This window comes from Variovorax sp. H27-G14 (genome assembly GCF_046156345.1).
Taxonomy (GTDB): domain Bacteria; phylum Pseudomonadota; class Gammaproteobacteria; order Burkholderiales; family Burkholderiaceae_C; genus Variovorax.
In genome coordinates, this window is sequence record NZ_JAYLVN010000018.1 from 1 (window position 1) to 57,671 (window position 57,671).

General features: G+C 68.1%; 45 protein-coding genes (1 of these 45 running past the window's edge). 18 read left to right on the forward strand and 27 right to left on the reverse strand.

The genetic code is table 11. From position 1 onward, the window contains the following. The first annotated feature begins 541 nt into the window (after positions 1-541). Entirely contained in the window at positions 542-2,443 is a 1,902-nt protein-coding gene (locus VLK31_RS28675; RefSeq protein ID WP_409171880.1) for an ATP-binding cassette domain-containing protein, read from the forward strand. Between the two features lie 146 nt (positions 2,444-2,589). Beyond that, positions 2,590-4,365: a phospholipase D family protein gene (locus tag VLK31_RS28680; protein ID WP_409171881.1), complete on the forward strand. Its 1,776-nt coding sequence runs from the start codon at positions 2,590-2,592 to the stop codon at positions 4,363-4,365. Between the two features lie 6 nt (positions 4,366-4,371). Here VLK31_RS28680 and VLK31_RS28685 read toward each other — a convergent pair whose 3' ends face one another. The 4 genes from VLK31_RS28685 to VLK31_RS28700 all read right to left on the reverse strand — a co-directional run bounded on the left by VLK31_RS28685 (position 4,372) and on the right by VLK31_RS28700 (position 9,319). Then, positions 4,372-5,274 (reverse strand): copper chaperone PCu(A)C, encoded by a 903-nt coding sequence (locus VLK31_RS28685; protein ID WP_409171882.1) that lies wholly within the window; start codon positions 5,272-5,274, stop codon positions 4,372-4,374. 32 nt (positions 5,275-5,306) lie between these two features. Then, positions 5,307-7,592: a TonB-dependent receptor gene (locus tag VLK31_RS28690; protein ID WP_409171883.1), complete on the reverse strand. Its 2,286-nt coding sequence runs from the start codon at positions 7,590-7,592 to the stop codon at positions 5,307-5,309. Positions 7,593-7,709: 117 nt separating this feature from the next. Further along, positions 7,710-8,081 (reverse strand): DUF2946 family protein, encoded by a 372-nt coding sequence (locus tag VLK31_RS28695; RefSeq protein WP_409171884.1) that lies wholly within the window; start codon positions 8,079-8,081, stop codon positions 7,710-7,712. Between the two features lie 11 nt (positions 8,082-8,092). Continuing rightward, a complete protein-coding gene (locus VLK31_RS28700; protein WP_409171885.1) occupies positions 8,093-9,319 on the reverse strand; it encodes a TraB/GumN family protein in 1,227 nt (408 codons plus the stop codon). Between the two features lie 94 nt (positions 9,320-9,413). Here VLK31_RS28700 and VLK31_RS28705 point away from each other — a divergent pair, with 94 nt between their 5' ends. Both VLK31_RS28705 and VLK31_RS28710 read left to right on the forward strand, forming a co-directional pair. After that, complete coding sequence (locus VLK31_RS28705) at positions 9,414-9,827, forward strand: VOC family protein (protein ID WP_409171886.1); 414 nt, start codon at positions 9,414-9,416, stop codon at positions 9,825-9,827. 62 nt (positions 9,828-9,889) lie between these two features. Further along, positions 9,890-11,050 carry a hypothetical protein gene (locus VLK31_RS28710; RefSeq protein ID WP_409171887.1) on the forward strand — a complete coding sequence of 387 codons (1,161 nt, stop codon included), beginning with the start codon at positions 9,890-9,892 and terminating at the stop codon, positions 11,048-11,050. Positions 11,051-11,073: 23 nt separating this feature from the next. Here the strand turns inward: VLK31_RS28710 and VLK31_RS28715 are convergent, their stop codons facing one another. From VLK31_RS28715 to VLK31_RS28725, 3 genes are read right to left on the reverse strand one after another with little or no spacing between them, the layout of a single operon-like run. Further along, positions 11,074-12,048, reverse strand: coding sequence for a Bug family tripartite tricarboxylate transporter substrate binding protein (locus VLK31_RS28715; protein WP_409171888.1), 975 nt, complete (start codon positions 12,046-12,048; stop codon positions 11,074-11,076). Positions 12,049-12,087: 39 nt separating this feature from the next. Further along, on the reverse strand, positions 12,088-12,303 hold the full coding sequence (locus VLK31_RS28720) for a hypothetical protein (protein ID WP_409171889.1): 216 nt from the start codon (positions 12,301-12,303) through the stop codon (positions 12,088-12,090). Then, positions 12,300-14,069: an FAD-dependent monooxygenase gene (locus tag VLK31_RS28725; RefSeq protein WP_409171890.1), complete on the reverse strand. Its 1,770-nt coding sequence runs from the start codon at positions 14,067-14,069 to the stop codon at positions 12,300-12,302. Before VLK31_RS28725 ends, VLK31_RS28720 begins: the two co-directional genes overlap by 4 nt. 98 nt (positions 14,070-14,167) lie before the next feature. On the opposite strand from VLK31_RS28725, the gene VLK31_RS28730 reads away from it, so the two are divergent. Further along, the gene (locus VLK31_RS28730; RefSeq protein WP_409171891.1) at positions 14,168-14,950 is read left to right on the forward strand and encodes a response regulator transcription factor; all 783 of its coding nucleotides are present in this window, start codon (positions 14,168-14,170) and stop codon (positions 14,948-14,950) included. 47 nt (positions 14,951-14,997) lie between these two features. On the opposite strand, the gene VLK31_RS28735 is transcribed toward VLK31_RS28730, so the two are convergent. Next, the gene (locus VLK31_RS28735) at positions 14,998-15,759 is read right to left on the reverse strand and encodes a M48 family metalloprotease (protein WP_409171892.1); all 762 of its coding nucleotides are present in this window, start codon (positions 15,757-15,759) and stop codon (positions 14,998-15,000) included. A 137-nt stretch (positions 15,760-15,896) separates the two neighbouring features. Then, positions 15,897-16,967: a fumarylacetoacetate hydrolase family protein gene (locus VLK31_RS28740; protein WP_409171893.1), complete on the reverse strand. Its 1,071-nt coding sequence runs from the start codon at positions 16,965-16,967 to the stop codon at positions 15,897-15,899. A 159-nt stretch (positions 16,968-17,126) separates the two neighbouring features. Between VLK31_RS28740 and VLK31_RS28745 the strand changes: the two genes are divergently transcribed. From VLK31_RS28745 to VLK31_RS28755, 3 genes are all read left to right on the forward strand, one after another. Next, positions 17,127-18,323 carry a DUF3108 domain-containing protein gene (locus VLK31_RS28745; RefSeq protein WP_409171894.1) on the forward strand — a complete coding sequence of 399 codons (1,197 nt, stop codon included), beginning with the start codon at positions 17,127-17,129 and terminating at the stop codon, positions 18,321-18,323. A gap of 136 nt (positions 18,324-18,459) precedes the next feature. Beyond that, positions 18,460-18,738: a DUF3567 domain-containing protein gene (locus VLK31_RS28750; RefSeq protein ID WP_409172000.1), complete on the forward strand. Its 279-nt coding sequence runs from the start codon at positions 18,460-18,462 to the stop codon at positions 18,736-18,738. 153 nt (positions 18,739-18,891) lie between these two features. Beyond that, entirely contained in the window at positions 18,892-19,758 is an 867-nt protein-coding gene (locus VLK31_RS28755; RefSeq protein ID WP_409171895.1) for a ChaN family lipoprotein, read from the forward strand. A gap of 60 nt (positions 19,759-19,818) precedes the next feature. Here VLK31_RS28755 and VLK31_RS28760 read toward each other — a convergent pair whose 3' ends face one another. The 4 genes from VLK31_RS28760 to VLK31_RS28775 all read right to left on the reverse strand — a co-directional run bounded on the left by VLK31_RS28760 (position 19,819) and on the right by VLK31_RS28775 (position 28,958). Further along, on the reverse strand, positions 19,819-25,155 hold the full coding sequence (locus VLK31_RS28760; RefSeq protein ID WP_409171896.1) for a beta strand repeat-containing protein: 5,337 nt from the start codon (positions 25,153-25,155) through the stop codon (positions 19,819-19,821). Between the two features lie 73 nt (positions 25,156-25,228). Further along, the gene (locus VLK31_RS28765) at positions 25,229-26,737 is read right to left on the reverse strand and encodes a CsgG/HfaB family protein (RefSeq protein ID WP_409171897.1); all 1,509 of its coding nucleotides are present in this window, start codon (positions 26,735-26,737) and stop codon (positions 25,229-25,231) included. A gap of 14 nt (positions 26,738-26,751) precedes the next feature. Then, positions 26,752-27,327, reverse strand: a complete 576-nt coding sequence (locus tag VLK31_RS28770) for a hypothetical protein (protein WP_409171898.1) — start codon at positions 27,325-27,327, stop codon at positions 26,752-26,754. 296 nt (positions 27,328-27,623) lie between these two features. Further along, positions 27,624-28,958 carry an aminotransferase class III-fold pyridoxal phosphate-dependent enzyme gene (locus VLK31_RS28775; RefSeq protein ID WP_409171899.1) on the reverse strand — a complete coding sequence of 445 codons (1,335 nt, stop codon included), beginning with the start codon at positions 28,956-28,958 and terminating at the stop codon, positions 27,624-27,626. Positions 28,959-29,028: 70 nt separating this feature from the next. Here VLK31_RS28775 and purU point away from each other — a divergent pair, with 70 nt between their 5' ends. Next, positions 29,029-29,901: a formyltetrahydrofolate deformylase gene (purU, locus tag VLK31_RS28780; RefSeq protein ID WP_409171900.1), complete on the forward strand. Its 873-nt coding sequence runs from the start codon at positions 29,029-29,031 to the stop codon at positions 29,899-29,901. 11 nt (positions 29,902-29,912) lie between these two features. Further along, a complete protein-coding gene (locus VLK31_RS28785) occupies positions 29,913-31,175 on the forward strand; it encodes a serine protease (RefSeq protein ID WP_409171901.1) in 1,263 nt (420 codons plus the stop codon). Between the two features lie 22 nt (positions 31,176-31,197). On the opposite strand, the gene VLK31_RS28790 is transcribed toward VLK31_RS28785, so the two are convergent. The 4 genes from VLK31_RS28790 to VLK31_RS28805 form a co-directional block, all read right to left on the reverse strand. Further along, positions 31,198-31,572 carry a YXWGXW repeat-containing protein gene (locus tag VLK31_RS28790; RefSeq protein ID WP_409171902.1) on the reverse strand — a complete coding sequence of 125 codons (375 nt, stop codon included), beginning with the start codon at positions 31,570-31,572 and terminating at the stop codon, positions 31,198-31,200. Between the two features lie 101 nt (positions 31,573-31,673). Further along, entirely contained in the window at positions 31,674-32,954 is a 1,281-nt protein-coding gene (locus VLK31_RS28795; RefSeq protein ID WP_409171903.1) for an SGNH/GDSL hydrolase family protein, read from the reverse strand. 115 nt (positions 32,955-33,069) lie between these two features. Further along, positions 33,070-36,366, reverse strand: a complete 3,297-nt coding sequence (locus tag VLK31_RS28800; protein WP_409171904.1) for a carboxyl transferase domain-containing protein — start codon at positions 36,364-36,366, stop codon at positions 33,070-33,072. 13 nt (positions 36,367-36,379) lie between these two features. After that, complete coding sequence (locus tag VLK31_RS28805) at positions 36,380-38,038, reverse strand: AMP-binding protein (protein WP_409171905.1); 1,659 nt, start codon at positions 38,036-38,038, stop codon at positions 36,380-36,382. A gap of 85 nt (positions 38,039-38,123) precedes the next feature. Here VLK31_RS28805 and VLK31_RS28810 point away from each other — a divergent pair, with 85 nt between their 5' ends. The 3 genes from VLK31_RS28810 (at position 38,124) to VLK31_RS28820 (ending at position 43,788) form a co-directional block, all read left to right on the forward strand. Then, on the forward strand, positions 38,124-38,822 hold the full coding sequence (locus VLK31_RS28810; protein WP_409171907.1) for a TetR/AcrR family transcriptional regulator: 699 nt from the start codon (positions 38,124-38,126) through the stop codon (positions 38,820-38,822). 22 nt (positions 38,823-38,844) lie between these two features. Continuing rightward, positions 38,845-40,134: a branched-chain amino acid ABC transporter substrate-binding protein gene (locus VLK31_RS28815; RefSeq protein WP_409171908.1), complete on the forward strand. Its 1,290-nt coding sequence runs from the start codon at positions 38,845-38,847 to the stop codon at positions 40,132-40,134. Positions 40,135-40,569: 435 nt separating this feature from the next. Then, complete coding sequence (locus VLK31_RS28820; protein ID WP_409171909.1) at positions 40,570-43,788, forward strand: bifunctional cytochrome P450/NADPH--P450 reductase; 3,219 nt, start codon at positions 40,570-40,572, stop codon at positions 43,786-43,788. A gap of 53 nt (positions 43,789-43,841) precedes the next feature. Here VLK31_RS28820 and VLK31_RS28825 read toward each other — a convergent pair whose 3' ends face one another. The 5 genes from VLK31_RS28825 to VLK31_RS28845 all read right to left on the reverse strand — a co-directional run bounded on the left by VLK31_RS28825 (position 43,842) and on the right by VLK31_RS28845 (position 48,439). Next, a complete protein-coding gene (locus VLK31_RS28825) occupies positions 43,842-44,621 on the reverse strand; it encodes an esterase/lipase family protein (protein ID WP_409171910.1) in 780 nt (259 codons plus the stop codon). Between the two features lie 86 nt (positions 44,622-44,707). Continuing rightward, positions 44,708-45,343 (reverse strand): TetR/AcrR family transcriptional regulator, encoded by a 636-nt coding sequence (locus VLK31_RS28830; protein ID WP_409171911.1) that lies wholly within the window; start codon positions 45,341-45,343, stop codon positions 44,708-44,710. Between the two features lie 18 nt (positions 45,344-45,361). Continuing rightward, entirely contained in the window at positions 45,362-45,877 is a 516-nt protein-coding gene (locus VLK31_RS28835; protein ID WP_409171912.1) for a phasin family protein, read from the reverse strand. 55 nt (positions 45,878-45,932) lie between these two features. Further along, on the reverse strand, positions 45,933-46,490 hold the full coding sequence (locus tag VLK31_RS28840; protein WP_409171913.1) for a hypothetical protein: 558 nt from the start codon (positions 46,488-46,490) through the stop codon (positions 45,933-45,935). 167 nt (positions 46,491-46,657) lie between these two features. After that, the gene (locus tag VLK31_RS28845; RefSeq protein ID WP_409171914.1) at positions 46,658-48,439 is read right to left on the reverse strand and encodes a WS/DGAT/MGAT family O-acyltransferase; all 1,782 of its coding nucleotides are present in this window, start codon (positions 48,437-48,439) and stop codon (positions 46,658-46,660) included. A 187-nt stretch (positions 48,440-48,626) separates the two neighbouring features. Between VLK31_RS28845 and VLK31_RS28850 the strand changes: the two genes are divergently transcribed. Beyond that, a complete protein-coding gene (locus tag VLK31_RS28850) occupies positions 48,627-50,684 on the forward strand; it encodes a prolyl oligopeptidase family serine peptidase (protein ID WP_409171915.1) in 2,058 nt (685 codons plus the stop codon). Between the two features lies 1 nt (position 50,685). After that, entirely contained in the window at positions 50,686-51,606 is a 921-nt protein-coding gene (gene rocF / locus VLK31_RS28855; RefSeq protein ID WP_409171916.1) for an arginase, read from the forward strand. 23 nt (positions 51,607-51,629) lie between these two features. On the opposite strand, the gene VLK31_RS28860 is transcribed toward rocF, so the two are convergent. The 4 genes from VLK31_RS28860 to VLK31_RS28875 all read right to left on the reverse strand — a co-directional run bounded on the left by VLK31_RS28860 (position 51,630) and on the right by VLK31_RS28875 (position 55,016). Beyond that, entirely contained in the window at positions 51,630-52,340 is a 711-nt protein-coding gene (locus tag VLK31_RS28860) for a DUF2242 domain-containing protein (RefSeq protein ID WP_409171917.1), read from the reverse strand. 95 nt (positions 52,341-52,435) lie between these two features. Next, positions 52,436-53,062 (reverse strand): nucleoside/nucleotide kinase family protein, encoded by a 627-nt coding sequence (locus VLK31_RS28865; RefSeq protein WP_409171918.1) that lies wholly within the window; start codon positions 53,060-53,062, stop codon positions 52,436-52,438. A gap of 126 nt (positions 53,063-53,188) precedes the next feature. Further along, positions 53,189-53,710: an alpha-ketoglutarate-dependent dioxygenase AlkB family protein gene (locus VLK31_RS28870; protein WP_409171919.1), complete on the reverse strand. Its 522-nt coding sequence runs from the start codon at positions 53,708-53,710 to the stop codon at positions 53,189-53,191. Positions 53,711-53,744: 34 nt separating this feature from the next. Then, positions 53,745-55,016: a Glu/Leu/Phe/Val family dehydrogenase gene (locus VLK31_RS28875; RefSeq protein ID WP_409171920.1), complete on the reverse strand. Its 1,272-nt coding sequence runs from the start codon at positions 55,014-55,016 to the stop codon at positions 53,745-53,747. 217 nt (positions 55,017-55,233) lie between these two features. Between VLK31_RS28875 and VLK31_RS28880 the strand changes: the two genes are divergently transcribed. Both VLK31_RS28880 and VLK31_RS28885 read left to right on the forward strand, forming a co-directional pair. Continuing rightward, a complete protein-coding gene (locus VLK31_RS28880) occupies positions 55,234-55,656 on the forward strand; it encodes a hypothetical protein (RefSeq protein WP_409171921.1) in 423 nt (140 codons plus the stop codon). A gap of 433 nt (positions 55,657-56,089) precedes the next feature. Then, positions 56,090-56,557, forward strand: coding sequence for an Lrp/AsnC ligand binding domain-containing protein (locus VLK31_RS28885; RefSeq protein WP_409171922.1), 468 nt, complete (start codon positions 56,090-56,092; stop codon positions 56,555-56,557). A gap of 12 nt (positions 56,558-56,569) precedes the next feature. Here the strand turns inward: VLK31_RS28885 and VLK31_RS28890 are convergent, their stop codons facing one another. After that, positions 56,570-57,280 (reverse strand): YggS family pyridoxal phosphate-dependent enzyme, encoded by a 711-nt coding sequence (locus VLK31_RS28890; RefSeq protein ID WP_409171923.1) that lies wholly within the window; start codon positions 57,278-57,280, stop codon positions 56,570-56,572. Positions 57,281-57,331: 51 nt separating this feature from the next. On the opposite strand from VLK31_RS28890, the gene VLK31_RS28895 reads away from it, so the two are divergent. Continuing rightward, positions 57,332-57,671 carry the 5' portion of a type IV pilus twitching motility protein PilT gene (locus VLK31_RS28895; protein WP_409171924.1) on the forward strand. It continues 704 nt past the right edge of the window, so only the first 340 of its 1,044 coding nucleotides appear in the window; its start codon is at positions 57,332-57,334; the stop codon falls past the right edge of the window.

The window sequence follows — 57,671 nt, forward strand, 5'->3', positions numbered from 1 at the left end:
ATTAAAGTGAACTTTCACTTCTATCTTCATGAGCGTTTTTAAGTCTTGCGACTTGTTCCGAAGAACTTACGCAATTACCTTCAAACGCCCACGCTTATCGGCTGTAAATTTTTAACGAACCCCGAAGCAAACTCATCGTCTGCTTCGGCTTGCTTGCTGTGATCAGCGAAGCCTTGTAGTCTATCACGGTTTTTTAAGTACCGTCAAACTTTTTTCGCTTTCTTCTTCTTCCGCAACCCGCTACTTTCGCAGCAAGCCGCTGAATCCGTTTCAGCGAAGCCTTCTATTATGCACTGCTTTTTCAAACCGCGTCAACTTCGAAGGAAGTTTTTTTATCCACTAACTCGCTGCCAAACCCCGGAGAGCCTGACCGCGATTCACACCTTGAAGTGTGTGTCAGTCGAGCCCGCAAGTATATGCCAGGATTTGCGCCTCGCAAGACAAGTTGAGCAATAACTTCTTCAAGTTGTCCCTCAACTCCAATGCGCACATTCCAGCGCATCAGGCCCCACACGGTGCCTCCTCCGATAATCCGCACCACATGGCACTCATCACACTCCTCGACGCCCAACTGGCGTTCGGTCACGTCCCCCTGCTAGATCACGCGGACTTTTCTCTCCTTGAATCGGAACGCATCGGCCTCATCGGCCGCAATGGCGCCGGCAAGTCTTCGATGCTCAAGATACTCGGGGGCCTGGAAAAAGCAGACGACGGCACCCTCCAGCTCCAGCAGAACCTGCGCGTGGCCTACGTGGCCCAGGAGCCGGTGCTCGACATGGATGCGGATGTCTTCACCGCCGCCAGTCAGGGCCTAGGTCCTGTCATCGCCGTTCGCGACCTCTATCTGTCGGGTGCGGACGGCCTGGACCTGGACGCCCTGCAGTCCCAGATAGAAGCGTACGACGCCTGGAACTGGGAACAGCGCGTCGAAGAGACGCTGCACCGCCTGCATCTGGACCGCAATGCCCGCGTCGGCGCCCTCTCCGGCGGCACCCGCAAGCGCGTGGCCCTGGCCCAGGCCCTGGTGGCCGCGCCTGACGTCCTTCTGCTGGACGAGCCCACCAACCACCTGGACCTGGACTCCATCGAGTGGCTCGAACAGCTGCTGATCGACTTCAAGGGCAGCATCGTCACCATCACCCACGACCGCAGCTTTTTGAACCGCGTGGCCACCCGCATCGTCGAGCTCGACCGCGGCAAGCTGCACTCCTACCCCGGCAACTTCGAGCAGTACCTTATTCAGAAGGAAGAGCAGCTCGCCCAGGAGGCCGTGATCAGCGCCAAGGCCGACAAGCTGCTGGCGCAAGAAGAAATCTGGATCCGCAAGGGCGTGGAAGCCCGCCGCACGCGCAGCCAGAGCCGCATCACCCGCCTGCAGGAGCTGCGCGCCAGCCGCACCTCGCGCCGCGAGGTGCAGGGCAGCGTCAACATGGACGTGGCGTCGGGCCAGTCCAGCGGCAAGATCGTGGCCGAGCTCACCGAGGCGACCAAGTCCTTCGGCGAGAAAACCGTGATCCGTGGTTTCAGCGGCACCCTGCTGCGCGGCGACAAGGTCGGCCTGCTCGGCCCCAACGGCGCGGGCAAGACCACGCTGCTGAAGCTGATTCTGGGCGAGCTCGAACCCGACAGCGGCAAGATCCGCCGCGGCACCAACCTGCAGGTGGCGTATTTCGACCAGATGCGCGACAAGCTCGACCTCGACGCCACGCTGGAAGACTTCATCAGCCCCGGCAGCGAGTGGATCGAAATCGGCAACCAGAAAAAGCACGTCAAGAGCTACCTGTCGGACTTTCTCTTCTCCCCCGCGCGCGCCAACTCCCCCGTGCGCTCGCTCAGCGGCGGCGAACGCAACCGGCTGCTGCTGGCCCGCCTGTTCGCCCGCCCGGCCAATGTGCTGGTGCTCGACGAGCCGACCAACGACCTGGACATCGACACCCTGGAGCTGCTCGAAAGCCTGCTGCAGGACTACGACGGCACCGTGTTCCTGGTCAGCCACGACCGGACATTCCTGGACAACGTGGTGACCAGCACCATCGCCTACGAGGGCGACGGCCGCTGGCGCGAGTACGAAGGCAGCGTGCAGGACTGGCTGATTCAGTCCAAGCGCGCCCGCGAGATCGCCGAGCAGCGCCAGGCCGCGGCCCCGGCGCCTTCGCCGGCTTCGGCACCGGCCCCTGCTGCGGCAAGCACCGCCCCCAAGGCGGCCGGCGCCCGCAAGAAGCTCTCTTATAAGGAGCAGCGCGAACTGGAGACTTTGCCCACCCAGATCGCCGCCCTGGAAGCGGAGCAGAAACGCATCACCGAGATGCTCGAGCTCAACGGCGGTGCCCTCTACGCCAGCGACGCCTCGCGCGCCACCGAGCTGGCCGAGCGCCACGCGAAGATCGACGACGAGTTGCTCGCCGCGCTGGAGCGCCAGGAAGAACTGGGCGTCACGCGCTGACCCCGAGCCTGGCGCCGGGGCCGAGGCCGACGACGCCAGAGCGCAACGCCAGCGCCGGTCGTCCGCCCGTCCGACGCGCGGCGCGCACCGACTAGGCTATACATGCGGCTTCGCCCTTCAAGCATCCCACGCCCCGGGAAAGCCGCATGTCTTCTTCCTTCCAGCCGTTTCTTCGCCGGTCCGCCGCGGTCTTTGCGCTCCTGATCCTCGGCGCCTGCGCGCAATTGCCGCAGAACGTCGAGCGCCCGGTGTCCACCGCCATCGCCGCGCCGGCCACCGGCACCGCGCTGGCCGATCTGGTGCAGCAGCGGCGCCAGGCCGACAAGGCGCGCTACGAATCCGGCTTCTTGCTGCTGGGCGGTCCGCAGGCCGCGTACGGCAGCCGGCTCGCGCTGATCGACGGCGCGCAGAAAACGCTGGACCTGCAGTACTACGCCATTCACGCCGACGCCAGCACCGGGCGCCTGATGCGCGGCCTGCGCACGGCCGCAGAGCGCGGCGTGCGGGTGCGCGTGCTGCTGGACGACTTTCACACCACCGGGCGCGACGCGCTGGTGCTCGGCCTGGCCTTCATTCCCAACATCGAGATGCGGCTGTTCAACCCGCTCGCCGGCTCGCGCGACTCCACCTTCAGCCGGCTGTTCAATTCGATCGACGACGCCTCGCGCATCCAGCAACGCATGCACAACAAGCTGTTTTTGGCGGACAACGTGCTCGCCGTGGCGGGCGGGCGCAACCTGGGCGACGCCTACTTCGGCAACGCAGCAACCGGCAACTTCGTCGATGTCGACGTGCTGGCGGCCGGGCCCATCGTGCAGGACCTGTCGCGCAGCTTCGACAGCTACTGGAACAACGAGCGCGCCTACCCGGTGCAGTCGCTGGTCACGCGCGAAGAGATGCAGGCGCTGCGCGACCGTTCGAAGAAGGCCGACCAGGAACTGGTCGCGCAGGCCAGCCGCGACACCGACGACAAACCAAGCGAAGACGCCCCTCCCACCGCCGAGCAGCGCGCCCGCGTCTGGGACGAGAAGGCGCTCGACCTGCGCACCGCCACCTTCGTGTGGGCGCCCGCCGTGATGCTGGCCGACAAGCCCGGCAAGATCGCCGCCGACTCCGGCCCCGACACCGACAAGGCGCCCGGCCTGGTGGTCAGCCAACCCGACGACAAGGCCAGCACCTCGCCGCGTGTGGCATCGCTCGAAGCCGCCTCCGACCTGGCCGCCAACGGCGACACCGTGGTCGAGGGCCTGCTGCAGATGATCGGCCAGGCGCGCAGCGACCTGCTCATCATTTCGCCCTACTTCGTGCCCGGCAAGGACATGCTGCAAGCCTTCTCGGCGGCCCGCGCGCGCGGCGTGCGCATTCGGGTGCTGACCAATTCGCTGGCCTCGAACGACGCCCCGGTGGCGCACGTGGGCTATGCGCGCCACCGCGAGGCGCTGCTGAAGATGGGCATCGAGCTGTACGAACTGCGCAGCGAGCAGACCAGCTTCGGCAGCGTGTTCGGCTCCACGGGCAGCAGCGGTGGCGGCAGCGGTGGCGGGTCGGCCGCCCGCGCCGGTGGCACGGGCAGCGGCAGCCTCACCGGCGCATCGCGCGCCATGCTGCACTCCAAGGTGCTGGTGATGGACGGCCGACTCCTGGTGGTCGGCTCCATGAACCTCGACCTGCGCTCACAGCTGCAGAACACAGAAATTGCGCTGCTGATCCGCAGCGCGGAGCTGTCGCGCGCGGCGTCGGCGCAGATAGAGCGCGGCATGGCCGAGCGCTCATGGCATGTGGAGCTGGTCGATGGCGCGCTGGTGTGGCGCGCCCCCAAAGACAGCCAGCTGCCCGACGCCACCACCGAGCCCGACACCAGCGCCACGCTGCGGCTGATGCTCAAGCTGTTCGGGCCGCTGGCGCCGGACGAGCTGCTCTGAAAAAGCTCAGTGCTTGTGCGCTGCGCCGGCCGCATCGGCGCCTTCGGGCGCGCCGACCGGCAGCATGACGTCCAGCGCGGTCTTCACGCCCTTGGCGTCCTCGAACTTCAGCGTCATCGGCACTGTGGCGCCCTTGGCCAGCGCGCCCTTCAGGTCCGTCATCATCACGTGATAGCCGCCGGGCTTGAGCTCGACGGTCTGGCCCGCGGGCAGCTCGAGCCCGCCGGGGAGTTCGCGCATCTTCATGACGTCGCCTTCCATCTTCATCTCGTGCACTTCGGCGTTGCCGGCCGCAGGGGTCGAGATGCTGACCAGCTTGGTGCCGGTGGGCGCGGTCAGCTTCATGAAGGCGCCAGTGCCGCTCTGGCCCGGCACCGACTGGCGCACCCAGGCGTCACGCACATCGACCGTGGCCACGCCCTGCGCCACCACGTTCAGTTTGGCGGCAGGGCTCTTCAGGCCGGCGGTCGAATTGCCTGAGGCGGGCACCTCGGCCCAGTCGGCGGCGCCGGTGTCGCAGGTTTGCAGCACCTTGAACCACAGCGTGCCCGGCGTCGCGGGCACCTTGCCGCGCAGCACGAACTCGGCGCGCTCGCTGCCGGGCAGCGCGTTGCCGGGCGTCTCGGCGGTCCAGCGCACCTCGCCGTCGCCGCTCTTGCTGACGTCGAGCTTCCAGCCCTTGCGCGCCTGCGCGTCGCTCAGCACGAAGCCTTTGGGCAGCCGCACCGCCAGCCCGGTGGTGGCCTTGGCGCCCTCGCAGGCGTGGCCGACGCGGAAGGCGGCGTTGTAGTCGCTGCCCACGGTGGCGCCGCCCGGCGGCAGCGTGACGTGCGCAAAGGTGGCGCTCACGCCAGTCAGCATTGCGCATGCGGCAATTGTCTTGAGCGCATTCATCGAGTTGTTCGTCATGTCGTTGTGTCCTTGCAGGTGGGGTGTGGGAGTCAAAGGTCGAACTTGAGTTCGGCCACGTAGGTGCGTTGCGGGTACGGGTGGAAGGCCCAGTACTTGTTGTTGTTCAGGTTGTCGATGCCGAAGGACGCGCTCCATTGCCGGTCGATCCGGTAGCGGATGCGCGCGTCGACCACGAAGAACTTCGAAAAGCCCATGTAGGTGGCGCCGTTGGGGTCGCTGTTGTCGAGCGTGCCGTACTGCTTGCCGCTGTAGCGCGCACCGACGGTGTAGCTCCACCTGGCGTCGGGCCTGTAGGTGGCCAGCAGCGTGGCGCGCACCTTGGGCACGCGCGGCTGGTCGTGGCCCACGCTGGCCGGGAAGCCGCTGTTGGCGGTGATCTTCGATCGGGTCAGCGTGAGGCTGCCGCTCAGGTCGAAGCCCTGCACGCCCACGTCGACCGCGTTCAGCGCCACCTCGAGCCCGCGCGTGCGGATGGCGTCGACGTTCTGCACCGTGTTCACCAGGTTGTTCAGGGCCTGGCTGTACAGCGCGTCCTTGGTGTTCTCGAAGAACAAGGTGGTGCGCAGCACGCCGTCGAGCCCCCAGCCCTTCAGGTCGCGCTCGGCGCTGAGCTCGGTGGTCCACGAGCGCTCGGGGCGCAGGTTGGGGTCGGTCGCAACGATCTGGTTGCCGTTGATCGAACCCTGGTACAGCTCGCTCACGGTCGGCATGCGCACCGCGCGCCCGGTCGAGGCCTTCAGCAGCCAGTCGGAGGTGGCCTGCCAGGCGATGGCGGCCTTGGGCGAGTCGTAGCTGTTCTTGCGCGGCGTGAAGCCGAGCAGCGTGCTGGCGTTGCCGAGCTGCCCGCCGTAGGCCTCCCAGCGCTCGTGGCGCAGGCCGAGCGTGGTCTTCCAGTCTTTCGCGAAACGCCAGGTGTCCTGCACATAGAGCGACTGCAGCCGGGTGTTGCCGTTGAAGGCCGAAAACGGCGAAACGGGCGATCCGCCAAGCCAGTCGAGCGTGTTGCCGACATTGGTGCGCAGGTGCGCGGTGTCCTGCTGAAAGCCGAAGTCGACCACGTGCGCGCCCACGCCCTCGGCCGAGCCGGTGGGCCGCCAGGTGCCGGCCGCCTTGAAGGTGTTCCAGCCGGAGCCGCCCATGTCGGTGGTGCGCCCCGGGCCGCCGTTGAAGGCACCGGGCAGCGGCGTGGTCGGCGTGCGCGAGGTGTCGCTCGCGTAGTCGAACAGGCTGGCCGCCACCTCCCAGTCGAACACGCCGCCGGTGTGGCTCTTCACCGAAAGGCCGTGCATGTAGTGGGTGAGCGCGGTCTCGGTGGGCGCGAGCGCGGCGCTGGGCGCATCGAGGTTGTAGGTGCGCCCGGCAATGTTCACCCGGCCGCCGTACACCGGCCGGCCGAAGGCATCGCGCAGGTAGGTGTCCACGCTGCCGTGCGTGGTGTTGTTCCAGGCGCCCAGCGTGTAGGTGGCGCGCACGGTGGGCGAAAAGTCGTAGGCCACCTTGAGCTTGGCCTGCTCCTGCGTGGTGTCGTAGATGGTGGAGCCGCCCACCAGCCACCACGGCTGGTTCGACGGGTTCAGCCCGAGCACCGCGCCGGTCACCGGCGTGCCGGCGTTGCCGAGCGTGCCCGCGCTCACCAGCCGGTTGCCGAACACCAGCGCCTGCCCCTTGCTGTGGGTGCGCGAGGCGCTGAGCCACCACGACCAGTCGCCGCTGCGGCTGCCCAGCGACAGGTCGAGCTGCTGGCCGGCCGGCGAGGAATGGCTGTTGTACAGGTCGAAGTTCGACACGAAACCACTGAGCTTGACGTGCGCCTCCAGCTGCGTGGGCATGCGCGTGACGTAGTCGACCACCGCGCCCACCGAGTTGCCGGGGTACACGGCCGAAAACGGCCCGTACAGCACATCGACCCGCTCGATTTCTTCGGGCGACACCATGCCCCAGCGCGGCGCGTAGGTGGCGCCGTTGCCCAGCGGGCTCGACAGCATGATGCCGTCGGCAAACACCATCGAGCGCGCGCTGTTGCCCGTTCCCGAGGCGCGCGTGGCCAGCACGGCGTGGTTGAAGTCGCCGATGTAGCGCTTGCGCACCACCAGGCTGGGCAGGTACTTGAGCGCGTCCTCGCTGTCGGTGGCGTTGACGGTTTCCACGATCTGCTCGTGCGTCACGCCTTCGATGGTGGTGGGAATCTGCGCGGGCAGCGAGGTCGGGCGACCGCCGCTCACGGTGACGGTGCCAAGCGCGCGGCTGGTGGCTTCAGGGGCGTCGGCGGTGCTTGCCGACTGCGCCAGCGCGGGCGCGCCGAAAGGAAAGGCCATGGCAATTGCCAAGGCACGGGAATGCTTTTTCACAGGGAACCTTCTCCACGAAACTTCGAGCCAGGAAAGCCGCACGCGCACGTCGGTCGTGCGTATGCAGCTATGGTTTTGAGAGCGTCAGGAGAAAGCGGGAGGCCCGCGCGCCGGCAGCGGCGCGGCGGTGGCCGCGGCCAGGCGCGCGGCGGGAATCGACTGGACCACGCGGCCCAGCGGCAAGGGAAGATCGAAAGCGGGCACCGCCATGGCCGGCGGCGGGGCGCCGGTCAGCACGCACAGCGGGCAGTCCATGTGGGAGGCGCCCAGCTCCTGCGCGCCGTCCTCGGTGTGGACCACCACCTTGATAGAGCCGACGCTGGAGCACACCAGCTCCATCGCCTGCGGATGCACCAGCGGCGAGGCCACCGCCACGCCCAGCGACAGCACGAACCACAGCAGCACCCAGCGGCCGATGAGGCCGACGAGGCGGTGGGTGTGGCGCAGCGCGTGCATGGCGGGCGCGATTATCTGCGCACTTTGGCCTTGGCGGCAGGGGCCGCGGCCTTGGATGTGGCCTTAGCTGGTGCCTTGGCGCTGGCTTTGCCGCCCTTTGCAGCGGGTGCCGCCTTGCCTTGCTTGCCCTTGGCCGCTGCCGCCGGCGCGCCCTTCTGCCCGCGCTGACCCTTCACTGCCTTGCCGCCGCGCGCGGCGGCCCGGGGCGACGGCGACGGCGCACCCAGCGCCGCCATGGGCGCCACTGTCTGCGCCTGCGCGTCGACCAGCACCGGCGTCACGCTGAAGCCGCGCGCGGCCATCAGCGTGGGCAGCCCTTGCGCGCCGATCATGTGCAGCGCCCCCACCGCCGCGAACACGCCCTTGCCGCCGGCGTGCAGGCGCTCGATGCCATCGGCCAGGTTCGGGTTGCGGTCGTCCAGCAGGCGCTTCATGAGCCGCTGCTCGGCCGGGGTGTTCAGGCAATCGCACCAGTCGGCGTAGCGGCCGAGCTTGGTGGCGTCGCTGCGCGCCCACACATCGGCCAGCTCCTTCAACTGGCCGCGCAGCTTGCCCGACTCCAGCTCGTCGAGCGCGGCGTCGATCTGCTCGCCCTCCTCGGCTTCGGACTCGCCGGTGAGCACCTTCAGCTGGGCCTCCGCGCTTTCGAGCGCAACGATCGGCTTGTTGCTGTTGCGGGCGGACACCGCCAGGGTTTCGTCCACCCCGAACTCGGGGTACAGCCCGTCGCCGCGCGCCACCAGGCCGGCCAGCGCCGTGACCTGCAGGATGGGCGGCAGCGTCGACAACGCGCCGGGCGGCACGCAGGCCTCGCTGTTCTGGCGCGCCAGCCGCCGGGCGCGCTCGCCGCTGAGCACGCGGGCCACCGCCTCGGGGTCGGCCGGGCGGGCCATGGCGCGCACGGTGGCCTCGTCGCGCGAGTCGATCTCCAGCGCCAGGGTGTCGCTCTGGGCCAGCGCCTTCTGGATGGTCGGGCCGGGCCGCACCCAGTCGCCCCGGCCCACGTGGATGGTGCCGTAGAGCCACGAGGTACGCCCGTCGCGCTCGATGCGCCAGAGCATGCCGCGGTCGACGCCGTTGCGCGGCGCGGTGCCGGGCTTTTCCAGGCTCGCGATGGCCGAAGGCGGGCAGGCGGCATGGGCCGCGGTGAATGTAAAGACGCAGCACGCGCCCGCCAGAAGCTGGCGCGGCATGCGTTGCACGAGGCGCAGGGGCGCCGAAAAATCGATGTCGCGCATCTTCGCGACGAGGACTCGGAGTATCCGCAAGGCTTGCTCCACGATGAAAGAAAGTCCGGCATTCTCACAGCACCGCTGCCCATAATCCGAAACCATGCAGAGCATCTTTCACCTTGCCTTTCACGTTCGTGACCTCGACGGTGCCCGCCGTTTCTACGGCGATGTCCTCGGTTGCGCCGAAGGCCGCAGCACCGACACCTGGGTCGATTTCGACTTTTTCGGCCACCAGATTTCTCTTCATTTGGGCGAACCCTTCGCCACCACCCGCACCGGCCGCGTGGGCGACGCAATGGTGCCCATGCCGCACTTCGGCCTGGCGCTCGCCCTGCCCGACTGGCAGGCGCTGGCCGCGCGCCTGGAGGCCGCCGGCACCGAGTTCGTGCTGAAGCCGCATGTGCGCTTCGAAGGCCAGCCCGGCGAGCAATGGACGATGTTCTTCTGCGACCCGTTCGGCAATCCGATCGAGGTGAAGGGTTTCCGTTCCCTCGACACGCTTTACGACAAGTGACGAACCCGCGCCACGCCACCCCCCGCAGACCCGCTGCTGCCTCGGGGACGGCGCGGCGCCTGTTGCGCACCGGCCTGGCGGTGCTGGTGCTGGTGCCGCTGCTGTGTGCCGCCGCGCACGCCCAGCAGGACTGCGAACTCAACGGCCGCGACGTGAACCCCGCCAACGGCGCCACCACGGCGGGCAAGACCGGCCTGCTGCGCTGCAAGGACCGCGCAAGCGGCGAGACGCTGCGCGAGGAGCAGGTGCAGAACGGCGTGTCGATGGGCCTGGTGCGCAGCTACGACAAAGGCCGGCTGTCCAAGGAGTACAGCGTCAACGCCAAGGGCAACATTCAGGGCCGTGCACGCGAGTTCTCGCCCACGGGCCGGGTGTTGCGCGAAGCGGTCTATGACGACGGCCAGGAACGCGGCCTGGTGCGCAGCTTCTACCCCGACGGCAAGCTGCGCCGCGCCATCTTCTACCCCGACACGGGCAGCGGCAGCGAGCGGGCGTCGGTCGAATTCACCGAGCGCGGGCAGCTGTCGGCATTGCGCTGCGCCGACGCACCCACGCTGGCGCCGGTGGCCGACGACGCCAAGCTGTGCGGCTTCACGGGCGTCGGCCCGTCGCAGGTCGACCTGTTCGACGCCGGCGGAAATTTGCGCTCGCGGCTGTCTTATGTGTCGGGCAAGCGCATGCGCTCGCAAAGCTTCTACGACAACGGCAAGACCGCCGTGCTCGACGAAACCGTGGGCAACCAGCGCACCGAGCAGAACTATTCGTCAGAAGGCGTGAAGCGCCGCGAAACCGTGTACCTGCTGGCCGAGCGCGCCAGCGTGCGCGTGCGCGAGCAGGCCTTCTCGGAAAAAGGCACGCTGGTGCGCGACCAGCGCTGGAACAGCACGGGCGAGCCCATTGGGGACGACAGCTATTTTCTGAACGGCCAGCCGAGCAGCAAGTCGGTCTACAGCGGCAACGGCGACGCCCGCACGGTGGAGGTCACCGAGTTCTACGACAGCGGCGAGCGCGCCGCACAGGGCCGCTACCAGGTGCTGAGCCGCGGCCGGCAAATTCCGCTGGGCACGCACCAGCGCTTCAGCGAGAAGGGCGCGCTGCTGGCCGAGTCGACCTTCGACGCCAAGGGCCGCGTCACGCGCGAGCGCGCGTGGGACGACAACGGCGAGTTGCAGCGCGACGACGAAGTCTTCGAAGACGGCTCGCGCAAGGCGTTTTCCCGGTAGAGAAAACGCCTCCTTGCCCGGGGTCAGTCCAGCTTGATGCCGGCCTGCTTGATGATCGGGCCCCAGCGCATAGATTCCGCGCGCGACAGCGCCGCGAACTGCGCCGGCGTGCCGGGCATCGCTTCCATGCCGAAGTCTTCGAAGCGCTTCTGCACGGTGGGCGTGCCAAAGGCCTTGTTGAGGTCGCCGTTGAGCTTGCTCACCACCGCGGGCGACAGGCCGGCCGGGCCCAGGATGCCCTGGAACGCGAACACCTCGGTGTTGGGCACGCCCACTTCGGCCAGCGTGGGCACGTTGGGCAGCAGCTTGCTGCGCGCGCCCGAGCCGATGGCCAGCACGCGCACCTTGTTGGCCTGCATGATCGACAGGCCCGAGGCCAGGTCCAGGAACATGCAGGGCACTTGCCCGCCCATCACGTCGGCCATGGCCGGCGCCGCGCCGCGGTACGGAATGTGGGTGATGAAAGTGCCGGTGCGCACCTTGAACATTTCCATGGCCAGGTGGTGCGGCGAGCCGTTGCCGGGCGACGCGTAGTTCACCTTGCCGGGGTTGGCCTTCACGTAGGCCAAAAACTCCTTGAAGGTCTTGGCCGGAAAGTCGGGGTGCACCACCAGCGCCAAGGGGAACTTGCCGATCGCGCCGATGTAGGTGAAGTCTTTCTCGGGGCTGAACGGCAGCTTGCTGAACAGGTGCTCGTTGAAGGCCAGCACGGCGTTGTCGGCCGACAGAATGGTGTAGCCGTCGGGCTTGGCCTTGGCGACGATGTCGGCGCCAATGTTGGTGGAGGCGCCCGGGCGGTTGTCCACCACGATCTGCTGGCCCAGCGTCTGGCGCATCGATTCGGCCAGCACGCGCGCAATCACGTCGGTGCCGCCACCTGCGGGGTATGGCACCACCCACTTGATGAGCTGCGCGGGATAGTCCTGCGCATGGGCGAAGGGCGAGGCGGCCACGGCGGCGCCGGAGGCGAGCGTGGCGAGAAGGGTGCGGCGATCCATGGATCAGTCTCCAGTTGCTTGTTGATTGAGAAGCTTGTTTTACACAGCGGACAGTGATGGTACGGGCAGCGCGTGCAGTGCGTCGGCCAGCGCGGCGCGGCAGCGCGCCTCGTCGCCGACCTGCTCGAACAGCAGCAGCGCCAGCCGCGCGAGGAACAGCGATTCGCGCTCGGTGCCCGCCTCGGTGATGGCGCGCGCGCACTCGGCGTAGAGGCGGTCGCGGGCGTCGGGGTGCAGGGGCGTGGGGGTCGTCATGCGGGTGTCTCCAGGGCGGCGGCCGCGCGGGCCAGTGCCGGTTGCAAGGCGCCCGCCGGCAAACGGTGCCAGCGCGCGGCCACGTGGCCGTCGGGGCGCAGCAGATACACCGCGCCGTTTTGGGCACCGAGCGCTTCGAACACGGCGGGCGATGCATGCGCGTTGGCGCCTTCGGTATCAGGGCTCGCGATGCTGCGCACCACGAACGGCAGCGCGCCCTGCTGCGCCAGCGCGATGTCGGCGGCCGGCAGCGTGGCCGGGTCGGTCTGCAGCACCAGCAGCGTGAAGGCGGGCGCGATCCAGTCGGTGAGGTGGCCTTGCGCCAGCGCCTGCTCGGGCATCACCTCGCCGGGCAGCGGGCCCGCCGGCAGCATGTCGCCCTCGCTCGACAGCGGCGAATCGGCATAGCGCACGGCCTGCGTCTGGCGCGGGTTGATGAGCTGCGCAATGCCGCGGTGCTTTTCCGACAGCGACAGCGCCGCCTCGCGCAGCAGATCGAAGCCGCGCGACGGCGGCGACATGAACTCGGTGCTGCGCATCGCGTTCTCGGCGTTCACATGGAAGGCCGCAATGCGCTCCTGCGAGTACGCATCGAGCAGTGCCGCGCCGGACACGCCGCGCGCCACCAGCGCCAGCTTCCAGCCCAGGTTGTCCGCGTCGTCGAAGCCCGAGTTGAGCCCGCGCACGCCGAAGATCGGCATCGCATGCGCCGCGTTGCCCGCGAAAACGATGCGCCCGTGCCGGTAGTCTTGCAGCGTCATCGCGCCCGCGCGGTACACCGAGGTCCACACCGTCTTCCACGGCAGGTGGCCTTCGCCGATGGCGTCCAGGTGGCGCTGCACGAACTCGGCCACGGCCGGCGGCTGCAGCGCCTCTTCGGTGCTCTGGCCGGGGCGCAGCTGGTAGTCGATGCGCCAGATGTCGTCGGGCTGGCGGTGCATGAGCACGGTCGAACCGGGGTTCCACGGTGGGTCGAACCAGGCGCGGCGCTCGGTCGGGTGGCCGCTGTGCAGCTCGATGTCGATGATCACGTAGCGGCCTTCGTAGCCCGTGCCTTCCAGCGCGAGCCCCAGCGCCTTGCGCACGAAGCTCTGGCCGCCGTCGCAGGCCGCGAGCCACTGGCCATGCAGCCGGTAGGCGCCGTGGGCGTTGCGCACGTCGAGCGTCACGCCGTCGTCGTCCTGCGTGAGCGCCGTGAGCTCGGTGCCCCAGCGGATGTCGATCAGGCCCGGCGTGGCCTCGTTGCGGCGGAAGATTTCTTCCAGCAGGTAGTGCTCGGCGTAGTACTGCTCGAGGTTGATCATGGGCGGCAGCTTTTGCTGCGCGTCGGTCGGCATCTCGAAGCGGAACACCTCGGCCGTCTTGTAGTAGCTGCGGCCCACGCTCCAGGGCAGGCCCTTGGCCATGAAGTTCTTCAGCACGCCCAGGCGTTCCATGATCTCCAGGCTGCGCCGCGAGATGCAGGCCGCACGGCTGCCGGCGCACACCGTGTCGTCAGCCTCCAGGATGACGCAGCGCACGCCGTGGTTGGCAAGCCCCAGCGCCAGCGCCATGCCGACCGGCCCGCCGCCCGCGATCACCACCGGGTGGCGGCCGGGCTCCGTGCCCACGTCCATACCTCCGCCCTGCTCCAGCGGCGGCGTCCAGGGCTTGTAGCGCGCGTAGTGAAAGGCGCCCACGGAGGGCGGCAACTCGGTGGCACTGGCTGGCGGCGGCACGGGGCCGCTGGCGGCATCGCCGGGGGCGGCGGCGGAAGGGTTCGTCATCGACGGGATTGTCCCGATGCGCGGGCCGCCGCAATGTCATAACTTCGTACGAGGTACTTACCCTTGGCTTCTTTCCTTTTCCTCTTTTGTTGACTCGCATGAGACGCTGGCGCATCCATCCCACCGACACCGCGCTGGCCGCCGCCGTGGTCGGCGACGTGCTGTCGGGCGTGGGCACCGCGCACCTGGCGACCAGCTACCTGAAGGCGATGCAGCGCCTGATGCCGGTCACGTTCTGCACCGTGTTCGCGGTGAGCGCGGCGGGGCGCATCGAGGCGGTGTCGGCCGCGAGCAGCTACGGCAGCACAGCCGAGCGCACGTCGGAGCGCTACGTGGCGCAGCGCTTCGACCTGCTCGACCCCAACATGGCCTGGCTCGCGGCGCGCAAGCTGCCGAGCCGCTCACAGCTGTGGCTGGGCCACCAGCGCGCCGAAGAAGTGGCCGACCTCGCCTACCGCGCGGCCTGCTATGGGGACGTGGGCATCCGCGAACGCGCGTCGGTCTTGTTGCTGCTGCCGACAGGGCAGCGCGTGGCGGTGAGCTTTTACCGGAGCCTGGCGCAACCCGAGTTCGGCACGGAGGATTTCGCGTGCATCGAGGCGCATGCCACGCTGCTGGCCGATGCCACCGCCGCGCACGGGCGCAGCGCGGTGGCGGTGCGTGAAGCCGTCGAGCCGGCGCTGGCTTCGCGGCTGATGACGCTGAGCCTGCGCGAGCGCGAGGTCATCGGTCACCTGATGGCGGGCAAGACCGCCAAACAGGCGGCGCGCGAGCTTGGTGTCGAGCTGACCACCGTGCGCACGCACCAGTACCGAGCCTTTCGCAGGCTCGGCATCCGTTCACAGAAAGAGCTGCTGCTGCGCGCGCCGGCCGACGCTTAGTTCGCGCGCTGGCGCTCAGTGCAATCGCTGACGCTCAGTGCGCCTGCTTACTTGGCGGCGTCCAGGCGCTTTTGCATGCGCGCCGAGCGCTCCGCCGACGGCGGGTGCGAACTCATGATCGAGCTGCCGGTCGCGCCGCCGCTGAGCTTGGCCAGCTTGTCGAAGGCGCTGACCAGCCCCTTGCGTTCGAGCTTGCGCTCGGTGAGCAGGTCGAACGAATAGTTGTCGGCCGCGCTTTCGTTCGCTTGCGAGAACTGCGCCTTGACGAACTTCTCGCCCAGGTCGCCGGCCTGCGACTGCGACAGCTGGGCCGCGACCCCGCCTGCGGCGCCGGCCAGTCCGCGCACGGCCGAGGCGGCGTAGGCGGTCTGCATGCGCGACTTGGAATGGCCCAGCGCCACATGGCCGATCTCGTGGCCGATCACGCCGCGCAGCTCGTCGTCGTTCATCAGGTCCATCAGGCCGCTGTAGACGCGAATGCAACCGTTGGCCATGGCCCAGGCATTCACGTCCTTGGTCATGTAGACCTTGTAGTTGGCCGTCTTGCCGTTCACGGAGGTGGGCATCTGCTTGACGACCTGGGTCAGGCGCGTGGCGTAGCTGCTGCCGGCCGGCGCAATCTGGTTCTTCTGGTCCATGGCGGCGCACGACTGGTCGGACATGGTGCTGACCTCGGCGTCGCTGAGCGACATGGCCTTGAAGGCCGAGCCGCCCGCTTGCGTGAGAGCGCCGGTGTCGGCGTTCTTCATGGTTTCGCAGCCCACAAGGGCGAAGGCCGCCACGGCGGCGGCAATAGGCAAATAGCGCATAGGAAACTCCCGTTTTTTCTTGGTATGAATGGCGGCCGCGGAGCGCAGCCGCCGGACGCGCCGCCCGACGCGCCATAGACGCGTCAGGGCAGCGGCCGGATCATAGCGATGACAAAACGGGGCGCCCGCAACGCCCCTCAATCCCTGGAGGCTTCCTCGGACTGAGGCTTCCCCAACGCCCCCGCCGCCTCCTTCGCCCGCCCGCTCGTCGACACGATCTCCTGATCGATCGCCCCGAACAGCGAGCGCCCGTCGACCCCCTTCATCTCGATGCGAATCGTGTCCCCGAACTTCATGAACTCGGTGACGGGCTGGCCGGTCTGGATGGTCTCGATGCAGCGCTTCTCGGCAATGCACGAGTAGCCCTTGGGCCAGTCCATCTGGCCGTTTTTCTCCACGCCCTTGTTGCTCACGGTGCCGCTGCCCACGATGCTGCCGGCGCGCACGTTGCGCGTCTTGGCGATGTGGGCGATGAGCTGGCCGAAGTGAAAGGTCATTTCCGGGCCCGCGTCGCACATGCCGACCTTGCGGCCGTTCCAGCTGCTGTGCAGCGCCAGGTGCACACGGCCCTGCTGCCAGGCCTCACCCAGTTCGTCGAGCGTCACCGCCACGGGGCTGAAGGCGGTGGCGGGCTTGCTCTGGAAGAAGCCGAAGCCCTTGGCCAGCTCGGCCGGAATCAGGTTGCGCAGGCTCACGTCGTTGGCCAGCATCACCAGGCGGATGCCCTCCAGCGCCTGCTCGGGCGAGGCGCCCATGCGCACGTCGCCGGTGACCACCGCGATCTCGGCCTCGAAGTCGATGCCCATCGCTTCGCTGGGCACCACGACGTCGTCGGTCGGGCCGAGAAAGTCGTCGCTGCCGCCCTGGTACATCAGCGGGTCTTGGTAGAAGCTCTCGGGCACCTCGGCGTTGCGGGCCTTGCGCACCAGCTCCACGTGGTTCAGGTAGGCCGAGCCGTCGGCCCACTGGTAGGCGCGCGGCAGCGGGGCCATGCACATCGCGGGGTCGAAGGGGAAGGCGTGGCGCGTGCGGCCGTTGTTGAGGGCGTCATACAGGTCCTGCAGCTGCGGGCTCATGAAGCCCCAGTCGTCCAGCACCTGCTGCAGCCGGCTGGCGATGCCGGTGGCGTAGTGGGCGAGCGTGAGGTCGCGCGAGACAACGACGAGCTGGCCGTCGCGCGAGCCGTCCTTCAGGGTGGCGAGTTTCATGATGCGGTGCGTGCGGGGTGGCGTGGCGGGGTGTGGTGCGGGAAGACACGGCGTGGACAAGAGGCCGCGCGCCGCTCCCACTTAAACTGGTCGAACGGGCGGCAGTGTACCGAGGTGGTCTTGGTGAACCTCCGCACCGGCGCCCCACTCCACACACCGATGCCGACGCCCGTCGCCCCTCCTTTGCTGCACGCCGGCCTGCCGGGGCGCCCCTCGTGGCGGGCGCTGATCGGCTTGACCTTGCTGGTGGTGCTGGTCCACCTGCTGGTGCTGGGGCTGGCACCGACGGCCATGGGGCCGGAGCCCTCGCCGCTGGCGAGCAAGTTCATCACGCGCACCATCGTGATCGCGCCGCCGGCGTCCGAAAAGGCCCCGGCGCCTGCCGCGGCCGCACCGGCGGAGGCCAGACCGGCCGCGCCGCCCAAGCCCCGGCGCCCGCGCGCGCCGACACCGCCCCGGCCCAAGCCGACACCAGCGCCCACCCCGGCCGCCGTCGCGCCGGAGCCGGAGGCGTCCACCACGCCGCCCCCGGACGCGCCCGAAACAGTGGCGCAGGCCACACCCGACACAGCCGCGCCGCAGCCCGAAGCCGCGGCCAGCGCACCGGCGGGCGCATCCGCATCGTCTGCCACCGGCGGCACCGGCAGCGGGGCCGCGGCGGGTGGCGGCGAAGCCTCGGGCACCATCGTGGGCACCGAGGCCCTGCAGATTCCCGGCTCCGTGACGCTCGATTTCGAGGCCACCGGCCAGATTGGCGCCTCACCTCAGCGAGGCGTGTTCGGCGAACTGGTGTGGCTGCAGGACGGCACCCGCTACGACGGGCGGCTCACGCTCAAGGCGGTGTTCTTCACTCTGCTCAACTGGCACAGCACCGGGCGCATCGGCCCCTCCGGCCTGGAGCCCGAGCGCTACTCAGAGAGCCGCAAGTCCGAAGTGGCGTCGCATTTTGTGCGCGACCAGGCGCAGGTGGTGTTCAGCAACAACGCCCCGCCCGTGCCGCTGCTGCCCGGTGCGCAGGACCGCATGAGCGTGATGATGCAGCTCGGCGGCTTGCTGGCGGCCAGCCCGCAGCGCTACCCGGCCGGCACCCGGATCTCGGTGCAGACCGTGGGCACGCGCGATGCCGATGTGTGGGTCTTCGTGGTCGGCGACGAGGAAAAAGTGAGCCTGCCGGCCGGCGAGTACGTCGCGCGCAAGCTCACCCGCACGCCACGCAAGGAATTCGACAGAAAACTCGAACTCTGGCTCGCGCCGGCCTACGGCTACCTGCCGGTGCGCATCAAGCAGACCGAACCCAACGGGGACTTCGCTGACGCTCAATTGCGCAAAGCGCTGCCCAGCGGGCCCGCCAATTGAGCAGAAAGTCACACCAACCGCGCAAAAGGCAAAAAGTAATTCGTTTGTTTTACAAAAAGCCAACCAGACTTGAAACTGGCGCGTTGATTGCTATCTAAGCTCAATGAACGCCATCGACATCCTCACAGGGCCCGCCATGAACATGCTTTATGACTCGGAGTCTTTCGTCGTCGTGCACGTGCAGCCCCATGAAGGCGACGAGCAGGCGACGCCCAACGTGCCTGTGCTGGAACGCCACGGCTTCGAGATCGTGGACAAGCGATCGGGCAAGGAGGTCTACCTCGACGGTTCGTGGGCCGAACTGTTCCAGCAGCAAATCGCCGCCTGGCAGCTCAACACCCCCACCCAGGAAGAAGTGGAAGACACGCTCGAAGGCTATGCCGAGTTGGCCCACACGCCGGTGCTGGTGCACTGAGCTTTCAGCCTTCCGCCTGCAACGAGCGCCCCGAGGGGCGCTTTTTTCATGCAGCGGCTGTGGCAATCCGCCTCACAAAGCGGGACCACACGCACAGTGAAAAGCGCCAATGGACGGCACGCCGCAGGCACGCGGGGCGCATACGATGACGCGATGCTGCTCCCACCCTGGCCCCTGCGGGCCTCCCGCTTCCTGTTTCCCGTGCTCGCCGCCACCGCGTTCGCGGGCTGCGCCGCCTGGTCGCCCGGGGCCGATGCACCCGATGCCCCCATCGCCAAACGCATGGCGGCGCTGCAGCCGGTCGACGCCGTGCTGCTCGGCGAACAGCACGATGCGCCGGAGCACCATGCGATCGAGCGCGAAGCCGTCGAGGCGCTGGTCGCGCGCGGCCAGCTCGCGGCGCTGGCGCTCGAAATGGCCGAGGAAGGCCGCGGCACCGCCCACGTCGCGCCCACCGCCACCGAAGCGCAGGTGCGCACCGCCCTCGACTGGAACGACAAGGCCTGGCCCTGGAGCGACTACGGCCCCGCCGTGATGGCCGCCGTGCGCGCCGGCGTGCCGGTGGTCGGCGCCAATCTGCCGCGCGCCCGCATGAAGGACGCCATGGCCGATGTGTCGCTCGACGCGCAACTCAACGGCGCGGCCTACACCGCGCAGCAGGAGGCCGTGCGCGAAGGCCACTGCGGGATGCTGCCCGAGTCGCAGATCCTGCCGATGACCCGCATTCAGGTGGGCCGCGACCGCGCGATGGCGCAGGCCATCGTCAAGGCGCGCCGGCCCGGCCAGACGGTGCTGCTGATTGCCGGCGCAGGCCACGTGGTGCGCACGCTGGGCGTGCCGCAGCACCTGCCCGACGACATCAAGGTCGCCACCGTGCGCCTCATGGCCGCACCCGTCACGGCCGCAGCAGTGGCCGGCGACTACGACAAGACCTGGCACACGCCACCGCTGCCCGAGAAAGACTACTGCGCCGAGTTCAAGCGCCAGTCCCAGCCCAGGCCGCCGCCGCCCAAGGCCTGACGCCATGAAAAAAGCCGCGGGCCCGAAGACCCGCGGCTGCGGCGACAAAACCGCGACCGGTCAGCGCGCCGCGATCGACGACACCACCGAGTTGCCCGTGGCCGACGCCGTGATCTGGTTGCCCGTGGCGCGCAGCGCGCTGTTGGCCACCGAACCCGTCACGCCCACGCCGAAGTTCACGTTGGTCACCGTCGCCGTCACCGCGCCGGTGTTGACTTGGTAGCTGCCGATGGCCGCGCTCGGCGGCGCGCCGTTCAGCGCGGTCTGCGTGATGAGGTTGGTCGCGCTGTTGCCTGTTGCCTGTGCCGCCAGCGTGTTGCCCGTGACGCCGACCGAACTGCCCGAGATGCCCACCGCCGTCGTCGAGTTGAGCGCCACCTGGTAGCTGGTGCCGGTGCTCGACGCCGCCACGGCGCCCGAGTTGTTCTGGCTGTTCAAGATGGCCACGCTGGCGCCCACGTTGAGCGCCAGCGGCAGCGCCGCCACGCTCGTCGAGCCTGCCGCCGTGGCCGCGCCGTAGCCGCTGCCCGCGGCGGAATTCAGCGTGTTGGTCGCCGAATTGCCGCGCGCCAGGGCGACGGTGGTGTTGCCGTCCAGCGAGATGCTGCCGGCGTTCAGTGGCGTCGCGGCCGCCAGCGTCACGGTCGCCACGGTGCTGGCCGTCGCCGTCGCCGCAGCGCTGCTGGTCTGCGAGTTGGCAATGCCCACGTTCGCGCCCTGCACCGCGCTGCCCGCCACCGAGGCCGTGTTGACCGCTCGGTTGGCCGAGGCCTCTGCGATGGTCGTGTTGCCGCTGATGCCGAGCGAGCCGTTCAGCAGGGCGGTGGCGCCCGGGGTGTTGTCGTCGTTGCGCAGCGTGGTCGATGCCGTGCCGCTCACCGAGGTCGAAGCGCTCTGGCGGTTCGCCAGCACCAGGTCGCCCAAGACCGTCACCGTGCCCGGCATGCCGGTCTCGGCCAGCGCCACAGCACCGCTCGCGCCCGCCGCGCCGGTGCTGGTAGCGGTCACTGTCAGCGTGTTGGACACGTCGTTGATCACGCCAAGTGCCGTATTGCTGTTGCCCGAGAGCCGCACGCTCGATGCCGTGGAGCCGACCGGTGCGAACAGCGTCGAGGTCGACGATGCCGCCACCGCCGCGTCGCCGGTCTGCACCGACTGCAGCGCCGCCCGCGCCGACACGTTGGTGCCAGCCAGGCTCACGCTGTTGAGCGCCGTGTTGCCCACGGCCCGCGCGCCCTGCACGTTGTCCGACACGCTCAGCGTCGTCGCACCGATGACCGCGCCCGGCGTGGTGTCGACGCCGATGGTGCCCGTCACCGTCGAAGACACCGCGCCAGTGCCCACCTGCACGTTCAGGAGCGCATGGTCGGCCACCGCCGCGGCCACTGCGAGCGGCAAGCTCGCCGCCCCCGCTGCCGGAATGGTCGCGTTGCCGCTGACTGTGTTGCCCTTCACCTCCAGCTTGTTGATCGCCGAGTTGCCGGTGGCCGCGCCGCTCACGACGTTGTCGTCGAGCGTGGCCTGGCTTGCAATGAACGCAAGGGGCCCGCTCAGCGCCAGGCGCACCGTGCCGGTGGCAGTGGCCGTCACCGCCGCGCTGCTGTCCTGGTTGTTCAGTACGCCGGTCCGGCTCGTCTGCTGCGCGCCGCTTGTCAGCGTGCTGGTGTTCGATGCGCGGTTCGCGGTCGCTTCCGAATAGGTCTTGTTGCCCGACGCGTCGAAGCTGCTCAGCACCAGCCCCAGAGTGGGCTGCGTGCGGTCGTCGTTCAACACCGTGGTGATCGCGCTGCTGGAGGCCAGCCCCGCGGCGGACTGGCGGTTCACCAGCAACTGGTCGGCCGCCGCCGTCGTGATGCCGGGCAACACGCCCTGCAACAGGGCCGCCGGTCCGGCGAAGCCCGTGACGTTGTCACCCGCAACGCTCACCGTGTTCGATGCATCGTTGACGAGGGTCTGCGCCGTGTTGGTGTTGCCCGAAATCGCGGTCGATCCGCCGACGGCGGCAGCCGGTGCGAACGCCTGCAAGTTCGATTGCGAACGCACCGGTGCAAAGCTGGCCTGCGTCGACTGCAGCGCCGAGCGGGCCGACACGCTCGTACCCGCCAGCGCCAGGCTGTTGGTGGCCGTGTTGCCGACGGCCTTTGCGCTTTGCACGTTGCCAGACACGCTCAGCTGCGAGCCGAGGATCACGGCGACCGGCTGCGTGTCGATGCCGAAGTTGCTGTCCGCCCTGGCGGAAATGGCGTTCACGCCGTTCACCAGCTGCGCGTTCGACAGCGCATGGTCCGCCGTGACGCTGGCGGCCGTGGGGCCGGTGGTCGTCTGCGCCACCGGCAGCCCGCTGCCCGAGGCAATGGCCGTGCCCTTCACGGCGATGCTGTTGACCGCTTCGTTGCCCGTGGCCGCGCTCTGGATGCCGTTGCCGTCGACCGAGATGTTCGCTCCCGTTATGAGGAATGCGCTCAACCCCACCTGCGCGCCGCCCTGCCCGCCCAAGCCGACGCGCGAGGTCACTTCTGCCGCCGTGATCTGCGCGTTCTGCACCGCGCTGGTGGTCGCGATGTTCGAAGCGTCGATGCCCACGCCGTTGACCGCGCTGTTGCTCGTGGCCGAGGCGTTGCCGTCGTTGCCGTTGGCCTGCACCGTCGAGTTGCTCAGCGTCAGGCCGCCGATCTGCGTGCGCACTTCAGGCCCGCCGCGCTCGGCCAGCACCGTGCCCTGCCCGGCCTGTGCGTTCTGCACGCTGAACGAGGCGTTGGTAGACAACACGCCCGCCGACAGGTCGGCACCTGCCAGGGCGATGCCGGCGGTGTTGATGTTGGTGCCCTTCACGCTCACTGTGTTGCCCGTCGCGCGGCTGCCGTAGGCCAGGGTCTCGGCAGAGTTGTCGTTGGCCGTGACGCTCGAATTGCTCAGCGCGCCGCCGACGGTGGTGCGCACTCCCGTGCCCCCAGCCGCGATGGCCTCGATACGCGTGTTCCCGCCGCCCACGGCCTGCGTGTTGGTCACGTTGGCCACCGAGGCGAAGCCGCCGCTGTTCAGGTTGTTGACATCCAGCTTCACGCCGTTCGCGGCGTCGTTGCCGTAGGCCGCGCCTACATAGGCATTGTGGTCGTTGCCGAGCGTGCCGCCCGCAACGCTGCCGCTCACCGCCAGGCGGAAGCTGTCGGCACCGGTGGTGGTGGCGCTCACGCTTGCCAGTACCGACTGGTCGTTGAGCACGCCGTAGGCCGCATTGACCACCGGCTGCGTGACCAGCGCGTTGTCGAACGGCCGGGGGCTGGCGTTGTCGATCGTCACCTTGGAGGCGACGACCGCGCTCGGCGTCGCGGTAACGCCGTTGGCCGTCACGGCCAGCGCGTTCGATACCGAGTTGCCGTACGCAACCGACCGCTGAATGTTGTCGGCAACCTCCACGGTGCTGCCGCTGGCAAGTTTGCCTGTGACGATGACCTGTGCCTGCGCATTCGACAGGGCCGCGCCCACGGAGGAGTTGGCGTCGCCCATCTGCACGCTCGCGATGCCCGCGCCCGTGCCCACCGAGCTGCCGGACAGGGACAGCGAGTTGCTCGCGCCGCTACCCACCGCCACCGACTCCTGCCGGTTCGATGACAGCGACAGATTGCTCTTGGACCCGGCCCCCGCGCCGGTGTTGGCCGAGAGCAGGATCTGCGAGCCCGCGGCCACCCCCGGGGCGCCGTTGTATGCAAAAACTGTGCTGTCGTAGTTGCCCTGCAGGTTGGTGAGGGTGACGGCGCCGGTCGCCGACACCCGGCCGTCGGAGCTCGCGCCGCCGGTCAGGGCCACGGCACCGCTGCCGGTGGCCACCGAACTCGCCTGGATCGCCAGGTTCTGGCTCGCCTGGTTGCCCTGCGCGGTCGCCGCGCTGCGGTTGCCCGAGACGGCAACGGTGCCGGCCGCGCCGCCGGCGGCACCGTTGCCGACCTGCACGCTGATCACCGAGGGATCCACCTGCGCCTGCAACAGGATCTGGTTGTTGGCCTGCTGGTTCGATTCGGCGGCGGTGCCCGCGAACGAGGCTGCCGTCCCGCCGGTGGCGATGCCGCTGGACGCGGTGTTGCCGGTCACGGCCGCCGTGACGCTGTTGTTCTGCAGATTGACGGTGCCGCCGGTGAGCGACTGCGCGACCGCGGTCACTTGCGCGCCTTTGGTGGTCGCGGTCACCGCACTGGTGCCCCCACCGCCCAGGTTGGCCTGGCTGTTGACGATGGCCAGGTCGCTGTTCACGTTGGTGACGACCCCCACGCCCGCATGCGTGCTGTTGTTGGCTGGCACGGCGCCGGTACCGGCCACCGAGGTATCGCTCACGATGATGCTGTTGCCCGACAGGCCGGCCGCGGCGCCCGTGGCTTCATTGCCGGTGGCCGCGCTGGAGATGCTGTTGCCCTTGACGGTGAGCGTGCCTTGCAGCGCATTGGTCACGCCCAACCCGGTGCCCTGTACTGTGGCCGCGATGACCGAGTTCTGGTTGAGCGCCGCATGTGCCGCCGCGACGATGCCGTTGCCGTTCGCCTGCAGGTTCGACACCACCGCGGAGCCCGCGAAGCTGGGCGTGCCGCCCGACTGGATCTCCGCCGTGTTGTTGGCGCTGTTGCCCTTGAATACGGCCGAGGCCGAGTTGCGCTCGAGCGACCCCAATGCGGCATTGGTGACGGTGCTGTTGGCGTTCGATGTGAGTTGCAGCAAGAAGCTGTTGTCCTGCACGGTCGCCGACGAGCTGGCGCCCGCGGCCGCCTGCAAAGAGGTCACGACCACGTTGCCTGTGGCGTCGAACAGCTGCGGCCCGCCGACCGGGTAGATCAGCGCGGCGGTGCCGGTGAACACCGGGCCCACCGCGGCCGTTCCGGTGACCAGCGTGGTGCCGCTGTTGAGCGTGGTGTTCGCCGAGATGGTGTTGTCCGCATTCACCAGGCTGCCGGTCTGGAAGGTGTTCGACTGCTGCTGGGTGACGCTGTTCTGGACCTTGCTGGTGACGGTGCCTGTGTTCACCGAGACGCTCAGCGCCGCATCGCTGTTGAGCGGCAGCACCGGGCCGGTTGCGCCGACCTTGTTCGATGCGATGTTGCCCGTCGCGCTGGCGCCGATCAGGTTGCCGTTGGTGATCTGGGTCGCGGGGGCGGGGTTGCCCGCGGTGCCGCTGGAAGTGGTGCCCACCGTGGCGTTCGAGATTTGCGCATTCACCGCGCCCGAGTTGTTCTGCGGCACGGCTGCCGTCTGGCCGCCGATGGCCGTGCCGTTGAAGGCCGGCGTGACGATGGTCTCGGCGGCGTGCGCCCCGCTGCTGGCGATCAGAGCCATCGCAACGGCTGAACCGACACGGCTGCGGCTGAACATGGGCGCGCGTGCGGCCCGGCTTTGGATCTTGCGTGCTTTCATTGCGTGACTCCTGGAAGGAAGGAAACGGACGGGGAAGAACTCGGAAAAAACTCGGAGGAACGCCCGCGGGCGTTCAGTCGCCCTTGATGGCGGTGTCGGCGGCCGGCGAGGCGGACGAGGCGGACGGCGCAGACGGCTCAGGTGAAGCCGGTGTGGCACCGCCGACCACCGGGCTGCCCACGCGCAGCTTGGCAATCTCCTGCAGCCCGGGCCCGTCGCGATGGATCGAGGTGTCGGCCGCGTCGGGCCGCCAGGTGACGCTGATGGCGCCCGGCGGCACGCCGCGGTTGGCCAGCGCGGAGGTGACGGCCGCAATGCGCTGGTCGGTCAGTTCGTCGCGCTTGCGTGCGTCCCAGTTCTCGGTGTCGCGCGCCACCAGCACGATGTCGGTGGCGCCCTTCTTGGCGGAGCCGGCGATCTGGTCGATCAGCGCCAGCGTGCTGCCGCCGAGCGTGGTCGCGCCGAAGTCGAACGGCACCTGCGTGGCGGTGCCGGTGAGGCGCGCCCCCGCTGCACCGCCAGCACCACCGGCATTGACCGCCACACCGCCTTGCGCCACCGGCATCGCCGGCGCTGCGCCGCCCACGGTGGCGTCCACCGGGTTGTCGACCTTGCGCAGCTGCTCGGCGGGCACCAGCGCAATGGGCTCGCCGCTGCCCGGGCGCATGGCCATGCAGGGCCGCTGGTCGACCTGCGTGACGGCGGCCATGAGCCGCACCACGCCCTCTTCCAGCGCGGCGCGCACGCCCATCTGCACCGGCTCCTGGCCCTTGGCGCCGATGTCCACGTCGTACAGCTTGCTGCCGAAGAAGCGGAACACGTTCAGCCCCACTTCGTAGCCGTTGAACTGCTTGGTGAGGCTCACCGTGCGCACCACCATCAGCGTCTTGGTGTCGACGATGCGCAGGTCCACGCTCACCGACTGGCTGAAGGTGCGCGCCTTCACGCCCACCTGGTTCACCGCGAACTCCGCGCCGCCGGAGTTGATGTTGTAGTTGAGCTCGGTGATGCCGCCCACGATGAAGTAGTCGGACTTGTTGATGGTGCCGCCGAAGTACGGCAACCACGGCACGCTCTGCCCACCGTTCGGCCCGCCGAGCTGGTGCGCGCGGCCGTCGCCGAGCTGGCGGCGGTCGGCATACGCGAGCTCGCGCTCGGCGATCACCGGGTCGAAGCGCTCGGCGATGCTCACCGCGCCGCCCAGCTTGCCCAGGGCCGAATACACCATGAGCGCCCCGCCCTGCGTGATGGCGTTGCCCTCGTTGATGCTGTACTTGCCCGTGTAGTCCTTCACGTCGCCCACGCCGATGACGACGGGCGGGCGGCGCGTGGCCGCGATGTGGTCGGCGTAGCAGGCGAGCACCGCCTCCATGGGCGTCACGTTGTCGCGCACCGCCGGGCCGAGCACCACCGGTGCTTCACCGGGCGCGAAGCGTTGCTGCGGCGCGGCGACGCAACCGGCCAGCACCGCGGTGGCTGCCGCGGCCATGGCGAGCCGCGCAAGAGACCTGGAGCGATCGCGCGCAAGTTCGCAAGGAAGTTCGCGCGCAAGTTCGCGCTGGAAGGGACGTGGGTTGTGCATGGTGCGTGCCCTGTTCAATTGAGCACGCCGAACGCGCATGCCGCACTGCCGCCCACGCTGGCGGTCTGCGCGCCGGCGTTGCCTTGCGTGGAGTTCAGCGCCTGGTTGGCCGCGCCCTGCACCTGCGTGCTGGTGCCGCCGACCACGGCCGAACCCACCGCGCCCGAGTTGGCTTGCGAGGTGCCCACCGTGGCGCCGCCGAGCGTGCCCACGGCGGTGCGTGCGTCGTTGCCCGAGGCATCCGAACGCGCGCCGGCGTTGGAAGGCGAGTTGGCCACCGTGCTGTTGTTGCCGTCGTTGCCGGTCGAGGTGGCGGAGACGTTGCAGTTGTACTGGCGCCCGATGGTCGTGTTGTAGACCGGGGCCGCGTAGTAGCCGCTTTTCTGCTTGCGGATCATGTCCTGCACCGCGGCCTGGTTGACCTTGTCGGCGCTCGACTGAAACTGCCAAGCCGCGTTCTCGCCGGCGTTGTTGGCCTGCGCCAGCGGCGCGGCGCAAGCCAGCAAAAGCACCAGCGCGCCAGGTTGCGCACGAAGGCTTGGACGGTGCCGGTGCGCTGGGGCATCGGCCGGAAAAAAGACGCGAGGCATGGCTGCTCCTTTCGAAAAACCGCACTCTGTGAAATCCAAAGTGCTACGTTTCGCGAACGGATGCTAGGGATCGCCTCCGCCTGCAGGTATCCCAAAAAACGGTGGAATTGAGGGGGGTCTACCCCGGGGTTTCAGCCACGGGATCCGGTGGCCGGCGGCCCGGCGCGGGGGTTGCGCAAGGGAGCGGCCAGGCCAAAAAAACGGGGAGCAACGGGTGGTCACTCCCCGTCACTCCCCGTCGCTCCCCGTCACTGGCCATCAGCGGCCATCACCGGCAATCTGGCCCGCTCAGTCGATCAGGCGTGCGCCTTGATCGAATCCGCCAGCGTGTTCACCAGCGTGTCGATGTGCGACTTTTCCACGATGTACGGCGGTGCAATCACCAGCACGTCGCCCGCGGCCCGCACCAGCGCGCCCTTGTGGAAGCAGTCCAGAAAGATGTCGTAGGCACGCTTGCCCGGCAGGCCCGCGATGGGCGCAAGCTCCACCGCCGCAGCAAGGCCCAGGCTGCGAATGCCGATCACGTTGGGCAGGCCCTTGAACGCGCTGTGAAACGCATCGCCCAGCACCTTGCCCATTTCGCCGGCGCGCGCGAACAGGTTCTCCTGCTTGAACAGGTCGAGCGTGGCCACGGCCGCGGCGCAGGCCACCGGGTGGCCGGAGTAGGTGTAGCCGTGAAAGAACTCGACCACGTGCTCGGGCGCGTCGGTCTTCATCATCGCGTCGTACAGCTTGTCGCGGCAGATCACGCCGCCCAGCGGAATCACGCCGTTGGTCACGCACTTGGCAAAGTTGAGCATGTCGGGCACCACGCCGTAGTAGTCCGACGCAAAGTTGGCGCCCATGCGCCCGAAGCCGGTAATCACCTCGTCGAAGATCAGCAGAATGCCGTGCTTGTCGCAGATCTCGCGCAGGCGCTTCAGGTAGCCCTTGGGCGGCAGGTACCAGCCGGCCGAACCGGCCACCGGCTCCACGATGATCGCGGCGATGTTGCTCGCGTCGTGCAGCGGCAGGATGCGCGTCTCCAGCTCCACCAGCGGGTCTTCGGCCCACACCGGCTCCTGGTTGTGAATGTAGGCATGGTTCACCGGGTCGTGAATGAAGCGCATGTGGTCCACGCGCGGCAGAAAGGCCGAGCCAAACACCTTGCGGTTGCCCGGAATGCCGCCCACCGACATGCCGCCGAAGCCCACGCCGTGGTAGCCCTTCTCGCGGCCGATGAACACGTTGCGGTGGCCTTCTCCGCGCGCGCGGTGGTAGGCCAGCGCCACCTTCATCGAGGTGTCGGCGGCCTCGGAGCCGGAGTTGCAGAACAGCACCTTGTTCAGGTCACCCGGCGCCAGCGCGGCGATGCGCTCGGCCGCCTCGAAGGCGCGGTCGTTGCTCACCTGAAAGGCGGTGGCGTAGTCCAGCGTGTCGAGCTGCTTCTTGATGGCCTCGTTGATCGGCTTGCGGTTGTGGCCCGCGCCCACGCACCACAGCGAGGAGATGCCGTCGATCACCTTCTTGCCGTCGTGCGTGGTGAACTCCATGCCGTCGGCCGCCACGAAGACGCGCGGGTCTTTTTTGAAATGGCGGTTGGGGGTGAAGGGCAACCACTGGTTGTCCATGTTGAAGTCTTGCTGGGCCATGTCTCGCTCCTGAGGGTATGGGGTCGACGAAAATCGCAATTCTGGCACCCCTGCCACAATGACGCCCCTGATGACGACCACTACGCCCACGCCCACCGCGCCCGCCTACATCCTGACCCTCTCGTGCCCCGACCGCACGGGCATCGTGCACGCCGTGTCGGGCTTCCTGCTCGAACGCGGCGCCAACATCGAAGAGGCCGCCCAGTACAACGACCATGGCACCGGCCTGTTCTTCATGCGGGTGCGGTTTGCCTGCTCGGAGCACGGTGAGGCCGCGTTGCGCGAGGCGCTCAAGACCTTCGCTGCCGGCTTCGGCATGAACCTGCAGTTGCATGCCGCGGCGCAGCCGATGAAGACGGTCATTCTGGTGAGCAAGGAAGGCCACTGCCTGAACGACCTGCTGTTCCGCTGGAAGAGCGGCCTGCTGGCCATCGACGTGCGCGCCATCATCTCGAACCACCGCGACTTCTATCAGCTGGCGGCCAGCTACAACGTGCCGTTCCATCACATCCCCATGACGGCCGCCACCAAGGCGCAGGCCGAGGCAAAGGAGCTGGAAATCATCGAGGCCGAAGGCGCCGAGCTGGTGGTGCTGGCGCGCTACATGCAGATATTGAGCAACGACATGTGCCGCCACCTGGCCGGCCGTGCCATCAACATCCACCACTCGTTCCTGCCCAGCTTCAAGGGCGCCAAGCCCTACTACCAGGCGCACGACCGGGGTGTGAAGCTCATCGGCGCCACTGCCCACTATGTGACGGCCGACCTGGACGAAGGCCCGATCATCGAGCAGGACGTGGCCCGCGCCGACCACACCGACACGGTGGAAGACCTCACGGCCCGCGGCCGCGACACCGAAAGCCAGGTGCTGGCCCGCGCGGTGAAGTGGCACAGCGAGCACCGCGTGCTGCAGAACGGCCACCGCACGGTCGTGTTCCGCTGAGCCGCTTCGCAATGCGCACCCTTCCTGCTGCTTTGGCTGCCGCCTTGATCGCCGCCGTGTCGGCATCCACCGCCATGGCGCAAGGCACCGCCCCGCTGGCGCCCGACGCGCTCTTTGCCCGTGTCGCGCCGAGCGTGTGGGTGGTGCAGGCCAGCGATGCGCAAGGCAAGGTGCTGGCCACCGGCAGCGCGGTCGCCACCGGCCCGGGCACCGCGGTCACGCGCTGCCAGGTGCTGGCCAAGGCCAGCGCCGTGTCCCTGAAGCGCGACAACGTCAGCTACGGCGCCACGCTGGAGTTTCCGGACACCGAGCGCGGGCTGTGCCAGTTGCGCATTGCCAACCTCCAAACACCGGCCATCGCCATGGTGCCTGCCAGCGCCTTGCAGGTCGGCATGCCGCTCTACATCGTGGGCGCGCCGCGCGGCAGGGAACTGACGCTGGGCATCGGCATGCTGGCCGGTGTGCGCCGCAGCGCGACGGGCGAGCTCGAGGCCCTGCAGCTTGCGTCGGCACCCGAGCCGGGCCTGGAAGGTGCCGGGCTGTTCGATGCACAAGGCCGACTGGCCGGGCTGGTGGGGCTGGTCGCCACGGCGCCTGCCGAACCCGCTGCCGCCAACCTTGCCGCGCCCGCGGCATGGATTGCCGAACTGCCAGGGCGCGGTCGGCTGGCGGTCGAGCGCATGCCCGCGCAACCCGCGACCGCGTCGCTCTCGTCGCCGATACGGCCCAGCGTCATCGAATACCGGCTGCACGACCGCCTCACCAACACCTACCGCAACGTGATCTACCGCGCCGATGCGGCCACGGCCCCGGACGATCGACTGAGCTTCAACAACGGCGGCTGGATCGAGAAACCGGGCGGCGAAGTGATCAGCGTCGCAAGCCCCATCGCCGGCGAGTTCGACACGGCCATGCCACCCGGCGGCTGGGCCAAGGAAAACCTCGAGGGAAAACGGGCCTGGAAGACGAAGTACGGCTCAGTGCTCGGCGGAATGCGCGTCAACATGGACCTCGATGCAACGGCAACGCAAGGCACCACGCTGTCGGTGGCCGGCAAGGACTACGGCGTCGTCCGGATCCAGTACCGCGGCTTCACGCAGCGCTACCCGGATTCGGGCGCCTTGAGCAGCAACCAGTACGGCCCCTACGAGGCCACTGTGTGGTTCTCACCGGCGCTGGGCCGCGTCGTGCGCTTCGAGGTGGAAACGCGCGGCGGCGTGCTGGCCAGCGGCTTCCATGTGCGCGAAACCCTCGAGCTCGTGAGCGTCCGCTGAGAGGGTTTCGCCGCGCCCGTCGTCAGTTGCGGTAGGGGTTGTTCGGGCGGCGGTCGTTGCGGTCTGGCACGCCGTCGCCGTCACGGTCCCAGCGCCCTGCGCTGTACTGCCAGCGGCCACCGTCCTGGCGCCATTCCGGCGCGCGGTAGGCATAGCCCGGACGGGCACGCACCCAGTTGCCGCCGATCCACACGTGGCGGCCACCACGCCATTCATAGTGCCCCGGTGCCCACGCATAGCCGCGGCGCGGCGGCGGCACGCGCTCGAAGCGCGGCGGGGGCGGCGCCACCTGCACCGTGACCACGGGTTGCGCCTGCGCCGCGGTGGGAACAGCCAATGCACCCACCGACAGAAGCGAAGCCGCGCCGATGGAAAGAGCCAATGCGAATGTTTTCATGAAGGTCGCCTCATGTGTTGTTGGAGGAGCCTTCATGCTGCACAGCCCATGTGAACCGCCTGTAAGCGAGGCGCGAAGTCTTGTGTAAAGCTGTTTCGCGCCTATTCCAGCAATTCGCGCAGGTCGACAGCCGCGGCCATGGCCGCATGGCCGGCCTTGTTCGGGTGCAGGTGGTCGCCCGAATCGAACAGCGGGTTCAGCGCCTGCGGGTCGGCCGGGTCGCGCAGCGCGGCATCGAAATCGACCACGCCGTCGATGTCCTGGCGCCCGCGAATCCAGCGGTTCACGTCCTCGCGCAGGGCCTCGTTGGCACCGTTCCAGTAAGGCGTGTTCTTGAACGGCGGCACCGTGCCCAGCAGCACCTTCACGCCCTTGGCGCGCGCCTGCTTGATGAGCTGCTGCAGCCCCTGGGTGATGCGCTCGGCGGTCGGCCAGTCGCGCGCCGTCAGCTCCGCGCCCGGCACACGCGCGAACACCGTGCGCCCGATGTCGTTGGTGCCCAGCAGCACGATCGCATGCGTCACGCTGCTCTGGCGCAAGGCGTCCAGCTCGAAGCGCGACAGCCCGCTGGGCCCCAGGCCGTCGGTCAGCAGGCGGTTGCCGCCGATACCGGCATTGAGCACGGCCACGTCCTGCCCGGCGGGCTGCGTGTCGCGCAGGCGCGTGGCCAGCATGTCGGGGTAGGCGCCGAAGGTGCCCTCCGAGGTGCCCGCGGTGATGGAGTCGCCGAAGGCGACCACGGTGCGCACGGGCTTGGTGGTGAGCACGTCCAGCCCGGTCATGATCTGGTTGAGCACCATCGGCGTGGGGTTCTTCAGCTTGGGCGCCGACACGGCGTTGCCCGCGGCCACCCAGGTGGTGCCTGATTCGGGCATCGACACCGTGGAGAACGGCGTGGCGCGATCGAAGAAGGCGCTCACCACCACCGTCTGCCCCGCCTGCACGGGCAGGTCGACACCGTCGCTCCACGCGTCCGCGCCCGGTGCAATGGTGAGGCTGCTGGCGCCGCCGAAGCGCAGCATGCGCAGCGTGGTGGGCGAGAAGGCGTCGGCACCGGTGCCGCGGCCCGCGCTGGCAGCGGCAATGCGCAGCGGCGTCTTGCCGAAGCGGTTGGAGAAGCGAATGCGAATGCGCTCCCCGTCCAGCGACAGCTCGACCTGCTGGCGCAGCGTTTGCCCGCGCAGGTCGGTGCCGGTGGGCAGTAAATAGCTCGCGCCGTTCGGGCTCGCGGCCATCTCGCGGAAGTCGAGCGGCGCCACGGCCCAGCTGGCCACCCAATGCGCGTCGGCGGGTTGCTTGGGCGTGTCGGTGCTGGGGATGGCCTGCACGCCGAAGGCCAGCGCCGCCAGGCAGAAAGCGGCAAGCCAATGCGCAAGGGCCACTTCGCGCAAACGATCAAGCCAAGGGGCCAGCCAACGTGAAACCGATTTCATGCACACAAAGGCACTCAGTTTAGGGAGCTCCTTTGTCCTTTGCGTGACGAGGTCTAGCGTGCGGTTACCAAGTGTCCACGTAGGGCGAGACCGGTTGCGGGGCGCGCGTGGCCGACTCCAGCCCCCGCACCAGCCAGGTGCGCGTGTCGGCCGGATCGATCACCGCGTCGATCTCCAGCGTCTGCGCCATGTGGATCGCCTCGCCGTTCGCGTACTGCTGATCGACCAGTTGCTTGAACAGCGCGTCGCGCTCGGCGCCTTCCGGCACGGCCGCGAGTTCCTTGCGAAAACCCAGTCGCACAGCACCTTCGAGGCCCATCGCACCGAACTCGCCGGTGGGCCAGGCCACGGTGAACACGGGTGCGTCGAAGCCGCCCGCCGTCATGGCCTGCGCGCCCAGGCCGTAGCCCTTGCGCAGCACCACGGCAAAGAACGGCACGCGCAGATGCGAGGCCACCATGAACATGCGGCATACGTGGCGCACCTGCGCCTGCGCCTCTATTTCAGGGCCCACCATGAAGCCGGGCGTGTCGCACAACGAAACAATTGGCAGGCCGTGCGCGTTGCACAGCTGCATGAAGCGCGCGGACTTGTCGGCCGCCTCCACGTCGATGGCGCCGCCCAGGTGGTGCGGGTTGTTGGCCATCAGGCCGACCGGCCGGCCCTCGATGCGCGCCAGCGCGGTGACGATGCCCGCGCCAAAACCCGCGCGCAGCTCCAGCAGCGAGCCGGTGTCTGCCACGCCGCGCATGGCCGCGCGCACGTCGTACACGCGCAGCCGGTTCTCGGGCACCACGTGGCGCAGCGTGCGCGGGTCGGCGCATTGCCAGTCTTTGGTCGCGCCCTGAAAGTAAGACAGGTACTGCTTGGCAGCAGCCACGGCGGCGGCTTCGTCGTCCACCAGGATGTCGATCACGCCGTTGCGCGACTGCACGCTGCTCGGGCCGATCTGCTCGGGCGCAAAGCTGCCGAGGCCACCGCCTTCGATCATCGCGGGCCCGCTCATGCCGATGTTGCTGCCCTTGGTGGCCATGATCACGTCGGCGCAGCCCAGCAGCGCGGCATTGCCCGCAAAGCAGCGCCCGTGCACGATGCCCACCACGGGCACCTTGCCCGACAGCGCAGCGAACTGGCTGAAGGTGTGGTTGTTCAGGCCCGCGACGATTGGCATGTCGGTGTCGCCCGGCCGCCCGCCGCCGCCTTCGGCGAACAGCACCACCGGCAGCTTGAGCTGGTGCGCCACCGCCAGCAGGCGGTCGGTCTTGTGGTGGTTGCGCATGCCCTGCGTGCCGGCCAGCACGGTGTAGTCGTAGGCTAGCAAGGCGCAGCGCGACGCCTCGGGGCCGAACTGCCGCGCGTTGACGCTGCCCAGCCCGGTGACCATGCCGTCGGCGGGCGTGTTGGCGATCAGGTCCTCCAGCGTGCGGCGGCGCGTTTGCGCGGCGATGGCGAGCGCGCCGTACTCGATGAAGTTGCCGGGGTCGCCGGCGGTGTCGCACAGGTCGGCGATGTTCTCGCGCGCGGTGCGCCCGCCCTGCGCGTGGCGCTTGTCGACGGCGGCCTTGCGGTTGATGTCGAGCGTGGGCGCATGGCGCTCGATGACCTTGCGCAGGTCGGGGCGGACGGCGTCGAGGTCGTGCTCGGTGCGCGCCTCGGCCTCCACGGCTTGCGCATCGACGGCTTCGAGCTGCACCAGCGACTGGCCTTCGACGAGGTAGTCGCCGGGCGCGGCCAGCAATGCGACCACGCGGCCGGCCACGGGGGCGTGCAGCAGGTGCTCCATCTTCATGGCCTCGAGCACGCCGAGCTGTGCGCCGGCGGGCAGCACGTCGCCCACCGCGACTTCGAACTGCACCAGGCGCGCGGGCATCGGAGCCTTGACTGTCAGCGCGTTCGATTCATCGTCGTCGATAAGGGCAGCTTGCGCAGCGGGCGCGGCCACCACTTTCTTGCCGTGCTTTTCAAGCAGCGCCGCAGCCGCGAGCAGGTCGCCCAGGTGCGCCTCCACGAAGCGCGTGTGCACCGCCTGCGTGGCGAACTCGGGCCGCGCCGCAATCGCGCGCAGCAAGGGCAAGTTGGTGGCGATGCCGTCGATGTGGCATTCGTCCAGCGCGCGCAGCGAGCGGCGCAGCGCGTCTTCGAACCGTGGCGACGGCGAATGCACGACGAGCTTGGCGAGCAGCGTGTCGTAGTGCGGCGAAGGCGCCAGGCCCGCATAGCCGTGCGTGTCGACCCGCACGCCGGGCCCACTCGGCAGATCGAAGCGCGCGAGCGTGCCGCCCGAAGGCCGCGCGTTGCCTTGCGCGTCGAGCGTCTCGGCATTGATGCGCCACTGCACCGCAAAGCCGCGCTGGGGCGCCGTGGCATCGGCCTGCACGCCCAGCGCGTTCAGCGTCTGGCCTGCGGCCACGTCGATCTGCAGTTGAACCAGGTCCAGCCCCGTTACCGCTTCGGTCACCGTGTGCTCGACCTGCAGGCGCGGGTTGGCCTCGATGAAGACGAAGGGCAAGGTGGGCGATGCCGCATCGACCAAGAATTCGAAGGTGCCAAGGCCCCGATAGCCCACCGTCTTCGCCATGCGCAGCGCAGCTTGGGTGACCTGCGCGCGCAGCGCCTCGGGCAACGAAGGGCTGGGCGCGATTTCCACCAGCTTCTGAAAGCGCCGCTGCAGCGTGCACTCGCGCTCGCCGAGGCTGGCCACGGCCTGGCCGTCGCCGAGCACCTGCACCTCGATGTGCCGCGCGTTGCGCATCAGCCGCTCGACATACACGCCCTCGATGCCGAAGGCCGCCTTGGCTTCGGACATGCAACGCGCATGCGCCTCGGGCAGCTCGTCGGCATTCAGCACCGCGCGCATGCCGCGCCCGCCACCGCCGCCGATGGCCTTGACCATCACGCCCGCGCCCTGCGCATGCTGTTCGGCGAAGAAGGCCTGCGCCTGCGCGAGCGTGACCGCGCCCGCGCTGCCCGGCATCACCGGCACGTCGCATTGCGCGGCCAGCGCGCGGGCGCGCGCCTTGTCGCCGAACAGGCCGAGCTGCTCGGGCGTCGGGCCGATGAAGACGAGGCCGGCGTCCGCGCAGGCCTGTGCGAAGTCGGCACGCTCGCTGAGAAAGCCGTAGCCGGGGTGCACTGCGTCGCACCCTTGTGCCTTGGCCACCGCGATCAGCGCGGCCATGTCGAGGTAGGCGGAAGGGCCGGTCGCATCGAGCGCGACGGCGGTGTCGGCCAGTTGCACATGCAGCGCCGCCGCGTCGTCGCGCGCATGCACCGCCACGCTGGCAATGCCCAGGTCGCGCAGGGCGCGCACCAGGCGAACGGCAATCTCGCCGCGGTTGGCAATCAGAACTTTGGAAAACACGGGTGGGAACCTTTCAGGCCTTGTCCTTGAGCAGGCGGCGCAGCACCTTGCCCGCGCCGGTGGTCGGCAATGCATCGATGAAGCTCACGGCGCGTGGCGCCTTGTAGCTCGCCATGTTGTCGCGCGCCCAGGCCACCAGCGCGTCGGCCTCCAGCGTGGCGCCGGGCTTGCGCACGATGAAGGCCTTGACGACCTCGCCCTTGTCGGGGTCGGGCAGCGCAATGACCGCGGCCTGCGCCACGGCCGGGTGCTTGATGAGGATGGTCTCGACCTCTTCGGGGAACACGCTGTAGCCCGACACCTTGATCATTTCCTTGAAGCGGCCGATGAACGTGAGGTAGCCGTCGGCATCGAGCTTGCCCATGTCGCCGGTGTGCACCCAGCCGTTGCGCAGCGTGGCGGCGGTGGCCTCGGGCTTGTTCCAGTAGCCCTTGAAAGTGCCCTTGCTGGTCAGCACGATCTCGCCGACCTCGCCCACGGGCATGTCGGCCTGGGTGTCGGCATCGACGATGCGGATGGTCACGCCCGGCACCGGAATGCCCTGCGTGCCCCAGCGCGGCGCGTGGTGCGGCGTGTAGGTGTCGCAGGTATGGGTTTCGCTCAGGCCGTAGGCGGCCTCGAACGACGTGCAATTGGGTGCGTGCGAGCGCCATTGCTGCGCCAGCGGCTCGGTGAAGGTGATGCCGAAGCTGGTCACCGGGTTCATCTTCAGGCTCGACAGGTCGAAGCCCGCGATGTCGCTCACCTGCATGCAGGCCACGTTCATCGGCGCGATGCTGTACCACCAGCTCACCTTGCAGGTGGCAATGGCCTGCAGCACAGCGCGCGGGTCGAAGCGGTGCAGCAGCACCGACGTGGCACCGCTCAACACGGGCACGTTCACGCCCATCAGCATGCCGGCGATGTGATACAGCGGCGCGATGGACAGCAGCACGTCAGAGGAGCCCACGCCGTTGCAGTCGGCTGCTGCGCGCGTCTTGAAGAGCGCGTTGCCGTAGCTCAGCATCGCGCCCTTGGGCAGGCCGGTGGTGCCCGAGGTGTAGGTCATGAGCGCGATGTCGTCCATGCCGATGGCCACGGGCAGCGGCCTGGCGTTCGACTGCATCACCGCGAGAAAGTCTTCGCAGCCGTCTGCCACGGCACGTTCTGCATCGCGCTCCGCGGCGAGTTCGGCGGGCAGGTCGATCGACGACTGCGTGGGCGAGGGCTGCGTGGGCAGCAAGTCGGCGTAGTGCACCACGAACACATGCGCGAGCGCGCTCTCCGGCTGCACCTTGCGTACCACCGGCAGCAGAGATGCGGCCGCCACGATCACGCGGGCCTTCAGGTCGTTGACCTGGTAGGCCAGCTCGTGCTCCTTGTTGAGCGGCCCGCTCGGGCAGACGATGGCGCCGATCTTCTGGATGCCGAAGTGCGCCACCAGGTACTGCGGGCAGTTGTTCAGGAACAGCACCACGGGCTCGCCCTTGGCCACGCCCAGCGCCTGCAGCCGCGCGGCGAAGGCGTCGCTGGCGCGGTCGAGCTCGGCCCAGCTCATCGCGTGGCCGTACCAGATGCAGGCGGCGCTGTCGCCGCGCTCGCGCGCATGGGTGCGCAGGTACTCGTGCAGCGGCTGCTCCGGGCGATGGGGCAGTTCACGCAAGTTAGGCACGGCGGGCTCGTTTGTCTCCATGGCGTCACTTTCTCAGGGTTATCGATAGCCGCCCGCGCAGGGCGGGCGCTTGCCAATGCTTCATGGTGCACGAACAATCCTACCCATGGGTATAACTTCCGCGACACGGCACAAACCCTCTGGCGAACAGAGCGACACCACGGCGCAGCCGCACCTTCCACATCTGCCGCAAGGCACCGGCCGCCAGCGCGCAGCCACGCAAAGCACCGACGTGCAACGCGAGCGCATCCTGCAGGCGGCCGCGCAGCTCTTTGCGGCCCAGGGCTATGCCAACACCACCATGGCGCAGATCGTGCGCGCGCTGGGCGTCACCAAGCCCTTCGTGTACTACTACTTCCGGGACAAGCAGGAGATCTTCGAAACGCTCTCATGGCGCCCCGCGGTCGACTGCTTCACCGCGCTCGACTTCGCGGCCACCGACCCGCGCCGCGCCAGCGAGAAGGTGCTCCAGGGCATCGAGGGACTGATTCGCGCGACCATCACGCACCACCCCTGCGCCTTCTTCCCGTACCGGGAGCCGCAGGTATACCGCCCCGAATACCTGGCGGCGCAGAAGAAGCTGGCGCACCACTTCTACGAGCTGCTGTGCCCGCTGCTCGAAGAGGCGCGGCGCGACGGCGACCTCGACTTTGCCGAGACCAAGATCACCGCGCTGGCGGCCTGCAGCCTGCCGGGCTTTCTGTACAGCTGGTACCGCCCGGGCGGACGGCTGTCGCCCGACGAGGTGGTGGCCGAACTGACAAAGCTCGCCAGCCGCGTGATCGGCCTGCAAGCGAAGACCTGACAACCATCCCTGGAGACACCCCATGAAGTTCAAGACAGCGCCATCGGCCCGATGGGCGCGGACAGCCCTTGCCTCTTTGCTTTGCATCGCGGGCGCGGCGCATGCGCAAGCACAAGCACAAGCCCAAGCCCCGCAGCAGACCTACAAGATCGCCTACATCGATCCGCTGTCGGGCCCGTTCGCCAACGTGGGCGAGCTGATGCTCATGCACACGCAGTACGCCATCGAGGACATCAACGCCAAGGGTGGTGTGCTCGGCGGCACCAAGCTGCAGTTGCTGCAGTTCGACAGCAAGCTCTCGGCGCAGGAGAGCCAGAGTGCGCTGCAGGCGGCCATCGACCAGGGTGCGAAGGCCATCGTGACGGGCGGCTCGGGCTCGTCGGTGGTCACGGCGCTGGTGCAGTCGGTGGCGCGATGGAACCAGCGCAACCCGGGCAAGGAGCTGATGGTGCTGAACCATTCGTCGATCGACCCGGAGATGACGGGCAAGGCCTGCAGCTTCTGGCACTTTCAGACGGAGGCGAACACGGCGATGAAGATGAAGGCGCTGGCCAACTACATCAAGAAGACGCCGGACGTGAAGAAGGTCTACCTGCTGAACCAGGACTATGCGCACGGCAAGCAGTGGGCGAGCTATGGCCGTCAACTGGTGGGCCTGGCGCGCCCCGACATTCAGTTCGTGGGCGAGGCGCTGCACCCGATCGGCCGCGTGAAAGACTTCGCGCCTTACGTGGCCAACATCAAGCAGAGCGGCGCGGACTCGGTCATTACCGGCAACTGGGGTCAGGACATGACGCTGCTGTTGAAGGCCGCGGGGGATGCGGGTTACAAGCTGCGTTATTTCAACCACAGCGCGGGGTCGATCCCGGGCACGGTCACCGCGGTGTCGCAGGCCAAGCTGGGTGAGTTGACGTGGGTGGCGGAGTGGCATCCGGGCGAGGCGGACACGCCGAAGGTGGACGCACTGGCGAAGGCCTACAAGGCCAAGACGGGCAAGGACTTTCTGGCGCCGCGCATCGACATGACGCCGCGTCTGTTGGCGGCGGCCATCAACAAGGCGGGCAGTGTCGACACGATCAAGGTGGCGCGGGCGCTCGAGGACCTGACTTTCGACTCGGTGGTGGGGCCGGTGCGCATGCGCGGTGAAGACCATCAGCTGCTGTTGCCGCAGGTGGTGAACACCATTGCGCCGGTGGACGGCAAGACGGTGAAGGTCGGCTGGGAGGGCACCAACTACGGCTTTCGTACCGATGCTGTGTACACGGGCAACGAACTGGCGCAGGGTACGGATTGCAAGATGGTTCGGCCCTGAGTTCTTGGCTGTTGTTCAAGGCGCTGTTGTTCAGGGCGCGTGCACAGGCCGCCGGGTACTCCCCTCCGCGAATGTCCCCCGGGGCTGCGCCCCTCCTCCTTTATTTCGCTGCGGGGAGCACCCGACGCCCTGTGCACCTGGGCACGCTCTGCGGTGATCGCGCGATCAACCACCGCTCCGAATAACGCTCAGGAGGGTGGGGTGCCTTGCGCAGCGAAATAAAGGAGGAGCGAAGCGGGGGACATTCGCGGAGCAAGGCACCCCGCCCTCCTGAGCGCGCCCTGAACGTCGCCCCTGAACATCGCCCTGAACAAACGACCCCGCCAAGAAAGCTAAGGGAATCCCCGCCCTGCCCACTGCCGTGCCATCTGGATACTCCGGTTGTTCCACCCCGGACATCCGAAGCGGGTCCATCCCAAAGAGGCACAACACCCCATGGCAGGCAAAAACTCGCTCTACCCGATTCCGCATCCGGCGAAGAAACCCTTCGTCGGCAACCTGCTGTCCATCGGGTCCGACTCCCCCGTGCTCGACATGTGGAAGATCGCGAAAGAACTCGGGGGCATCTACTGGCTCGACATGCCGGGCATGCCCGTGATCGTGGTGTCCTCGCCGGCGCTGGTCGACGAGCTGTGCGAAGAACCGCGCTTCGACAAGAGCACACGCGGCGCACTGCGCCGGCTGCGCGCCGCCTCGCACGGCCTGTTCACCTCCGACACGCACGAAGAAACCTGGTCGAAGCCGCACAACATTTTGCTGGCCAACTTCAGCCAGCGCGCCATGCAGGCCTACCACCCGATGATGCTGGACATCGCGGGCCAGCTGGTCACCAAGTGGGAGCGGCTCAACTTCGACGAAGAGGTGGACGTGGTGCGCGACATGACCGCGCTCACGCTCGACACCATCGGCCTGTGCGGCTTTGGCTACCGCTTCAACTCGTTCTACCGCGAAGGCTTTCACCCCTTCGTCGACGCCATGGTGCGCACACTGGAAACGGTGCAGAACCGCCGCGGCCTGCCGCTCGAAGAGTTCATGCTGAAGAAAGAGCTGGCGCAGCAGCGCAAGGACATCCGCTACATGCACAAGATGGTGGAAGACATCATCGCGGAGCGGCGCGCGAGCGGTGCCGACATTGCCACCAAGCCCGACCTGCTGAGCTACATGATCGCGGGCGTGGACAAGAAGAGCGGCGAGCAACTCACCGACAAGATGATCCGCGACGAGTGCATCGAATTCCTCATCGCGGGGCACGAGACCACCAGCGGACTGCTCTCGTTCGCCATCTACTTCCTGCTGAACAACCCCGAGGCGCTGGCCAAGGCACAGGCCGAGGTCGACAACGTGTTCGGCCCCGACACCACGCAAAAGCCCACCTACGCGCAGGTCAACCGGCTGCAGTACGTGATGCAGGTGCTGAAGGAGTCGCTGCGCATGTTTCCCACCGCGCCGGCCATTTCGATGCGCGCCAAGGAAGACACGACCATCGGCGGGCAGTACACGATCAAGAAGAACAACATGGTCATCATGCATGCGCTGGCGCTGCATCGAGACAAGGGCATCTGGGGCGAGAACGCCGACCAGTTCAACCCCGACAACTTCACGCGCGAGGCCGAGCGCGAGCGGCCGGTGAACGCCTTCAAGCCCTTCGGCAACGGACAGCGCGCCTGCATCGGGCGGCAGTTTGCGCTGCAGGAGGCGGTGCTCACGCTGGGCATGATCCTGCAGCGCTTCAACCTGGTGGACCACACGGGCTACCAGCTGAAGATCAAGGAGGCGCTCACCATCAAGCCCGAGGGCTTGAAGATCAAGGCGCTGCTGCGCGACCCGGCCACGCGCCCCCGCGGCAACATGACCGACGCCGCCGCTGCGCCCGTGCAGCCGATGCCCACCGCGCAGCGCAAGCCGCAGGCCGCGCGCCACGGCACCTCGCTGCTGGTGCTGCAGGGCTCCAACCTGGGCACGGCCGAAGACCTGGCGCGGCAGTTGGCGCAGGCCGGTGAAATGCGCGGCTTCTCCGTGCAACTGGCCTCGCTGGACGACTACGCCGAGCGGCTGCCGGCCAACGGCGCGGTGGCCATCGTGTGCGCCTCTTACAACGGCGTGGCGCCGGACAACGCGGCGCAGTTCCATCGCTGGCTCGACAAGGCCGACGACGCGCTCAACGGCGTGCGCTTCAGCGTGTTCGGCTGCGGCAACACCGACTGGGCCGCCACCTACCAGGCGGTGCCCCGGCGCATCGACGAGCGGCTAGAAGCACTGGGCGCCACGCGCGTGCACACGCGCGGCGAAGGCGATGCACGCGAGGACATGGACGGCTCCTTTCAGGACTGGAGCGACGCGCTCTGGCCCGAGCTGGTGAAGGCCTTCGACATCAAGACCGGCGCCGACACGCCCACGCAAAGCGAGCCGCTCTACACGCTGGAAGAACTGCCGCCGCCGCAGAAGAACGCGATCGTCGATGCGCTGGGCGCGGTGGCGCTGCGGGTCATCGAGAACCGCGAGCTGCAAGCGGGAAACGATGAAGAAGCCGGCCGCTCCACGCGCCATGTGGAGCTGATGCTGCCCGAGGGCCTGATCTACCGCGCCGGCGATCACCTGAGCGTGGTGCCGCGCAACAGCCCGAGGCAGGTCGAGCGTGCGATGGCGCGCTTCGGCTTCGACCGCGCGGCCCATGTGCGACTGCATGCGGGCGCGGGGCGCAAGGCGGCGCTGCCAGTGGAACAGGTGATTGCGGTCGACCGCCTGCTGGGCGACTACGTCGAGCTGCAGGACGTGGCCACGCGCAAGGAAATCGCCACGCTCGCGGCGTACACCGAATGCCCGTTCACCAAGCCCAAGCTCGCGGCGCTGTCGGGCAGTGACGAGGCCTCGCAAGCCAGGTACAAGGCCGAGGTGCTGCACAAGCGCAAGTCGGTGCTCGACCTGCTGGAAGAATTCCCCGCCTGCCAGGTGCCGTTCGCCGTGTTCCTGGAAATGCTGTCACCGCTGTCGCCGCGCTACTACTCGATCTCTTCCTCACCGACCATGACGCCGGGCAAGTGCAGCGTGACGGTGGGCGTGGTGAGCGGGCCGGCCAAATCGGGCATCGGCACGTTCGAGGGCGTGTGCTCCAACTTTCTGGCGCGCGCCGAGGCGGGCGACACGGTGCACGGCGTGGTGCGCGAGACCACGGCAGAAGGCTTCCGGCTGCCGGACGACGCGGGCCGCCCGCTGATCATGGTCGGGCCGGGCACGGGCCTGGCGCCGTTTCGGGGGTTCCTGCAGGAGCGCGCGGCGCAGGTGGAGGCAGGCCAGGCCATCGGCGAGGCGTTGCTGTTCTTCGGCTGCCGCCACCCGGAGCAAGACTTCATCTACGCCGACGAACTGCAGGCCTGGGCGCACCGTGGCGTGATGAAGCTGCACACCGCGTTCTCGCGCGCGGGCGAGCGCAAGGTGTATGTGCAGGACCTGATCCGCGAGCAGGCCGCCGAGGTGTGGAAGCTGCTGGAGGCCGGCGCCGTGGTGTACGTGTGCGGCGACGGCTCGCGCATGGAGCCCGATGTGCGTCGCACGCTGAGCGACCTGGCGCGTGAACACGGGCACGACAGCACCGCGTGGATAAACAAAATGATCGCCGACCAGCGCTACGTGCTCGACGTGTGGGCGAGCAGCTGAAAAAAAAGCCGGCGGTTGCCGGCTTCTTTCGTTGTGGGTGCGGGTCAAGCCGATCACATGTCGCGGTCAGGGTCCGGATAGACCAGCGGTCCCAGCAATCCACGATTGAACGGCTTCCACTGCCCTTCGGCTTGCGCGAGCCGGTCGGCCACCGCATAAAGCACGGCGGGGTGCCCGCCCAGGCCCAGGTGGCTTGCCACCACCTCGATGTTCTCCGATTGCGGGCCGGTCTTCTCGATGCTGCAGCGCCACGCCACCACGCCGTCGGTGCGGCTGAAGATGGAGGTGGTCGGCACCGGCGGCGTGGGCTGCACGAACTTCATGCGGCGCGGGTCGTGCGCGCTCTGCCCGCTCACGCCTTCGTACACACGCCATGCGTTGGTGGCGCGCGGGCTGCCGGAGAACGGGCTGCCCAGCGTGATGACGTTGCGGATCATCGGCGCATACGACGACGCCAGCAGCCGCGCATACACGCCGCCCAGGCTCCAGCCGATGACGCTGACCTTCTCGCCGTTCTTGTCGTGCAGCGTCTTCAGCAGCTCGACCATGCCGTCTTCCACGCCCTCGCGCGGACCCAGGTTGCGGCCCAGGCCCCAACCGTGCGCGTCGTAACCGCGGCTGCACAGATAGCGGCGCAGCAGCAGCGTGGAGCCGTCGCCGGCCACCAGACCGGGCAGCACCAGCACCGGGTGCCCGTCGCCGCGCGGCGTGAGCTGCAGCAGCGGCCACATGGCGATGCCGGCGCCCGTTTCCCAGAGCGCGCGAGCTTCGGCCAGCAGCAGCAGGCGAGACGGTGGCGCGATGGTGTCCTTGGCGTGGGTGGCGATCGTCATGGTGGTTGGCTCCTGGTCGGTTTTTATCTTCTTCATTGCAAACTTGGGGCTGTGGCAGCCAATGCCCCGTCGGACAACGTCGTCATTTATCCGAGGTATTTGCCCCTCAGGTAATCGAGGTAAGCCCTCGATTCGCTGGAAACATACGGCGACACAAGGGTGAGCGTATAGAAGGCCGCCAGACCGGGGTCAGCCTGCGCCAGCGCGTCGCGCCTCGGCACGAGCCGCTCGAACGACAGCCAGCAGGTGGTGGTGAACACCATCTGCAGCGCCAGGATGCGCGCCTGCTCCGCGCTGGTCTCGATCACGCCGGACGCCACCAGCCCTTCGCACAGCGTTTGCGCGGCCAGCAGGTTCTGCGCGGTGAGGGCCTGCGCGCGCTGGCCCAGTGCGGGGTATTCGCTGGCCAGGAAGGCCATGTCGCGGTAGATGAAGCGGTACGCGTCGATGGCCTCGAAGCGCAGGTGCAGCGCCAGCCACAGGTCGTCGATGGCGGCAATGGAGGCCGACGAGCCGTTCAGCGCTTCCAGCCGCTGCTCGAAGCGCCGGAAAAGCCACTCGACGATCAGCTGCTTGGCCTTGAAGTGGTAGTGCAGGTTGCCCGGGCTGATGCCCAGCTCGGCCGCGATCTTGTGAGTCGACACGGCCGCCAGGCCTTGCGCATTGAACAGCGCGAGGCTGGCCTGCAGGATGCGGTCGCGCGTGGTGTTGGAACTGGCCACAACGGCTTGCGTTGTCGCTCAGCGCTTGGCGCGGCCGCGGGGGGCCGCCGTGCCGGTGCCTTGGGAGCTTTGGATGCCTTGCGTGGCTCTTGTGGCTTGTGTGGCTTGTGTGGCATGCGTGCCTTCGAGCTGCGCCACGCGCTCGCGCAGCCGTGCAACCTCGTCTCGCAGCCCCTGCACCTCCTGCGCGGGGGGCATGCCCAGGCGCTCCAGGGCGGTGGCCACGCGCTGGTCGAACACGTCCTCGAACTTGCGGATGCCAAAGCTGTCCAGGCTGGGCACCTTGCCCTGGCGGATGCCGAGCAGCCCTTCGATGACATTGGCCTGGCGCTTGGCGACGTCGTGGCGCACGGTGTCCAGCGCCTTCAGGCCGGCGCGCAGCAGGCCTTCGGCCTTGCCGGGTTGCGTCGCCTTTTTTGCGGCGGGGGCGGCCTTGCGGGGCGCGGCCTTCTTCGCTGCGGGCGTCTTGCGTGCCGCCTTGGCGGGCGCCGCCCTCTTCTTCAACTTTGCAGTTTCGTCAGAACGGGTCGCCATGCAGTGCTCCAGGTACCGGAAAAATCAAAAAGAGCGCCCTGGGGCGCCCTGCGGGTCAGGCCGCCTTGCGGGCGGCAGCGCGGCGAACCGGCTTCTTGACGGCTGCAGCGGCCTTGGCCTTCACCGTGCGAACCGGCTTGGCTTCTTCGGCGCCGCTCACACGGGCTTCGATCTGCTTGGTGCCGGCAGCGATCTTGTCGGCAATCTGCACCGAGACGGTGGCGATCGGCTGGTTCAGCGCGCCCAGGGCGTTGATCACCTTGGTGGCCATCGGCGATTCGACACGTGCCACGCGGCCGGCCACCGACTCGATGCCGGTGGTGGTGCCGGCGGCCATGCGGTCCATCACGGACACGATGCGGCTGGTGTCGATGTCCAGGCGGTTGGCGAGAAAACCGTTGATCTTTTCCTGCGCGCCAATCAGGTTGGCCTTCACCTGTTCGCTCACCAGCGGAATCTGGCGGCTGCCCAGAAAGTTGCTGTAGCGCGAAGCGGCGCCGCCCAGCAGGCGGTGCACGCCGGTGCGGTAGGCGCCGACCAGGGTCTTGCCCGCGTCGTTGTATTGGCCAACGACGTGAACGGCTGCGGAGGCGATGGTGGTTTGCGTGGACATGGTGATTTCCTTGAAGTGGATGGGCTCGCGAAGGAAACGGGTGTCTGTCGATCGCGATGGGCCTATCTTCTTCCGCGGGGCCTAGGCTGGGAAAGCTAGAACGGTTGGAAAACTAGTCCAACTGCCCCAATTTTCTGCGGGCCGGGCGCACGCGCCGCTCGTGCCGCTCATGCCGCGGAAGCCCGTGCCGCGCGCGAACGCTGGGCAGGCGCGGCCGGTGCGGCCTTGCGGGCTGGCGACTTGGGTGCGGCCTTGGCGGGGGTCTTCTTCGCCGCAGCCTTGACCGGGGCCTTGACCGCAACTTTGGCCGGAGCCTTCGCTGCCTGTTTGACTGCCGCTTTCACCGGGGCCTTCACTGGCGCCTTCACCACCGCCTTCACCGCAGCCTTCCTTGCTGCAACCTTCACCGGCGCCGTCTTGCGCGCAGCAGGCTTTCTTTTCACCGCCACGGCGGCCACGGGTTGCTCGTCGTCCACCGGCTCTTCCACGGTCTTCGGCGGCACCGGCGCTGGCGCCGCACCAGCGGCGGACGGGTGCTTCTGCGCCAGTTCCATCAGCAGCTTGTGCTCGGCCAGCATGTAGTCGCCGATCTCGGTGATGTCGGGCACGGCGCGCCGGCACGCGATCAGGCCGTAGTCCATGCGGCCGTTGTAGCTCTGCACCGTCACGTTGAGGGCGGTGCCGTGGCTGGCGATCGACACCGGGTAGTAGCAGGTGACCAGCGCGCCCGCAAAGTACATGGGGAACGGCGCGCCCGCCACGTTGGAGATGGCCACGTTGGCCGCCGGCGGCAGCAGGTTGACCAGGCCCGAGCGCCCCACCATCGACGCGATGCCCGACACCAGCCACGGCGCGGCAAAGGTCGGAAAGTCGTCCAGCACCACCGCCTTGAAGCGGTTCATGGTCGACTTGGATGAGTTCGACGATGCGTTGATCGCCTTCAGCCGCTGCACCGGGTCGGTGATGTCGGTGGCCAGGCTCACCAGAATCATGCTGGCCTGGTTGTTGGCGGTCTGGTCGCCCGCCTCGCGCAGGCTCACCGGCACGCCGGCCACCAGCGGCTTGGCCGGCAGCTCGTTGTTGTCGGCCAGGTAGTGGCGCAGCGCGCCGGCCACCGTGGCCAGCACCACGTCGTTGAGCGACACGCCGAAATGCTTGGCAAGGTACTTGGTCTCGGCCAGCGAGATGGTGCGCCCGGCAAAGGTGCGCTGGTTGGTGATCGACACGTTGAGCGAGGTGCGCGGCGCGAAGAGGTTGAACTTCTTGGGCGCGGCCACTGTGCTCTTGTCGGCCGCCTTTTCGTCGGGCCTGGCCAGCCCGCCGATGGCGCGCGCAATGGCCGGCGCCATCTTGAAGAGCTTCACGTACTGCTGCGCCGTGTTGCGCAGCGCCGCGGTGGCCAGCTCGGCCATGCCCAGCTGGTAGCCGTTGCCGCGCGGTCGCGAGCGCGGCGGCTTCACCACGCGGCCCGTGGCCTCGAGGTCGAAGATGGCCTTGCCCAGTTCCACGCCGGCCTGCCCGTCGATGCCCGCGTGGTGCACCTTGGTGTAGAGCGCCACCTGGCCGCTCTGCAGGCCGTCGATGATGAAGAACTCCCACATCGGGCGGCTGCGGTCGATGAGCGTGGAATGCAGCCGCGCCACGTACTGCTGCAACTGCCGGTTGGTGCCGGGCTTGGGCAGCGTGATGTGGCGCACGTGGTAGTCGAGGTCGATGTCCTCGTCGTCCACCCACACCGGGTTGGACATGTCGAAGGGCATCAGCGCGAGCTTGCGCGTGAACACGTCGGCCAGGTGAATGCGGCTGGCCATGAAACTCTTGGCGTCTTCGTAGAAGTCGCCCTTGTAGCCCTTGGGCAGGTCGAGCACGTTCAGGGAGCCCACGTGCATGGGCATCTCCGGCGTTTCCAGGTGCAGGAAGGTGGCATCAAGACCGCTCAGGTGTTTCATGTGTCGTGTCTCCTAGGTGGGGCATGCGCCGTGGGGCAGGATAGCGCGGGCATCGCGTTCGTGGGCCCCGTGTTCTTCAGTGTTTCCACCGGGGGCAAGGCACCTGAAAGACACGGGTTTGCCCGGAGCAACCCGACGCAGGGCCTTGTTCAGGCCTTCTTTCACACAGGCTCCGTACACTGAGCCCATGACATCCAGCCTCCCCCCGCAGCAGCCCCAGGACGACCATCTCTGGCTCGAAGACATCGACGGCGACAAGCAGCTCGCATGGGCGCGCGAGCAGAACGCGCTCACCGTGCAGGCGTATGCGCAGTCACCCACGTTCGAGGCGCTCCAGCAGGGCATTCTGGAGGTGCTCGACTCGAACGATCGCATTCCGATGGTGCGCAAGATTGGCGCGCGCTTCTACAACTTCTGGCGCGACAAGGACCATCCGAAGGGCCTGTGGCGCCGCACCACGCTGGACGAATACCGCAAGCCGCAGCCCGCCTGGGAAACCGTGCTCGACCTCGACGCGCTGGCCGCCGCCGACAAGGAAAACTGGGTCTGGCACGGTGCCGATTGCCTCGACCCCGACTACAAGCGCTGCCTCGTCTCGCTGTCGCGCGGCGGCGCCGATGCCGACGTGGTGCGCGAGTTCGACCTGGAAACGGGCCGCTTCGTCGAAGGCGGCTTCACGCTGCCCGAAGCCAAGAACCACGTGGGCTGGAAAGACATCGACCACCTCTACGTGGCCACCGACTTCGGCCCCGGCTCCATGACCAGCTCCAGCTACCCGCGCATCGTGAAGCAGTGGCAGCGTGGCACGCCGCTGGCCAGCGCGGTGACCGTGTACGAAGGCCTGCACGAGGACATGTCCGTGGGCGCCTACCGCGACAACACACCCGGCTTCGAGCGCGACTTCGTTTCGCGCCAGATGGACTTCTACGAAAGCGAGACCTGGCTGCGCGGCGTCGACGGCACGCTCGCCAAGATCGACGTGCCCGACGACTCGCTGGCCGAGATCACGCGCGAGTGGATGCTGATAGAGCCGCGCACCGACTGGACCGTGGGCGGCGCCACCTACCGCTCGGGCTCGCTGCTGGCCACCAGGTTCGACGACTACATGGCGGGCAAGCGCGAACTCACCGTGCTGTTCGAGCCCGACGACACCACCGCGCTGGACAGCCATTCATGGACGCGCCACCACCTGATCGTCAACGTGATGCACGACGTGGTGAACCGGCTGGAGGTGCTCACGCCGCCCGCGGACGGCAAGGGCCCGTGGAAGCGCGAAAGCCTGGGCGGCGCACCGGCGCTCTCGACCATTGCGGCGGGCGGCATCGACGAGGACGAGAACGACGACTACTTTTTGACCGTGAGCGGCTTTCTGCAGCCGACCACGCTGTACATCGGCACCATCGGCCAGGGCGAGCCGCAGGTGCTGAAAGACAGCCCCGCCTTCTTCGATGCGTCGCGCTACCGGGTGAGCCAGCACTTCGTCAGCTCGAAGGACGGCACCCGCGTGCCCTACTTCGAGATTGCCGCCAAGGACCTGCAGGCCAACGGCAAGAACCCGACGCTGCAGTACGCCTACGGCGGCTTCGAGATCTCGCTGCAGCCCAGCTACAGCGGCAGCATCGGCCGTGCGTGGCTGGAGCAGGGCGGCGTGTACGTCATTGCCAACATCCGCGGCGGCGGCGAGTACGGCCCGCGCTGGCACCAGGCCGCGCTGCAGGAGAACCGGCTGCGCACCTGCGAGGACTTCGCGGCCGTGTCGCAAGACCTCATTGCGCGCAACATCACCTCGCCCGCGCACCTGGGCGCCATGGGCGGCAGCAACGGCGGCCTGCTGATGGGCAACATGCTCACGCTGTACCCGCAGCTGTACGGCGCCATCGTGAGCGAGGTGGCGCTGCTCGACATGCGCCGCTACACGCAGCTGTCGGCCGGCGCCTCGTGGATCGCGGAATACGGCGACCCCGAGCAGCCCGACGAATGGGAGTTCATCAAGACCTTCTCTCCCTACGAGAACGCCAGGGCGGGCCAGAGCTACCCGCCGGCCCTGTTCACCACCTCCACGCGCGACGACCGCGTGGGCCCGGTGCATGCGCGCAAGATGCACGCGAAGATGGTGGCGCTGGGCCATGAGAGCCGCTTCTACGAGAACATGGAAGGCGGCCACAGCGCGGCCACGGACAACAAGGAGTCCGCCTTCATGGACGCGCTGGGCTATGCCTACCTGTGGCATCACCTGAGGAACTGAAATGAGCAACGCCAACGTGACTCTCGAACTGATCGGCGCGCCGACCGACATCGGCGCCAGCGTGCGCGGCGCCGGCATGGGGCCCGACGCGCTGCGCGTGGCGGGCCTGGCGGAGGCGCTGGTGCACCAGGGCTTTGCCGTGGTCGACCGCGGCAACCTCGCGGGCCCCGCCACCCCCTGGGCGCCGCCGGCCAACGGGCTGCGCCACCTGGACGAGGTGATCGCGTGGAACCGCTCGGTGTACGCGAGCGTCGACAGTGCTCTGGGCGCCGGCCACGTGCCGGTGATGCTGGGCGGCGACCACTGCCTGGCCATCGGCTCGATCAGCGCGGCGGCCTGGCATGCCCGCCAGCGCGGCAAGAAGCTGCGCGTGCTGTGGCTGGACGCGCACTCCGACGTCAACACCGAAACCACGAGCCCCAGCGGCAACCTGCACGGCATGCCCGTGTCGTGCCTTTTGGGCCATGGGCCGGCCGTGCTCACGGGCTGGAGCGGCGAGCGCGCCGCGCTGCGCAGCGACGCCATTCGCTTCATCGGCATCCGCAGCGTGGACAGCGACGAGAAGGAAGCCATTCGCACGCTGGGCCTGACCGTGTTCGACATGCGCCACATCGACGAGCACGGCATGCGCACCACCATGACCGAGGCGCTGCAGGACGTGGACGAAGACACGCACCTGCATGTGAGCTTCGACCTCGACTGCCTCGACCCAAACATTGCGCCCGGCGTGGGCACCGGCGTGCGCGGCGGGCCGACCTACCGCGAGATGCAGCTGTGCATGGAAATGATCTCCGACACCGGGCGCCTGGGTTCGGTCGACGTGGTGGAACTGAACCCGGCGCTGGACGTACGCAACCAGACGGCCGAGGTGGCGGTGGAACTCATCGAGAGCCTGTTCGGCAAGTCGACGCTGGTGCGTTGAGCGCCGCGCTCAACCCCGGCTCGTTAACCCCGGCTCGGCGAGGAAGTCACCGGAAAGGTCATGACCGGTGCGGCCGCAGGCGGCGCAGCGGGCGACGTGGTTGCGGCGGGCGCCCTGGCGGCCGGTGCGCCGGCCGGCACTTCGGCGGGCGCCTCGGCTTCGCCCTCCCCGTCCGGTCCATCGAGGAAACGGTCGAGCAGCGCAAAGAAGCGGTCGTAGAAGCGCTCGTCGGTCAGCGTTTCGCTGGCCACCTTCACCATGGCGTCGTCGCTGGCGGAGAACGGCAGCGACAGCGAGCCGATCGCGCCCACGCCCACGCTGGCGGAGTTGTTGACCTTCTTGATGCCGTAGCGGTCCTGCAGCGCGGTGGCAAAGGCCACGGTGCTCTTGGTCGACTTGCCGCCGCGGGTGCTCTCCAGCGCGCAGACGATGCGGAACTCGACCTCCACATGCACCTCGGCGGCCGGCTGAAAGCTCTTGCGCCCGGTCACCAGATCGGCATTGGCCGCGGTGATCATGTAGCCCTGGCTCAGCAGCGCGCGGCGCGCGGCCTCGCAGGTCTGGGCCTCGGTGGCCTCGTAGTTGCGGGTGTGGGTGGTGGTCGAGCCGAAGGCTTCGGGCTCGTAGGTGACGCGTCGCGAACTGGTGCCGCAGCCGGCGAGCAACAGAGCAGAGACCAGGCCCAGCAGCAAAGCCGGGGCGCGGACGAAAGAAAATTTTGAAGTGAGAGGCATGGTCTGCATGGAGCGGCAAATGCTAACCGGCGTCCCGTGCCGGCAAGGCTTCGAGCGCCGACAAGCGCCGGCGTTCCCCTGCACCCACAAGATTTTCAGGACCAGGCCAGCACGTGCTGCGCGCGCACCCGCGTCGCCGCAATCAGCCGCGCATTGGGCGCGTCGGTGCTCGCCACCCAGGCGCGCGCTTCTTCGGCGCTGCGGCCGAACTGCTGATGGCGCTTCACCAGGCGCTCTTCGCGCAGGGCGTCGTCGATGTCCACGTACCAGACCTCGTCGAGCAGCGCTGCCGCACCGGCCCAGGGGCCGACGTCGTGCAGCAGGTAGTTGCCTTCGGTGATGACGAGTTGCGTCGTCGGCAGCACGGCGATGGCGCCGGCCACCGGCTCTTCGATCTCGCGGCGGAACTCGGGGGCGTAGACGATGTCGCCATCGGGGCGCTGCTCGCGCAGGCGCTGCAGCAAGGCGACGTAGCCGGTGCTGTCGAAGGTGTCGGGTGCGCCCTTGCGGCCGGCGCGGCCGAGCCGTTGCAGCTCGACATTGGCAAGGTGAAAGCCGTCCATCGGCACGACCTGGGCGCGGTCGCCCAGCATCGATTTCAGGGCCGCGGCGACCGTGGACTTGCCGGCTCCCGGCGCGCCCACAAGGCCGAGCAATTTGCGCCGTCCATCGGCAAGCAGGTTCTGAATGCGAGTGTTCTCGACGGCGCCAACAGTATTCATGGTGATGAGCTCAGGAAAGTCGCCGTTCAGGCAGGATTTTGCTTCGGCCGAGCGGTCCGACGGAACGCTTTCCGCGCCGACGAAGCAAGCCACTACCCGATCGAAGATAGCGCACGCGTGCTCAGGTCATTTCAGGATCGCGCGGAACGTCAGGCTGATGCGCTCGCCAACGCTATCGGCCTTGGGAATCGCATGCAGCCACTCCTGCTGAACGGCATCCGACATGTACAGCAAGGAGCCGTGGGGCAGCGGGTAGTCGAAGCGAACGGCGCTGTCGGCCTTGCTGCGATACGTGATCGTCCGGGTGCTGCCGACGGAGACGATGGCCACGCCGGTGCCGGGCGCGAGCGCTTCACTGGAATCGGAATGAAATCCCATCGACGACGCGCCGTCCACGTAGTGGTTCAGCAGGCAGTTGTTCGGACGAAACCCAAGCTTGGCTTCAATCTGACCGCAGAGGGCGTCGAGCTCTGCGGGCATCGGCACCGGCTCGTAAGCGATTTGCGAGTAGTTGTAGGGAACGCCGAAGCTGGCCGTCTTGCGCGCCTTCATGCGCTCATCCCACGTCACCGCGGCACCGAGCCATTCGAAAAGGGCATCGGGCGACGCGACGAACGCGGAATCGAGATGGAGGGGCGGGCCGTTCATGAGCCCGCAGGATACAAGGACCGCGACCGCGCGATCAGGGATACAGGCCGCGTTCCTGGCGCGCCATCAGAATGCGCTCGCAAGCCACCGCATAGGTGGCGGTGCGCAGCGTGATCTTGTGCTTGTCCGCCGTGTCCCAGATCTGGTTGAGCGCGTTCATCATGATGCGGTCCAGGCGCACGTTGATCTCGTCCTCGTCCCAGAAGAACGACGAGAAGTCCTGCACCCATTCGAAGTAGCTCACCGTCACGCCGCCGGCGTTGCAGATCACGTCGGGCACCACCAGCACGCCGCGCTCGGCCAGGATGTCGTCGGCCGTGGGCACCGTGGGGCCGTTGGCGCCTTCGAGCACCAGCTTGGCGGTGGTTTTTTGCGCGCGCTCGGCGGTGATCTGGCCTTCGAGGGCGGCCGGAATCAGGATGTCGCAGGCGGTGTCCCAGAAGGCGTCGTTGGGCACCACGTCGCCGCCCTTGAAGGCGATCACGCCGTCCTTGTTGGCAATGGGAATCAGCGTGGCCAGGTCCAGCCCGTTGCTGTTGACGATGGTGCCGGTGTGGTCCTGCACCGCGACAATTTTGGCGCCGGCTTCCGCGAACAGTTCGGCCGCGACCGAGCCCACGTTGCCGAACCCCTGCACGGCAATGCGCGCGCCGCGCAGGTCCATGCCCAGTCGGCGGGCGGCTTCACGCCCGGTGACGAACACGCCGCGGCCGGTGGCCTTCACACGGCCGAGCGAACCGCCCAGGTGCAGCGGCTTGCCCGTGACGACGCCGGTGGCGGTGCCACCGGTGTTCATCGAATAGGTGTCCATCATCCAGGCCATGATCTGGCCGTTGGTGTTGACGTCGGGCGCGGGAATGTCGGTGTGCGGGCCGATGATGATGCCGATCTCGCTGGTGTAGCGGCGCGTGATCTTCTCGAGTTCGTTCTGCGACAGCTTCTTGGGGTCGACGCGAATGCCGCCCTTGGCGCCGCCGTAGGGCAGGTTCACCGCGGCGGTCTTGATGGTCATCCAGGCCGACAGGGCCATCACTTCTTCGAGCGTGACGTCGGGGTGGAAGCGCACGCCGCCCTTGCCCGGGCCGCGGCTCATGTTGTGCTGCACGCGGTAGCCCTCGTAGTGGGCGATGCGGCCGTCGTCCATTTCGATGGGCACGTCCACGATCAGCGCGCGCTTGGGGCGCTTCAGGGTTTCGACCCAGCGGGCGAGCGGGCCGAGGTACGGCACCACGCGGTCGACCTGCGAGAGGTACGTGCCCCACGGGCTGTTGGCGGTCGGGCTGACGAAGGAGAGCTTTTCACTCATGAGGAATCCCAAGGTTGATCGGATGGGCGCAACGATAGACCTGTCCCGCGCGTGACGCCATGGCTTATGCGCTGCGCGCTGACGGTTATGCAAGAGACGTTTAGCCCGGCGCATGCGCACATGACCGAACGGTCATCGACGGGTTATCGATCTGGAGGATGCGTTTTCTAAAGTGGGCTCACCAACCAATCACCCGCAACCTCAAGGAGTTTCAAGAATGACCAAGCCATCGAACGCCACCCGCCTGAACGCCACCGCTGCCATTGCCGTGCTGCTGTGCGCTGTGTCGGCCCCGAGCTTTGCCGGCAACTACGCCGAGGGCGACCCGCGCCCGGTGGCATCGACTTCGTCGGTGGCCCGCGCGGCTGTGGCGTCCGACACGCAACAGTGGCTGAAGGCCGCGCCCACGCAGGGCTACACGGACGGTATCGCGCAGCAGGCAGCGGTGGTGTCGGCGAACACTCGCGCCGCGGTCGCTGCGGACACGCGTCTGTGGATGCAGTCGGGTCTTGCGGCCAAGCAGAACAGCGAAGCCGGGGCCGATGTTGCGCAGCCTGGCTATCGGCAGGCTGCTGCTCAGTACATGAGCGGGCGTGTCGCGGCACAGGCGCAAGGACAGTTGCAGACTACCGTTCGATAGGTCTTTGTTTTGGGGCGCGCTGTTCAGGGCGTCTCGTTCAGGGCGACGCCCACGCCGACGGGGTACCTTGCTCCGCGAATGTCCCCCGGGGCTTCGCCCCTCCTCCTTTATTTCGCTGCGCAAGGCACCCCATCGGCGTGTGCGTTATTCAGAGCGGTCGTTGATCGTGCGATCACAACGAGCGTGTCCAGTGCACAGGGCGTCGGGTACTCCCCGCAGCGAAATAAAGGAGGAGCGAAGCGGGGGACATTCGCGGAGGGGAGTACCCGGCGGCCTGTGCACACGCCCTGAACAACGGCGCCCGAACGAACACCCCGAACCAGTGCCCCCACAGGGTAGGCCGAGGGCACTTCCTTGGTTCTATCTCCTATAGCCAGCACCGATAGGCCGCATCTTCCGCCGCGAATCGATACCCCCGCCGGATAATCCTCCGATGCTCGACCTGGACCGCATCGATCTCCGGCTGCTGAAGATCCTTCAGGAGGACGGCCGCATCACCAACCTCAAGCTGGCCGAAGCCGTGGCGCTGTCGCCCACCGCCGTGCTGGCGCGCGTGCAGCGGCTCACGCGCGACGGGTTCATCCTCGGCTACGAGGCGCGGCTCGACCCGCAAAAACTCAGCCGTGGTTTCACCGTGTTCGTCGAGGTGCTGCTGGACCGCACCACCCCCAACGTGTTCGACCAGTTCAAGGCCGCCGTGCAGGTGCGCGACGAAATCATGGAATGCCACATGGTCGCGGGCGGGTTCGACTACCTGCTCAAGACCCGCATGGCCGACATGGCCGCCTACCGCGAGTTTGCCGGCACCGTGCTGTGGCAACTGCCCGGTGTGCGCGAAACACGCACCTATGCGGTGATGGAAGAGGTCAAGAGCAGCGCCCGGCTGCCGCTGGGCATTTGAGCACCCGCCGGCTCAGCCCGGCTTGCGCGCCCGCCCGCCGAAGATGGCCGTGCCGACCCGCACCATCGTGCTGCCCGCGCTGATGGCGGCCTCCAGGTCCGCGCTCATGCCGAGCGAGAGCGTGTCGAGTTCTGCACCTGCAATACCGGCGTCAAGAATCGACTGAAACACCGCATGCGCACGCACGAACAACTCACGCTGCGCGTCGAACCCGTCCGCCGGCTCCGGAATGGCCATGAGCCCGCGCAGGCGCAGTTGTGGCAACGCCGCCACAGCGCGGGCCAGCGCCACGGCCTCCTGCGGCGGCACGCCGGACTTGTTCGCACCGCCGTCCACGTTGACCTGAAGGCACACATTGAGCGGTGCCAGGTGCGTGGGCCGCTGGGCCGACAGACGCTCGGCAATCTTCAGCCGGTCGACGCTGTGCACCCAGTCGAACTGCTCCGCCACGGGCCGCGTCTTGTTGCTTTGCAGAGGGCCGATGCAGTGCCACTGAAGGCTGGCGCGCAGGTCGGCCAGCGCCTCGATCTTGTCCAGCCCCTCCTGCACATAGTTCTCGCCAAAGGCCCGCTGGCCCGCCGCATGCGCCTCGCGCACGGCCTCGGGCCCGAAGGTCTTGGACACCGCCAGCAGCCGCACCTCGCGCGGGTTGCGCCCGGCCGTTACACATGCCTGCGCGATCCGGTTGTTTACTTGCTGGAGGTCGTCGCCAATCATCGTCATAATCGTCCAAAATCGTATCAAAACGTCACCGCACCCGAGCCGAGGAGCCCTGTGGACATCACCCAATTGCTGGCGTTCAGCGTCAAGAACAAAGCCTCCGACCTGCACCTTTCCGCCGGTCTTCCGCCCATGATCCGGGTCAACGGCGACGTGCGCCGCATCAACGTGGACGCCCTCGATCACAAGGGCGTGCACGCCATGGTGTACGACATCATGAGCGACACGCACCGCAAGCACTACGAAGAATTCCTGGAGGTCGACTTCTCCTTCGAAATCGACGGCCTGGCGCGCTTTCGGGTGAACGCCTTCAACCAGGCGCGTGGCGCGGCGGCGGTGTTCCGGACCATTCCCTCGAAGATCCTGACGCTGGAGCAGCTGAACGCGCCCAAGA

Coding starts and splice junctions, on each gene's coding strand:
- VLK31_RS28775 (WP_409171899.1), bottom strand. CDS start 28,958: ATGGCCCAGCAAGACTTCAACATGGACAACCAGTGGTTGCCCTTCACC.
- VLK31_RS28810 (WP_409171907.1), top strand. CDS start 38,124: ATGGGTATAACTTCCGCGACACGGCACAAACCCTCTGGCGAACAGAGC.
- VLK31_RS28860 (WP_409171917.1), bottom strand. CDS start 52,340: ATGCCTCTCACTTCAAAATTTTCTTTCGTCCGCGCCCCGGCTTTGCTG.
- VLK31_RS28840 (WP_409171913.1), bottom strand. CDS start 46,490: ATGTCCACGCAAACCACCATCGCCTCCGCAGCCGTTCACGTCGTTGGC.
- VLK31_RS28735 (WP_409171892.1), bottom strand. CDS start 15,759: ATGCGCTATTTGCCTATTGCCGCCGCCGTGGCGGCCTTCGCCCTTGTG.
- VLK31_RS28785 (WP_409171901.1), top strand. CDS start 29,913: ATGCGCACCCTTCCTGCTGCTTTGGCTGCCGCCTTGATCGCCGCCGTG.
- VLK31_RS28790 (WP_409171902.1), bottom strand. CDS start 31,572: ATGAAAACATTCGCATTGGCTCTTTCCATCGGCGCGGCTTCGCTTCTG.
- rocF (WP_409171916.1), top strand. CDS start 50,686: ATGAGCAACGCCAACGTGACTCTCGAACTGATCGGCGCGCCGACCGAC.
- VLK31_RS28885 (WP_409171922.1), top strand. CDS start 56,090: ATGCTCGACCTGGACCGCATCGATCTCCGGCTGCTGAAGATCCTTCAG.
- VLK31_RS28850 (WP_409171915.1), top strand. CDS start 48,627: ATGACATCCAGCCTCCCCCCGCAGCAGCCCCAGGACGACCATCTCTGG.
- VLK31_RS28865 (WP_409171918.1), bottom strand. CDS start 53,062: ATGAATACTGTTGGCGCCGTCGAGAACACTCGCATTCAGAACCTGCTT.
- VLK31_RS28820 (WP_409171909.1), top strand. CDS start 40,570: ATGGCAGGCAAAAACTCGCTCTACCCGATTCCGCATCCGGCGAAGAAA.
- VLK31_RS28720 (WP_409171889.1), bottom strand. CDS start 12,303: ATGACGACCCCCACGCCCCTGCACCCCGACGCCCGCGACCGCCTCTAC.
- VLK31_RS28715 (WP_409171888.1), bottom strand. CDS start 12,048: ATGGATCGCCGCACCCTTCTCGCCACGCTCGCCTCCGGCGCCGCCGTG.
- VLK31_RS28880 (WP_409171921.1), top strand. CDS start 55,234: ATGACCAAGCCATCGAACGCCACCCGCCTGAACGCCACCGCTGCCATT.
- VLK31_RS28705 (WP_409171886.1), top strand. CDS start 9,414: ATGCAGAGCATCTTTCACCTTGCCTTTCACGTTCGTGACCTCGACGGT.
- VLK31_RS28745 (WP_409171894.1), top strand. CDS start 17,127: ATGCCGACGCCCGTCGCCCCTCCTTTGCTGCACGCCGGCCTGCCGGGG.
- VLK31_RS28815 (WP_409171908.1), top strand. CDS start 38,845: ATGAAGTTCAAGACAGCGCCATCGGCCCGATGGGCGCGGACAGCCCTT.
- VLK31_RS28685 (WP_409171882.1), bottom strand. CDS start 5,274: ATGACGAACAACTCGATGAATGCGCTCAAGACAATTGCCGCATGCGCA.
- VLK31_RS28845 (WP_409171914.1), bottom strand. CDS start 48,439: ATGAAACACCTGAGCGGTCTTGATGCCACCTTCCTGCACCTGGAAACG.
- VLK31_RS28690 (WP_409171883.1), bottom strand. CDS start 7,592: ATGGCCTTTCCTTTCGGCGCGCCCGCGCTGGCGCAGTCGGCAAGCACC.
- VLK31_RS28675 (WP_409171880.1), top strand. CDS start 542: ATGGCACTCATCACACTCCTCGACGCCCAACTGGCGTTCGGTCACGTC.
- VLK31_RS28700 (WP_409171885.1), bottom strand. CDS start 9,319: ATGCGCGACATCGATTTTTCGGCGCCCCTGCGCCTCGTGCAACGCATG.
- VLK31_RS28755 (WP_409171895.1), top strand. CDS start 18,892: ATGCTGCTCCCACCCTGGCCCCTGCGGGCCTCCCGCTTCCTGTTTCCC.
- VLK31_RS28750 (WP_409172000.1), top strand. CDS start 18,460: ATGAACATGCTTTATGACTCGGAGTCTTTCGTCGTCGTGCACGTGCAG.
- VLK31_RS28760 (WP_409171896.1), bottom strand. CDS start 25,155: ATGAAAGCACGCAAGATCCAAAGCCGGGCCGCACGCGCGCCCATGTTC.
- VLK31_RS28870 (WP_409171919.1), bottom strand. CDS start 53,710: ATGAACGGCCCGCCCCTCCATCTCGATTCCGCGTTCGTCGCGTCGCCC.
- VLK31_RS28765 (WP_409171897.1), bottom strand. CDS start 26,737: ATGCACAACCCACGTCCCTTCCAGCGCGAACTTGCGCGCGAACTTCCT.
- VLK31_RS28695 (WP_409171884.1), bottom strand. CDS start 8,081: ATGCACGCGCTGCGCCACACCCACCGCCTCGTCGGCCTCATCGGCCGC.
- VLK31_RS28725 (WP_409171890.1), bottom strand. CDS start 14,069: ATGACGAACCCTTCCGCCGCCGCCCCCGGCGATGCCGCCAGCGGCCCC.
- VLK31_RS28825 (WP_409171910.1), bottom strand. CDS start 44,621: ATGACGATCGCCACCCACGCCAAGGACACCATCGCGCCACCGTCTCGC.
- VLK31_RS28730 (WP_409171891.1), top strand. CDS start 14,168: ATGAGACGCTGGCGCATCCATCCCACCGACACCGCGCTGGCCGCCGCC.
- VLK31_RS28835 (WP_409171912.1), bottom strand. CDS start 45,877: ATGGCGACCCGTTCTGACGAAACTGCAAAGTTGAAGAAGAGGGCGGCG.
- VLK31_RS28680 (WP_409171881.1), top strand. CDS start 2,590: ATGTCTTCTTCCTTCCAGCCGTTTCTTCGCCGGTCCGCCGCGGTCTTT.
- VLK31_RS28890 (WP_409171923.1), bottom strand. CDS start 57,280: ATGACGATGATTGGCGACGACCTCCAGCAAGTAAACAACCGGATCGCG.
- VLK31_RS28770 (WP_409171898.1), bottom strand. CDS start 27,327: ATGCCTCGCGTCTTTTTTCCGGCCGATGCCCCAGCGCACCGGCACCGT.
- VLK31_RS28805 (WP_409171905.1), bottom strand. CDS start 38,038: ATGGAGACAAACGAGCCCGCCGTGCCTAACTTGCGTGAACTGCCCCAT.
- VLK31_RS28875 (WP_409171920.1), bottom strand. CDS start 55,016: ATGAGTGAAAAGCTCTCCTTCGTCAGCCCGACCGCCAACAGCCCGTGG.
- purU (WP_409171900.1), top strand. CDS start 29,029: ATGACGACCACTACGCCCACGCCCACCGCGCCCGCCTACATCCTGACC.
- VLK31_RS28740 (WP_409171893.1), bottom strand. CDS start 16,967: ATGAAACTCGCCACCCTGAAGGACGGCTCGCGCGACGGCCAGCTCGTC.